We start from the raw sequence: 54,951 nt of genomic DNA on the forward strand, positions 1-54,951 counted from the left end.
GCGCTTGCCCGGGTAACCCTCGGCGTACTTGTTCGTCAGCACACTGCCCTGTGCCTCGAGCACGCGTGGGCTCGCGTGGTTCTCCGAGGCAATGAGCTCGATGTGCTCTTCCTGACGGCCGGACTCCGCCGTCATCGCCTCGGCCAGTTCCGGGTCGAACCCCGCGATGGTCATCGTCTTGTCGAACATTCTGCCTCCTCCTTTACCCGGTATGCGCCGTTCGGTTTCGGTCGCTCAGGCGCCGATGAGTTGCCGGTAGCCGGGTTCGTCGAGCAGCGCATCGAGATCCTCGGCGTCGTCGACACGCATGCGGTAGAGCCAGCCATCGCTGTCGGGAGCCTCGTTGACCTTGGCCGGATCGTCGGCAACGGTCTCGTTCACTTCGACGACGGTGCCGGCGACAGGGCTGCGCACCTCGCCGGCGGCCTTCACCGACTCGATGACCACGGCTTCCTCGCCCTGGGCGAGGGACTGGTCAACCGCGGGGAGATCCACGTGCACGATGTCGCCCAGCTCGTTCTGGGCGTGGTCGGTGATGCCGACCACGGCGATACCGTCCTGCTCGAGGCGGATCCATTCGTGATCATCGGTAAAGCGCGTTGTCGTCATGGTTTCTCCCCTTGTGCATGCCCTGTATCGGCGCGTGAACGTGTGAATTGCCGGATACTCTAGGAGCGGTCAATAGATTTGTTAAATAAATAGTTGCAATTGAGTAATGAGAAAAATAAATGTGTTGTGCGGTCCGGTCTCTGCGCCTCCGGGGCCGTCTGGCGCCCGAATTGGTCCGTCTCCGGTGGTGGCCGTCGCCGGTTCGGCACCCGGGTCGCGCCGCCGCCTTCCCTGGCGGGCGGCGCTGACGGGTGGTTACTTGCCGTACACCTGTTCAGGCAGCCACAGCACGATTTCCGGGAAGACCATCAACAGGGCCAGGCTTATTCCCATCAGCAGCACGAATGGCACGATCGAGCGGTAGATGTCCCCCAGCGTGATGTCCGGGGGCGCCATCGCCCGCATCAGGAAGAGGTTGTAGCCGAACGGTGGCGTCATGTACGCCACCTGCACGGTGACCGTGTACAGCACGCCGAACCACACCGGGTCGAAGCCCAGGGCGATCACCAGCGGGATGTACAGCGGTGCCACGATCACCAGCATGGCCGTGTCGTCCAGGAACATGCCCAGCAGGATGAACGACAGCTGCATCATGATGAGCACGACCCAGGGATTGAGGTCCCACTGATCCAGGAACAGTGTCTCGATGGCCCTGCCGGCGCCGAGACCGTCGAATACGGCACCGAAGCTCAGCGCCGCGAGGATCACCCACATGAACATGCAGCTCACGCTGAGCGATTGCCGCACGGTCTCCTCGATGACCCGGAACGTGAGCCGGCCCTTGATCCAGGTCGCCAGTGTGGCGGCGGTCGCGCCCACTGCGGCCATCTCGACGAGGCTGGTGATGCCCATCAGGAACAGGCCCGTCATCGAAAACAGAATGCCCAGCGGCAGCAGCCCCGCGCGCAGCAGGCGGAATTTCTCGCGGCGGCTGATCTGGCGCTCCTCGGGTTTCAGCGGGGGACCCAGCTCGGGCTGCAGGTGGCAGCGCACGACGATGTAGAGCACGAACAGGGCGGATATCATCAGTCCCGGAATGACGCCGGCGACCCATAGCTGGCCCACGGGTACACGGGCGATCATGCCGTAGAGCACCAGCACGACGCTCGGGGGAATCATGATTCCGAGTGTGCTGCCGCCCTGGATCACGCCGGTGACCATGCGCTTGTCGTAGCCGCGTTTGAGCAGCTCCGGCAGCGCGATGCTCGAGCCGATGGCGATGCCTGCCACACTCAGTCCGTTCATGGCGGAGACGGCGATCATCAACCCGATGGTGCCGATGGCCAGTCCCCCGTTCAGCGATCCGGTCCAGACATGGAACATCTCGTAGAGATCGTTGGCGATGCCGGACTCGGAGAGCATGTAGCCCATGTAGATGAACATGGGCAGGGTGAGAAGCGGGTACCAGTTGAGCAGTGTCATGCTCGCGTTGAACGGCATCTCCACGCCGCCCTCGCCCCACAGCAGCAGCGAGAAGGCCGCGGCGACGAACCCGATGCCGGCGAAGATGCGCTGTCCGGTGAGGAGCAGCACCATCATCGAGGCGAACATTAGGATGGCGATGAGCTCGTTGCTCATACGATGCTCTTCCCCCTGGCTTTGGCCAGATCCTTGAAAAACGTGGAAATGCTCTGCAGCAGCATGAGCAGGATGCCGAGACCCATGACGATCTTGACCGGCGCGAGCGGTGGCCCCCAGGCGCTGCGGGCGACCTGGTTGTACTGCACGGCGTATTCGATGCTCGAGACGGCGCCGATGAGCAGGACCACGAGATAGAAGATCAGGCAGAGATCGGTGATGGCGTCGATCACGCCCTGCTTGCGCGACGACCACGTGTCGTAGAACAGGTCCATGCGCACATGGCCGCGCATGAGCATGGCGTAGGCGCCGCCCAGCAGGTAATAGGCCGACATCGTGAACTGCGAGAACTCGACCGACCAGACCAAGGGCAGGTTAAAGACCGTTCGCGTGATCGACGAATACAGCAGCACGCCGGTCATCACGAAAATCAGATACATCGTCACCTTGCCGACCACGCGGGTGGCGGCGTCGACGCATCGAACGTATAGCGTTATTGCACGAGGCACGTGCCTCCTCCCTTATTCCTGACGCAAGCTCTCTACCGCCAGGGCCCGGAACACTGGTGCCCCTCCGTGGCGACTCCGCCCTGGTGCGCTTCGCCGGCGCCGGTGCGTCGGCAAGGGGGCGGGTGCCCCCCGCACCGCCGCACCGGTTTCCGCTTGCCGGGTCTAGCTGTAGCGGTAGGGCGGGCCGGCGGCCTTCATGGTCTCGAGGTATTCCTTGAGGATCTTGACGACCTTGGCGTTGCGCTCGCTCTTCTCGGCGATCTCGTCCCAGAACGTGAGCGCCTCCTGCTCCACCTCGCTCCACTCCTCGTCGGGGATCGAGGTGAGCTCGAGCTTGTCGCCGTTGACGCGGTGGTGCGCCTCGCCCCACCAGTACCAGTGCAGGCGGTAGTAGTTGGAGCTGTCCATGGACAGGCGGAACAGCGTCTTCAGGTGCTCCGGTACCTTGGCCCAGGCATCCTCGTTGGCGAAGTAGGAGCCCACCCAGGCGCCGGAGACCGGGTTGGTGAGGTAGTAGTCGGTGACGTCCGCCCAGCCGTTGTTGTAGTCCTCGGTGATCCCGGACCAGGCGACACCGTCGAGCACGCCGGTCTGCAGGGCGACCTGCACGTCGGCGAACGGCATGCTCACCGGCACGACGCCGAAGCGCTGCATGAAACGCCCGACGGTGGGGAACATGAACAGCCGCTTGCCCTCGAAGTCCTTCATGCTGCGGATGGGCTCCTTGGTGGCGAAGTTGCAGGGGTCCCAGGACCCTGCGCCCAGCCACGTCACGCCCTCGATCTCGCTGTAGGCCTCTTCCCAGATCTCGTTGAGGCCGTACCAGTGCCACAGCGCGGCGACGTCCAGGCTGTAGCGCGAGGCGAACGGGAAGTACGCCGCCAGCGAGGCGACGTCGACAGGGGCTGCCATGGAGTCGTCGTCGCTCTGGGCGGCGTCGATGGTGCCGCGCTGAAGCGCCCGGAACAGCTCGCCGTGGGGGACGAGCTGGTCGGCGTTGTACAGCTCGATGACCATCTCGCCGTTGGCGGCCTTGTTGAAGGCGTCGACCTGGGGTTTGATCACGTGCTCGGCGAGTGCGGGGCCGGCATAGGTCTGAAGCCGCCACCGGATCGTGGTTTTCTTCTGGGCGATGACGTACGGGGCGTAGCCCGCCGTCGTGGCGATCGCGCCCGCGCCAGCCGTCTTTATGAAATCACGCCTCTTCATGGTTCCTCCTCCGGTACCGAGGTGTCGGATTGGTGTTGTCTTCGTCCCTGAAGGGGAGCGTCCCTGCACAGCCTCTCCTTACAGGCGCCCCTCCACGGCGTTGATGAAGATCTCGCGCAAGTCTTCCGCCGTAACGGGCCGCGGATTGGTGGCGGCAGGCGGATCCACCGCCGCCAGGCGCCCGATTTCGTCTGCGCGATCGGTATCCACGCCGAGCTCGGCGAGGGTGTCGGGGATCGCGAGGCGCTTGCGGAAATCGAGCACCCATTCGAACACCGCCTCGAACGATGTCTCGCTCAGCCCCAGTGTCCGTGCCACCGGGGCCATGCGCTCGGCGATGGCCGTGCGATTGAACTGCATCGCATAGGGCAGGATCACCGCGTTGGTGAGCCCGTGATGGGTGCCGTAGACCGCACCCACCGGGTGGGCGATCGCGTGCACGCCGCCCAGTCCCTTCTGGAAGGCGAGTGCTCCCATGCTGGCGGCGGCGAGCATGTGGGTGCGGGCTTCCAGGTCGTTGCCGTCGTGGTAGGCGCGGGGCAGGGCACTGGCGACCAGGCGCATGCCCTCCAGGGCGATGCCGTCCGCCATCGGGTGGTAGCCGGGCGCGCACCAGGCTTCGAAGTTGTGGACGAACGCGTCCATGCCGGTCGCCGCCGTGACACCCGCGGGCAGCCCGGCGGTTACCTCCGGATCGAGGATCACCGTCTGGGGCAGCATGCGCGGGTGGAAGACGATGACCTTGCGGTGCGTTTCGGTGTTGGTAATGACGCCGGCACGTCCCACCTCGGAGCCGGTGCCCGCGGTGGTGGGAATGGCGATGACCGGTGCGATGGCCTCGGCGTTGGCGCGCTTCCAGTTGTCGCCGACGTCCTCGAAGTCCCAGATGGGCCGTGTCTGTCCCACCATCAGCGCGATGGCCTTGGCCACGTCCAGCGCGCTGCCGCCGCCGAAGGCCACCACGCCGTCGTGGCCACCCTCGCGGTAGGTGGCGACGCCAGTGTCCACGTTGGCTTCCACCGGGTTGCCCTGGACGTCGGAGAACAATGCCGCCCCCAGGCCGGCCTCCAGCAGCATGGCTATCGCGTTGCGAATCGGCGGCAGGTCGCGCAGACCGCTGTCGGTAACCACCAGCGGGCGGGTGATGCCCAGCTCCCGGCAGGCGTTCGGCAGCTCCTCCAGTCGCCCCGGGCCGACGAGCATGTTATTCGGAAACCCCCAGTTCGCCGTGACGGAGGCGGGGTCGAACGTGTTGGCCATTATTCAGATCTCCCGTATCGATGTACCTGCGCCCGAAGGCGCACCCGATTCGTCGCCGCACTCAGTCGACTTTCAGGTGAAAACTCTTCGGCCGCGTGAGGTGTTCGTAGCCCACCACCGACAACGTACAGCCGCGCCCGGTGTCCTTCACGCCGCTCCAGGCCAGCGCCGGGTCCAGGTAGTCGCAGCGGTTCATGAACACCGTGCCGGTATCCAGGTGCTGGCCGATGGCGTCCGCCGCTTCCGCGTCCCGGGTCCAGATCGAGGCGGTGAGACCGAACGGGCTGTCGTTCATGAGCTCGATGGCCTCGGCGTCGGATTTCACCGGCATCACCCCCACGAGGGGGCCGAAGGTTTCCTCGGTCATCGCCCGCATGCTGTGGTTGACGTCCACGAGTACCTGGGGAGCGAGGTAGGGGGTATCGGCGCGGTTCGCCGGGAAGTCGGCCGGGTCGAGTAGCGCTTTCGCGCCGGCGGCGACGGCGTCGGTTACCTGTCCACGCACGAACTCGGCGGCGGCCGTGTTGACCACGGGTCCGAGGGTCGTGCCGCTATCCAGGGGGTCGCCAAGGGTGAGCTGGCGCACCTCCGCGGTGAGGCGTTCGACGAACTCATCGTAGATGGACTGGTGGACGTACACGCGCTCGAGGGAGCAGCAGGACTGCCCCGAGTTGAAGAACGCGCCGTCGGCCACGCCGGCGACCGTGCTGGCGAGATCGGCATCAGAGCGGACGTATGCGGGATCCTTGCCTCCGAGCTCCAGGCCCGTGCCGGCGAAGCCGCCGCCTTCGGCGATGGCCCGTTGCACGGCCTGGCCGCCGCGTACCGAGCCGGTGAAGCAGACCATGCGTACGGCACGGTGCTGCATCACGCCCGCGGCGACGTCATGGTCGAGGTGCAGCGCCTGGAAGACGCCTTCCGGCAGGCCGGCCTCGGTGAGCACGCGCATCAGCCGTTCGCCGCACACGGCGGTTTGCTTCGCGTGCTTGAGGATCACGGTGTTACCGGCGGCGAGGGCCGGCCAGATCGAGTTCACCGCGGTCATGTACGGGAAGTTCCAGGGCGCGATCGCGAACACGACACCCACCGGCTCGCGGCGGATATAGCGACGGAACCCGGGCTTCTCGCCCGGGTCGACGTCCGCGAGCGCTTCGGGGGCGGCGTCGATCATGTAGCGGGCACGTTCCTCGAAACCGCCGACTTCGCCGCCGCCCTGGTCGATGGGGCGTCCCATCAGCCAGGCCAGTTCCTCGGCGATGCTCTCGCGCTCGCCTAGGAAACGCTCCAGCGCGTCGGTGAGAATGCGCTGGCGCTCGGCGAGCGGTGTCTGCCGCCACGCTTTCTGTGCGGTCTCGGCACGGTCCACCGCCGCCGCCGCTTCGGCGTCGGTGGCGTAGCGACGTTCCGCGTAGACCGAGCCATCGACGGGGCTGATGATCCGAAGAGTCTCTGTCACTGCGTCCTCCGTTGGTCGAATGGTCGCCGGGGGCGTTGCATGGAGATGGCGCTCAAAGCCGCTCGAATCCGCGATAGCGTTCCCAGTCCGTCACTGCCGTACCGAAGGCGGCGAGCTCCACGTCCGCCATGTTCAGGTAGTGCGCCACGACCTCTTCGCCGAATGCTTCGCGGGCTATCTCGCTCGCCGCGAAGAGCTCACGGGCCGCTCCGAGGCTGGCCGGTACGTGGGGCTTGTCCGCCTCGTAGGCGTTGCCGTTGCAGGCAGGCTCCAGTGGCAGCTCGTTGTCGATCCCGTGAATGCCTGCGGCGATCATGCCGGCGAGGGCGAGGTAGGGGTTTACGTCGCCGCCGGGTACACGATTCTCCATGCGTAGGGAGGAACCAGTGCCTACCAGCCGCAGCGCGCAGGTGCGGTTGTCCCGGCCCCAGGCGACGGCTGTCGGCGCGAAGCTGCCGGGGACGTAGCGTTTGTAGGAGTTGATGTTGGGGGCGTTGAACAGCGTGAGCTCACGCAGACCCGAGAGCATGCCGGCGACGAAGTGCTCGCCCAGCGGCGAGAGGCGGTCGCCGTCGGCCATCACCGGTTCGCCCTCGCGGGAGCGCACGCTCAGATGGATATGGCAGGAGTTGCCTTCGCGCTCGTTGAACTTGGGCATGAAAGTCAACGAATGGCCTTCCTGCGCGGCGATTTCCTTGGCGCCGTTCTTGTAGATCACGTGGCCGTCGGCGGACGCCAGGGCCTCGTCGTAGAGGAAGTTGATCTCGTGCTGGCCATAGTTGCATTCGCCCTTGGAATCCAGCACGGAAAGGCCGGCACCCTGCATCTCGTTGCGGATGCGTGCCATCAACGGCTCCAGGCCAGCGGTATCGAGCAATGCGTAGTCGACGTTGTAGAGATTGGCGGGGGTGAGGTTCCGGTAGCCCTTGTGCCAGGCGTCCTCGTAGGTATCGCGGAAGACGATGAACTCCAGCTCCGTGCCCGCGAAGGCGACGAGCCCGCGTTCGGCCAGTCGTTCGATCTGCCGGCGCAGGATCTGCCGTGGCGATACGGTCACCGGCGAGGCGTCCCGCCACTCCAGGTCGCTCATGACCAGCGCCGTGCCGTCGTGCCAGGGAATGCAGCGTAGCGTGGAAAGATCCGGCGCGAAGACGAAGTCGCCATAGCCCGTGGACCAGGAGGCGTGCTGGTAGCCGCCGACGGTGTTCATCTCCACGTCGACGGCGAGCTGGTAGTTGCATCCCTCCGCCTTGTCCGTCACGACTTCGCCGAGAAAGTGCTCGGCGGTCAGGCGCTTGCCCTGGAGCCGCCCCTGCATGTCGACCATGGCCAGAAGCACGGTGTGAAACTCGCCCGCCTCCACGCCGGCGCGGAGCTCGTCCAGCGTCAGCTGCCCGCGAGTGCTGCGGTGGGGCATGTCCTAGTCCTCCCTAGTCGTGTGGTTCTTGTAATGGTTCGCCCGCCTCGGTGGTGCTCGGGCCGGTGCCGGTTCGCGGTGGCGATACGGCGAACGTCTGTACCGTCTTGTACCATGCTTGAAGCATTGGAAACAGACTGTACAATTCATTACAAGCACGATTCAAAGATGGCATAGCAGTGACGGTTGTCAAATCCGACGAACATTCGGGCAGGGACGAAGGAGACCGGCGCCTGACCGTGGCCGACCTGATCCACCGGCGGCTGGATCGCCTGACGCCGGCGGAACGCAAGGCGGCCCGCGCGCTCCTGGCGAGCTACCCGATGATCGGCCTGGAGTCGCTGGCGAGCTTCGCGGATCACGCCCAGGTGAGTCACCCGAGCGTGCTGCGCTTCATCGCCAAGCTCGGCTTCAGCGGTTACTCGGCATTTCAGACGTCATTGCGTACGGAGCTGGAGGCACGGCTGAAGTCGCCGCTCGCCAAGCACCGCCGCGAGGAGACGGATGCCGGCGGCAGCCACGATTTTCTGCAGCGTTTTGCCGAGGCGGCCTGCGACAACATCCGACAGTCGGTGGCGTCGTTGCCGCGCAGCGAGTTCGATGGCGCACTGGATCTGCTCGCCAATGAGTCCAGCACCGTTTACCTGCTCGGCGGGCGATTCACCGATGCCGTGGCGCACTACCTGTACATGCACCTGCGTGTGCTGCGAAGCGGTGTCCACCACGTCTCCGGCCCGCCAGTGTCCTGGTCGGAGTATCTGCTCGACATGGATCGCCGCGCGGTGCTGGTGGTCTTCGACGTGCGCCGCTACCAGGGCGACGTCGTGCGCTTCGCCGAGGAGGCCGCCAAGCGTGGCACGCGCGTACTGCTGATCACCGACCAGTGGCTCTCGCCCATTGCCGGCAACGCCGAGCACGTGCTCGCGGCACATATCGACGTGCCTTCGAACTGGGATTCGGTCGCTGCCATCACCGCCCTGGTCGAGGCCTTGATCGCCGCTCTCAACAACCGCGAATGGCCTCGCCTGAAGGCGCGCATTCGTGACCTGGAGACACTGCGGTCGTACTACGAAGACACGTGGCCGAAGTCCGAGTCGGAGGGGGATTGATGCATCTTGGAATTCTGCAATGCGATCACGTGCGTGACGAGCTGCGCCCGGAGTTCGGCGATTACCCGGACATGTTCCAGCAGCTGCTCTCGCGCGAGGACCCGACGTTGACGTTTCACGTCTACGACCTGACCGCCGAGGTGTTCCCGCGTACCGCCGACGAGTGCGATGCGTGGCTTTTCACCGGCAGCAAGTGGAGCGTCTACGATGATGACCCCTGGATCCGGCATGCCGAGGCGTTCGCGGCGGATCTGCATGCCCAGCGCCGCCCGACGGTCGGTATCTGCTTCGGCCATCAGCTGATCGCGCAAGCGCTCGGGGGACGGGTGCGCAAGGCCACGGACGTGGGCTGGGGGGTGGGTGTGCACACCGCCAACATCCTGGACTCGCGTGCCTGGATGTACCCGTCGGTGGAGAGGCTCGCGCTGGTGGTCAGCCACCAGGACCAGGTGGTCGAGCTGCCGCGCGAGGCAGTCAGGCTCGCCGGTCACGGCTTCTGCCCCAATGACATCTACCAGATCGGCGATCACATCATCGGCTTCCAGGGGCATCCGGAGTTCCCGAAGGCGTATTCCCGGGCGACCATGGAGCGCCGGCGCGCGATCATCGGTGAAGACACCTACCGCGCCGGCGTGGAGTCCCTGTCGCAGCCCATCGACGAGACCGTTGCCGCCGCCTGGATCCTCCGCTTCCTCGCGGGGGCCGCCTGACCGGCTTGCGTCGCCGGTGTGCCGCCCCGTCGCGCGAACGGTGTCTTTTGGCTACCCTGCTGTCAGTATCCTGTACCCCAGTGGAGGCCGCCGGAACACTTGCGGCCGATTCGTTCAAGGAGGGCGTCATGGGCGAGACGAAGACGAGGCGTGGGCACTGTCTGTGCGGTGCCGTTGCCATCGAGGCGGCGGCCGTGGACAACGACATGGGCGCATGCCACTGCAGCATGTGCCGGAAGTGGGTCGGGGGGCCGTTGCTCGCCGTCGAGTGTGGGCGTGACGTGCGCATCGACGGTGACGCGAATGTTTCCGTGTTCCCGTCGTCCGACTGGGCGGAGCGCGGCTTCTGCAGCCGTTGTGGCACCCACCTGTTCTACCGGCTCAAGGAAAGCGGCGAGTACATGATCCCGCCGGGGCTGTTCGACGATGGCGACGACTGGGTGTTCAAGCACCAGATATTCATCGACGAGAAGCCCCCGTACTACGCATTCGCTAACGAGACCCGCGATCTCACCGCCGCCGAGGTCTTCGCGCAGTATGCACCGCCCACCTGACGTGGGCGGCGCTCAGGCCCGTTCCGCCCCGGCTTCGAGCAGCCGCGGCCCGGGCCCCTCGCAGGCGAGGGTGTCCTCGGGGTTGCGCAACGGGCACCGCTCCAGGGACAGGCAGCCACAGCCGATACACCCGCTCAACTGATCGCGCAGCTGTGACAGGCACTCGATACGCGCGTCGAGCTCCGCTTGCCACCGGGCCGAGAGCTTCCGCCAGTCCTCGGCCGTGGGGGTGCGTTCTTGCGGCAGGGAGGCCAGGGCGTCGCGGATGGAGGCGAGGGGTACCCCGGCGCGTTGCGCCACCTTGATAATTGCCACCCGGCGCAGCACATCTCTGGAGTAACGGCGTTGGTTGCCGGCGTTGCGCCAGCTCGATATGAGTCCCTTGTCTTCGTAGAAGCGCAAGGCGGAGACGGCCACACCGCTGCGGCTGGCCACTTCGCCGATGGACAGCGCCCGCCCACGCTGCTTGGGTGTGATCTGATCCATGTGCCCGGCTCTCTTGACCTCAAGCTTTCTTGAGGTTGTACGTTGCCACTCCACGATTGACAAGCCCCTGGAGCGCTCACAGATGAATAGCCGTATTGAACAGGCGCTGCCGGCAGAGCAGGTCCGGCCCCGCGCCGGCGCGACGCCGGCGGCGCAGACCGCGGCACCGCCGGTGGTGTCCGTTCAGAACCTCTCCAAGGTCTATGCCAGCGGCTTTCGGGCCCTCGACGCTATCAACCTGGACATCCACCGCGGCGAGATCTTCGCGCTGCTGGGACCCAACGGCGCGGGCAAGACGACGCTGATCAGCATCATCTGCGGGCTGGTGAATGCCAGCGCCGGCGCGGTGTTCGCCAACGGTCACGACGTGGTTCGCGACTACCGCGCCGCGCGCGAGCTCATCGGCCTGGTCCCCCAGGAGCTCACCACCGACGCATTCGAGACGGTCTGGGCGACGGTGAGCTTCAGCCGCGGGCTGTTCGGCAAGCCGCGGGACGACGCGCACGTCGAGCGCGTGCTGCGGGACCTCACCCTCTGGGAGAAGCGCAACAATCGCATGATGACGCTGTCCGGGGGGATGAAGCGGCGCGTGATGATCGCCAAGGCGCTTGCCCACGAGCCCAGGATTCTCTTCCTCGACGAGCCCACCGCCGGCGTGGACGTGGAGCTGCGCCGCGAGATGTGGAATGTGGTGCGCTCGCTGCGTGCCAACGGCGTGACCATCATCCTCACCACGCACTACATCGAGGAGGCCGAGGAGATGGCCGATCGCATCGGCGTCATCCACCAGGGGCAGCTCATCGTGGTGGAGGAGAAGGGCGAGCTCATGCGCAAGCTGGGCGAGAAGCGCCTCATCCTCCAGCTTCACGAGCCGCTGGAGCGGATCCCGCCGGCGCTCGCCGGCTACAACCTGGAGCTCCGCGCCGACGGCGCCGAGCTGATCTACAGCTACGACACCCAGGCTGAGCACACCGGCATCACCGCGTTGCTCGACGACCTCAATGCCGCCGGTATCGGTTTCCGGGACCTCAGAACCAAGCAGAGCTCGCTCGAGGAAATCTTCGTCGGTCTGGTAGGGGAGCGGCAATGAATCTACATGCGGTAAAGGCGATCTATCGGTTCGAGATGGCGCGGGCGGGGCGCACCCTGTTGCAGAGTATCGTCTCGCCGGTGATCTCGACCTCGCTGTATTTCGTCGTCTTCGGCTCGGCCATCGGTTCTCGCATCACCGAAATCGACGGCGTGAGCTACGGGGCGTTCATCGTGCCGGGCCTGATCATGCTGTCGCTGCTCACCCAGAGCCTGACCAACGCGGCGTTCGGCATTTATTTCCCGCGCTTCACCGGCACCATCTACGAGGTGCTCTCCGCGCCCGTTTCCTACTTCGAGATCGTGCTCGGCTACGTGGGCGCGGCGGCGACGAAATCCGTCATCCTGGGCTTCATCATCCTCGCCACCGCGAGCCTGTTCGTGCCCCTGGAAATCGCGCACCCGGTGTGGATGGTGCTGTTCCTGGTGCTCACGGCGGTGACCTTCAGCCTGTTCGGTTTCATCATCGGCATCTGGGCGGACGGCTTCGAGAAGCTGCAACTGGTGCCGCTGCTGATCGTCACGCCGCTCGCCTTTCTCGGGGGCACGTTCTACTCGGTGGATATGCTGCCGCCCGTATGGCAGACGGTGACGCTGTTCAACCCGGTGGTCTACCTCATCAGCGGCTTCCGCTGGAGCTTCTATGACATCGCCGACGTGAGCGTCGGCCTGAGCCTGGGCATGACCGCGGTGTTCATGTGCCTGTGCCTGGCGATGGTCTGGTGGATATTTCGCACCGGCTACCGTCTCCGGGCCTGATGCCCTGATCCGGGTGCATCGCAATCGGCGGCCGCGCCATCGTGCGCGGCCGCCTTCGGTACCACCATTTCCGCGATTCGCCCTTTGCTTACCCATGCCGATAGGCGGGGCGTGTCGGGGGAGGCGCCATGCCGGCTGACGGCCACGGCAGTGGCGGTCGGTCCACTTTGGCGGATTCGTTCGCCGAGGCCGGTGAGATTAGAGGATTCCTCTGAATTGCATCGCTTCGGCGGTGCAAGCGAAAAGAAAATTTTTCGCGAACCCGGTTAGCATCCCTACCCAAATAACGATTCACAAGAGACGGTGGAGGAGAGATGCCATGACCGGTGCGACTCCGGCCCTGGACGTCGAGGGCATCGAGAAACGCTTCGGCGAGGTCGAAGTGCTCAAAGGGGTTTCGCTGACCGCCCATGAGGGGGATGTCATCTCCATCCTCGGGTCTTCCGGATCCGGCAAAAGCACTTTCCTGCGCTGCATCAATCTCCTCGAGACACCCGACGCGGGGTCCATCACCGTCCACGGCGAGACCATTCGCATGGCGCATCGCCGCCGCCGCGGCGTCGAGCCCGCGGACCGGCGCCAGGTGCAGCGTGTCCGCGCCCGGCTCGCCATGGTTTTCCAGGGCTTCAACCTGTGGTCGCACATGACGGTGCTCGAGAACGTCATCGAGGCCCCGGTGCACGTGCTGCGCCGGCCACGGCGCGAGGCGGTGGCCCAGGCCGAGGCGTTGCTGCACAAGGTCGGGCTCTACGAGCGCCACGATTACTACCCTGCCCATCTCTCCGGGGGCCAGCAGCAGCGCGCTGCGATCGCGCGGGCACTGGCCATGGATCCGGAGGTGATTCTCTTCGACGAGCCCACCTCCGCGCTCGACCCCGAGCTCGTCGGCGAGGTGCTCAAGGTGATGCGGGATCTCGCCGCGGAAGGGCGGACCATGGTCGTGGTGACCCACGAGATGGGCTTCGCCCGCGATGTTTCCGATCACGTCGTGTTTCTGCACCACGGTGCCGTCGAGGAGGCGGGGCCGCCCGCGCAAGTGTTCGCCCGGCCGGACTCCGCGCGATGCCGCGAGTTCCTGGCCGGATTTCTCGAACAGTAAACCGTGAATCCCGCTGGGAGGAGAGAGACCATGCGAGTGAACCGAATTGCCCGCTTTGTCGCGGCCGCGGCGTTTGCCGGATTCGTGGCCCAGGCCGGCGCCAAGGACTGGGAGCAGGTACGCGTCGGTGTGGAGGGGGCGTTCCCGCCGTTCAGCTATGTCGACAGCGACGGCGAGCTGCAGGGCTTCGATATCGATATCGCCCACGCACTGTGCAAGGAGATGGAGGTGGAGTGCAGCTTGGTGCAGCAGAGCTGGAGCGGCATTATCCCCGGTCTGCTGGTGCGCAAGTACGACGCCATCATCGCGTCCATGTCCATCACCGAGGAGCGCAAGAAAAAGGTCGCCTTCACCGACAAGTACTACCAGACCCCGGCCAAATGGGTACGGCACGAGGGCGCGGATGTCACCGCCACCGCCGAGAGTCTCGCCGGAAAAACCGTGGGGGTACAGCGGGCGAGTATCGGTGACCGCTACGTGACCGACAATTACGGCGATGCGGTCAACGTGCGCCGCTACACCAGCCAGGAAGATGCCTTCCTGGACATGAGTACCGGCAGGCTCGATCTCCTGTTCGCCGACATGGTGCCGTTGCAGGATTTCCTCGATTCGAAGGCAGGGCAGTGCTGCGAGTTCTTCGGTCCGGATGTCACCGACGAGCGTTGGCTGGGCGAGGGCATAGGCATCGCCGTGCGCAAGGGCGACGACGAGCTGCGGCGCATGTTCAACGACGCGATCGCGGGCATCCGCGCCGACGGCACCTACGAGCGCATTCAGAACGAGTATTTCGAGTTCGACGTCTACGGCGACTAGACGATGCGTTCTGACCGGTGCTGATGGGGGGTTACCATGCTGGATCTTCAGGGATACGGCCCGAGTCTCATCGAGGGAGCGTGGCTGACCGTGCAGGTGGCCCTGCTCTCCCTGGCGCTCGCCTGTGCACTGGGAATGGTGACCGCGCTCGCCAAGCTCTACGGCCGCCGGCCGCTGCGCTGGGCGGCCACCCTCTACACCACCGTGATCCGCTCCATCCCCGATCTCGTTCTCATGTTCCTGATCTACTTCGGTGGTCAGCGCCTGGTCAACGATCTCGCCGCCAGTGCCGGCTATCAGGGCTACATCGACGTCAGCGCCCTGACCGCCGGCATTGTCGGCATCGGTTTCATCTATGGCGCGTACATGGCCGAGACGTTTCGCGGTGCGGTGATGGCGGTGCCCGCCGGACAGCTGGAGGCGGGTCACGCCTACGGGATGAGTGCCTGGCAGGTGTTCACGCGCATCCTGCTGCCACAGATGGTGCGCCATGCGCTGCCCGGCTTCGGCAACAACTGGCTGGTGCTGCTCAAGACCACCGCGCTGGTCTCGGTGATCGGTCTCGACGATCTGGTGCACAAGGCCGGGCTCGCCGCGAGTGCGACGCGGCTGCCATTCACCTTCTACACCGCCGTGGCGCTGGCGTTTCTCGCCTTCACGACGGTCTCGATGGTGTTATTGCGCTGGCTCGAGCGGCGTTACAGCGCCGGATTCGAAGGGCACGACGGACTGATGTCGTGACCCGAGCGTGCAGCCAAGCGCCGCCGACGGGGCGCGCCCCGGAGCAACTGTGAGGCTCTGAGTCATGGATTTCTCGATCATCGCCGACAACGCCGGCGTGTTCGCCGAAGGGATGCTGGTGACCGTGGAGCTGGTCGGCTGCGCGCTGATCGCCGGTCTCGCGCTCGCCGTGCCCCTCGCTCTTGCAGCCAACGCCCGCAGCCGCCCGCTGCGCGGCGCGGTGTTCCTGTTCAGCTACTGCTTTCGCGGCACGCCGTTGCTGGTGCAGCTGTTCATGATCTACTACGGTCTCGGGCAGTTCGAGTGGATCCGCGGGACCCCGCTCTGGGGGCCGGTACTCAGCCAGCCGTACTGGTGCGCGCTCATCGCCTTTACGCTCAATACCGCCGCTTACACCACCGAGATACTGCGCGGTGCGATCGCCAACACGCCGCGGGGGGAGGTCGAAGCGGCGCGGGCGTGTGGCATGTCACGGGCGCTGATGCTGCGGCGGGTGGTGCTGCCCAACGCCTTTCGCCGCGCATTGCCGGCCTATGGCAACGAGGTGATCTTCATGCTGCACGGCAGCGCGGTGGCAAGCGTCATCACGCTGGTCGATATCACCGGTGCCGCGCAGCTCATCAACGCCCGCTACTATAGCCCCTACGAGGCGTTCATCACGGCAGCGGTGCTCTACATGGCACTGACTTTTGCCGTGGTCTTCGTCTTTCGTTGCCTGGAGCGGCGCTGGCTCGCGCACCTGCGGCCGCGGGTCCCGCGTCGTGGTCGCAGCGCCGCCGGTGCCGGCGACGGAAAAGCCCGGGACGACGCCAGTCAGTGGCAAGCTTCGGGGTGAGGACCCGCGCCCGCGCGACTGCGCCGGCGCCCCACGCTCCGGCTCAGTACGCCCAGGCAAGCGCCAGCAGGTGGTAGTCGACTCCGGGGTTGACGTCCCCCAGGGAGGCGTTGGAGGCATGATGGATCTGGTAGCTGAGCGCCCACTGCCGACTGTGATCCAGGTAGGCGCCCACGCCGACGTGAGAGTCGAATTCCAGGCGCAGCCCCCAATCCTCGCCATCGACCGTCTCGCGGTCGGAGATATACATGGGGCCCGTACCGGCCTCGGCGAACCAGGGGCCACCGCTGGCGATGCGCAGTACCAGTCGCAGGCTCACGCTGCCCATGGCATCGCCGCGCTCACCGCTTGAAGGCTCCCACCGGGCGACCGCGAGCTCCCACTGTGGTGTCACCGTGAGGGAGTCGGTTCGCCAGCCCGGGCCGAGACCGTGGCGGAGCGACAAGCGTATCTGCTCAATGGAGTGGTCCGTGGCCACGCCACCGGCCAGCGCCAGACGCCATGGCGCGAGCGGCTCCGCCCCTGCCGTGTCATGCGTGCCGGCGACGATAGCGAACACCAGCACAATGGTAGGCCACGGCCTGCTCATCGGCATCACGACGCCCCCTGTTATGCAAGATTGTCTCATCGGGAAACGCCGGACGATTCCCGCGCGCCTCCGCGCGTCATGGCGGGGCATCGAGGCCGATCAATGCACCCGCAGCCGGCGTTGCGCAGCGTCACTGTACCGACGGTAAAGCGCTACGCAGCGTCGCTTGTCAGCGAGCGCGCCGCTGGTCGAAGGCCCGCGGGAATCGTTCGTCGCTTCTTTAATAAGTATAGCAATTATTTCAACTCGGACGCACGTGTGCCCCCGGCTGGATGCGTATTGCGGATCTGTCGCTGCCGGGCGGGGACAGGGCAGCAGGTCATGTCACAGTGCCGGCGAATACAGGCAAAAATGCTGCTGGCGAGAATCTATGCTCTACGAGGCGTCCAACGGGTTCTATGCGGAGGCATCATGGATCACGCAGTGCAGTTCATCGACGGCGTATGGCAGGTGGGGACCGGCGAGGCATTCGTCTCCAGCGATCCCTGTACCGGTGAGCCGGTGTGGGAGGGTGCCGGTGCCGACGAGGCCCAGGTCGCCTATGCCGTGACTGCCGCGCGCACGGCCTTCGAGCACTGGTCGGGTCGTTCCTACGATGAGCGACTGGCCCTGGTACAACGTTTCGAGCAGGCGCTCGATGCGAACCGGGAGGCCCTTGCGGGCACCATCGCCCTCGAGACGGGCAAGCCCCTTTGGGAAGCGCGTACCGAGGTTGCCGCGATGGTGGGCAAGGTCGCTATCTCCGACCGCGCCTACCGCGAGCGCACGGGCATCCACGAGAGCAGTGCCGCGGGCGGCCGCGCGGTGCTGCGGCACAAGCCGCACGGCGTGGCCGCCGTCTTCGGCCCTTACAACTTCCCCGGGCATCTGCCCAATGGCCACATCGTGCCTGCTCTGCTCGCCGGCAATACGGTGGTGTTCAAGCCCAGTGAGCTCACCCCGCGCGTGGCCGAGCACACGGTATCGATCTGGCGCGAGGCCGGGCTGCCGGACGGTGTGATCAACCTGGTCCAGGGCGGACGTGATACCGGGCAGGCGCTAGCCGCCCAGCGCGGGATCGACGCGCTGTACTTCACCGGCAGCGCCGCCACCGGGCGGCTCCTGCAGCGTCAGTTCGCCGAACAGCCCGAGAAGATCCTGGCGCTGGAGATGGGCGGCAACAATCCGCTGGTGGTGCTGCCGGACGTCGATCCCCGTGCAGCGGCCTATACGATCATCCAGTCGGCCTTCCTCACAGCGGGCCAGCGCTGCACCTGCGCCCGCCGGCTGTATCTGCCCCGCGGCGAGGTCGGGGATGCGATCCTCGATCGGCTGGTGGCGGCGACACGCGAGTTGCGGGTGGGAACACCGCGCGACCCGGAGCCGCCGTTCATGGGGCCGGTAATCAACGACGCCGCGGCGCAGCATCTGCTCGCTGCGCAGGCCCGGCTGGCCGGCATGGGGGCGCAGCTACTGGTGGAAAGCGAGCACCTGCGCGCCGGCACCGGATTGATCTCGCCCGCTATCGTCGATGTCGACGCGGTGCCGGAGCTACCCGATGAGGAGCATTTCGGCCCGCTGCTCCAGGTAGCACGGCACGAAGGCCTGGATGACGCCATCGATCGCGCCAATGACACGCGCTACGGGCTGTCGGCGGGGCTGCTGGGCGGCAGTCGCGACGACTTCGAGCAGTTCGTGCGGCGCATTCGTGCCGGTATCGTCAACTGGAACCGCCAGATCACCGGCGCGAGCTCCGCAGCGCCGTTCGGGGGTGTGGGAGCGAGCGGCAATCACCGGCCGAGTGCCTACTACGCAGCCGACTACTGTGCCTATCCGGTGGCGTCGCTGGAAGCGGAGACCCTGGAGATGCCCGCCGAGCTCGCGCCGGGGGTGACCCTGTGAGCGTACGCGAGGTGAACTTCGACGGCCTGGTGGGGCCCACCCACAGTTACGCGGGGCTGTCGTTCGGCAACGTTGCCTCCGAGAGTAATCTGGGGCGTGTGGCCTCTCCGCGGGAGGCAGCGCTGCAGGGACTCGCCAAGATGAAGGCATTGCGCGAGCTGGGCCTTCCCCAGGGTGTGCTGCCACCCCAGGAGCGTCCGGCCGTGGAGGTTTTGCGCCGGCTCGGGTTCCAGGGCAGTGACGCCCAGGTGCTCGCCGCCGCTGGCGACGAAGCGCCGCGGCTGCTGACCGCCTGCAGCTCCGCGTCCAGCATGTGGACCGCCAACGCGGCGACGGTTTCGCCCGGTGCGGATACCAGCGATCACCGCGTGCACTTCACGCCCGCCAATCTGGTGAACAAGTTTCACCGCGCCATCGAGCCACCCACTACGGCACGCGTGCTGCGCGCGATCTTTCCGGAAGGGCGTCACTTCGCCCACCACGACCCGTTGCCGGCAGTGGAGCACTTCGGCGACGAGGGGGCGGCCAACCACACACGCCTGTGCGCCGGCCACGGCGATGCCGGCGTCGAGCTGTTCGTCTATGGCAAACGGGCTTTCGGTCGTGGTGCTGCGCCCGCTCGCTACCCGGCGCGCCAGACTCGTGAGGCATCGGAAGCAGTAGCCCGTCTGCATGGCCTGAACCCCGCGCGTACGGTCTTCGCCCAGCAGAACCCGGCGGTGATCGATCAGGGCGTGTTCCACAACGACGTCATCGCCGTGGGTAACGAGAACGTGCTCCTCTACCATGAAGACGCGTTCGCCGACACGGCCGGGCTTGCCGCTGCGCTGCGGGACGCATTCGGGGAGACGGAACTGGTACTCGTCGAGGTGCCGGCGGCACGCGTGAGCGTCGAAGAGGCGGTGACCACCTATCTATTCAACAGCCAGCTCGTCACCCTCCCGGACGGGGGCATGGCGCTGGTGGTGCCCGAGGAGTGCCGCGCGAGCCGGCGTGTCTGGGACTTCCTGGGCGAGCTCGTCGATGGTGACACACCGATCCACCGCGTGCTCGTGCAGGATGTCAAACAGAGCATGCGCAATGGCGGTGGTCCGGCCTGCCTGCGCCTTCGCGTGGCGCTCTCCGAGGCGGAGCGTGCGGCCATGAATCGCGGCACGTTGCTCGATGACGCGCTCTACGAGCGTCTCTCGCAGTGGGTCCGGCGTCATTACCGTGACCGGCTCGACGAGGCGGACCTGGCCGACCCCGCGCTGCTGGAGGAGGGGCGCGCGGCGCTCGACGAGCTCACCGGTATCCTGGGACTGGGGTCGGTCTACCCGTTTCAGCTCGCGGGGGTCTGAGCCGGCCGGCGCGCCTGCGCCGGCGACCGCAATCCGGCCTCGTCGGGTGACGTCCGCGCCGCCATCGGCTATCCAGTGGTTATGGAGGCCCCAGGCGATTCGACGCAGCGTGCGGCCACGCGCTCGCTGCCGGTGGTCATGCTGCTGGGCGCGGTCACTGGCCTCGCCGTGGCTTTGCTCGCCGTGGGCTTCGTCACGGCCGTGTTCCGCCTCAACGATCTGCTGCTGATTTCACCACGCAGCCGCATGATGGCTGTCGAGGGTACGTGGGTGGTGGTCGCCACGGTGGTGGTGCCCACAGCCGGCGGCCTGGTGGTGGGACTCCTGCATCACCTCATTGTCGAGCACCGGCCCCACGGGCCGCCTGAGGTGATTGCGGCGGTGCAGACTCGGCGGGGACGGCTGCCGGCGCGTCCGGGTGTGCTCTCGGCGCTGTCCGCGCTGGTGGCGCTCGGTTCCGGGGCGTCGGTGGGCCAGTACGGGCCGCTGGTGCACCTTGGCGGCACGTTCGGCTCCCTCGCCGCCCGTCTCACCGGTGGCGGGCGTTCGGTGGACAGCATCGCCATCGCCTGCGGGGTCGCCGCAGCGATCGCCACCGCGTTCAAGGCGCCCATCGCCGGCATACTCTTCGCCCACGAGGTGGTGTTGCGCCACTACGCGCTGCGTGCGTTCGCGCCCGTGGCCGCTGCCGCCGTGGTGGGCTTCGTCGTCGAAGGCGTGGCGTTCGAGCGCCCGGCACTTTTCTACGTGGAGTCCGCACAGGTGGCGCACGCTTGGGAGTACGGGGTCTTCCTGCTCGTGGGCGTGGGTGGCGCGGTGGTTGCGACGGTATACATGACCGCCATCCGGTGGGCGTCCCGCCTCGGTGCCCGTGTGCCCGTGCCCCGGATTCTGCGGCCGGCCCTGGCGGGAGCGGCGCTGGGACTCGCCGCGCTGTGGCTGCCCGAGATTCTCGGCATCGGGGCGGTGACCCTGCGTTTTGCCACAATCGAGGGGGCGTTCGGGGCACCGGAGCTGGTGGCGATACTTCTCGCCAAGATCCTGGCGACCGCCGTCTGCCTGGGTCTGGGATTCAGCGGCGGTGTATTCAGCCCCGCGCTCGTGGTGGGCACGCTCTTCGGCGCGCTCTGCGGTATCGCCGTGGACGGCGTGACCGGTGGCGACCATGCGACCATGGTCGTCTACGCCGTGTGCGGCATGGTCGCCGTCACTGCGCCGGTGATCGGGGCGCCGCTGGCCATGTTGCTCATCGTCTTCGAGCTTACCGGCAGCTATCCGCTCACCATCGCCGCGCTGGCGAGCGTGGCGGTGGCCAATCCGCTGGCGGCACGGCTGTTCGGCGCCTCGCTGTTCGATACCCAGCTGCGCGAGCGCGGGCTCGATCTGTCCGCGGGGCGTGACCGCGCAGTGCTGCAGGGAGAGTCGGTGCATCGCCACGTCAGTGAGGACTGCGTGCGCGTTTCGCCGCAGGCCGTACCGGCAACAGTGCGTGATGAGCTCGGGCGCAGCGGCCGCAGCGAGGCGTTCCTGGTCGACGAGGCGGGGCGCTACCACGGCACCGTGACGCTCGCACGGCTGGAGGCGATACGCGGTGACGATGGCGTCGAAACCGTCTCAGCGCTCGTGGACCGGGCCTATCCCGCGCTCGCCGGGGACGCGTCGCTGTGGGCTGCGGTGCATGCGTTGCAAACCCAGGCGGGCGAAGCGCTGCCCGTGGTGACGCGGGGTGACCGGCGGTTTCTCGGGGTAGTCCACGAAACGGCGATTACCCGGGCCTACCTGGGCACACTGGAGGCGATACGCGATGAGGAGCACGCCGCGCGCTGACTCGGCTGCGAGGCAGGGTCTCCGGCTGTTGCGCCGGGGCGTTGCCGCCTGCCTGGCCGTGTTGACGGCCATGCCGGTGGCGACCGCCGCCACGCCGGCGGTCACGCAAAGCGAGCCGCTCGTGGTCGCGAGCTGGGGGGGCGCCTACGAGACGATCCAACGACGGGTATTTTTCGAACCGTTCACCCGGCATACCGGCATCCCGGTGACGGCGGTGGAGTATGCCGGTGGACTCGCCGAGCTGCGCGACCAGCATGCCAGCGCCGATGTGCGCTGGGACGTGCTCGATATGACCATGAGCGACACCATCGCCGCGTGTGCGGAGGGGCTGCTTCAACCGCTCTCGCCCGAGTTGCCGGCGGCGTCGCCGGAGGGCCTCTCACCGCAGCGGGATTTCATCGACGGCGCGTTCACCGAGTGCGGAATCACCCACACCGTCTACGCCACCGTCATCGCCTATGACCGCCGGGCCTTTCCCGGCGTGCGTCCCGACAGCGTGGAAGCGTTGTTCGATGTCGAGCGTTTTCCCGGCCGGCGCGCGCTGCAGCGTGCTCCTTTCGGCAACCTGGAGTGGGCCCTGTTGTCCTACGGGGTGCCGCGCGTGGAGCTCTACGATCTCCTCAGCACGGCCCGGGGCCTTCGGCTCGCCTTCGAACGGCTGGCCCGCATCGCCGGCGAGGCGGTCTGGTGGCGGGCCGGTGACGTGCCGCCAGCGCTGCTCGCCGCCGGTGAGGTGGCCATGGCGACGGGCTATAACGGTCGCTTCTTCCACGCAATCGCCACCGAGGGGGCGCCCATCGAGATCATCTGGGACGGTCAGATCCAGGAATACGAGACCTGGGCGGTGGCGCGCGGAAGCTCGCAACCCGAGGCCGCCCGGGCCTTCATTCGCTTCGCCACCGCGACGCGCCGGCTCGCCGAGTTCTCCCGGCATATCCCCTACGGACCCGCCCGGCGGTCGGCTTACCGCCGCGTGACCACGCACCCGTCCACCGGTATCGACATGCAGCCGCACCTGCCGACGCATCCGTTCAACGCACGCAATGCCGTGATCAAGGACGTGCACTGGTACGCGCGCACGTATGACCGGATCCGTGAGCGTTTCGCTGCCTGGTATCGCAGTCACCACGGCGAAGCGCCGGCGGCGTCCCCGCCACGCTCCGGTCCGTCACCGCAGCTCTGACGATGCCGGCGTTGAAGCCGGGCGTCGGGGATGTCAACGTTCGCCTCCTCACACCGGGATCCCCGCACGTCCGGGTTACGCATCCCGCGTGCCGGGGACCGCATTCGCCCAATCGAGGAGACCGGACAAACGCCATGCAGCCCAGCGACAACCGATTCCCGGAGGCCGAACGCCGGGGCGTCTATCGCGCTATCCACGAGCGTCGCGACGTGCGTTCCCAGTTCCGGCCGGACCCCATACCCGACGAGGTGCTCGCCCGTCTGCTCCAGGCCGCCCACCACGCGCCGTCGGTGGGGTTGATGCAGCCCTGGGACTTCATTGCCATCGACAGCCTCGAAGTGCGGCAGGCGGTGAAGGCGATCTTCGAGCGCGAAAACGAGCGCGCCGCGGACAACTACCAGGGTGAAAAGGCGCAGCTATACCGGCGTCTCAAGCTCGAGGGCATCCTCGAGAGCCCCATGAACCTGTGCATCACCTGCGACCGAAATCGCGGCGGACCGCATGTGCTGGGGCGTAACACCATCCTGGAGACGGATCTGTTCAGTGCCTGCCTCGCCGTGCAGAACCTCTGGCTCGCCGCCCGCGCCGAGGGTATCGGCCTCGGCTGGGTGAGCGTGCTCGATCCCGAGGATCTGGCTGCGACCCTCGGCTTGCCGGAGGGCGTGGTGCCCGTGGCGTATCTGTGCCTGGGTTACGTCAGCGAATTCCTCTCCCGCCCCGAGCTCGTCAACAAGGGCTGGCGCTCGCGGCTGCCTATCGAGGAGCTGGTGCACCGCGACGTCTGGGGGCAGCCACTGGAGGACGGGTCACTGAGCGCGGCGCTCCGCCAGGCCTCGGAAAAGGGTCTGTGATCGGCGGTACGGGGAGTTCCTTACGTACTCTCACGCATGGTCGCCGGGCGAGCGCTCACGCATGCTCTCCCGCAAGCGCCGTTCGAACGGTGCTCCAGGGCCGGCACCGGTATGCCGGCATTGGGAAAAGACCGACATTACGTATTCAGGGAGAGTGACAACCATGTCCGCAAATTCCAGAAAGACGGCGATGGGCCTGGCCGGTGCGTTCGCGATGGCAGTGTCCGCCGCGGCTCTGTCGGGGACCGCGGTGGCCGCCGAGGGTGAGATGGTCAAGTGCTATGGCGTGGCCAAGGCCGGGCAGAACGACTGCAAGGCCGGCCCGGGGACGACTTGCGCGGGAACGTCCACGGTGGATTATCAGGGTAATGCCTGGAAACTGGTCCCCAAGGGCACCTGTGAAGACATGGCGCTGCCCGGTGATCGCACGGGTAGCCTCGAGCCTCTGGAGCGCGATCGGCCCGAGGCGGGCTGAGGATACCGGGTGACGGTTACAGGGGTGACGCCGTTATGGACGACCTGACGATGCCGTCGCTCGGTGATGGGCCGGCCCCGGTACGTGCCGGGGTCGGGCTCAAGCCCGAGCACTATCGCACGATCGTCGACGAACGTCCGGACGTGGGCTGGTTCGAGGTCCACGCCGAGAATTACATGGGCGCCGGCGGTCCGCCGCACGCGTGGCTGGACGCCGTTCGCGCCGACTATCCCGTTTCGGTGCACGGGGTGGGACTGTCCATCGGTGGTGACCGGCCGCTGGATCGCAGGCACCTGGCGCGGTTGCGTCAGGTGGTGGAGCGCTTCGAGCCGGCGCTGGTCTCCGAGCACCTCGCCTGGTCGACCCACGATGCGGGCTATGTGAACGACCTGCTGCCGGTGCCGTACACCCGCGAGGCGCTGGAGCGAGTGGTCGCTCATGTCTCCGAGGTCCAGGAGTGTCTGCGCCGCCCCGTGCTCATCGAGAACCCCGCCACCTACGTGCGATTTCACGACGACGAGATGAGCGAGGTGGCGTTTCTCGGCGCGCTCGCCCGGCGCAGCGGCTGCGGTCTGCTGCTCGACGTGAACAACGTGGTGGTCTCCGCGACGAACCACGGCTTCGATGCGGCTGCTTACCTGGACGACTTCCCCATGGATGCGGTCGGCGAGATCCATCTCGCCGGTCATGCCCGCACCGTCGACGACCGTGGCGAGACATTGTGCATCGACGCCCACGACCGGGCGGTGGACGACACGGTGTGGGCCCTCTATCGCCGTGTGCTCGTGCGGGCAGCACCGCGGCCGACGCTCATCGAATGGGATGCGGACATCCCGCCGTGGCCGGTGTTGCTCGCCGAGGCACACACCGCCGACGGACTGATCCTGGACGCGCTGCCGGTGGAGGGGGGTCGCTGTGGCATCCCTCGCTGACAGCCAGGGGCGGTTCGTCGCCGCGCTGCGTGACCCGGAGGCGGCGGTGCCGCCGGATCTCGCCGGACGCGCCGGCGAGATGCCGGAGAAGCGCTTCGGCGTCTATCGCAACAACGTTCACGTGAGCCTGGTGGAGGCCGTGCGGGCGACCTACCCGGTAACCGAGCGCCTGGTCGGCGAGGCGTTCTTCCACGGGATGGCCCGGACTTTCGTCGGCGAGTCCCTGCCGACCACGCCGGTGCTGCTGGCGTACGGTGGCGGGTTTCCTGCCTTTATCCGCGGATTCGAGCCGGCACGGACCGTGCCTTACCTCGCCGACGTGGCGGCGCTGGAATGGGCGCGACACGAGGCTTACCACGCCGTCGACGAGACACCGCTCGCCGCCGATGCGCTGGCGGCAGTGGCACCCGAGGCGCTCGCGAGCCTTCATCTCACGGTGCATGCCTCGGCACGGGTGGTGGAATCACCCTGGCCGGTTCACGCGATCTGGGAAACGAATGCTCACGACGAGACCGTGCGGCCCGTCGACCTCCACAGCGGTGGCGAGGCGGTGCTGGTGATGCGCCCCTACTGGGAAGTGACGGCACGTGTCCTGGGGCCCGGTGAGGCAACGTTCATCCGGGCCCTGGCCGCCGGCGAGCCGCTTCCGGCGGCGGTGGCGTGCGCCGAAGCCGAGTCTGCTGAATTCGATCTCACCCGCGGCCTGGGGAATCTCCTCGCGGCCGGTGGGGTGAGCGGTTATCGGACGGGAGAAAGCTGATGCCACGCCATGTCGTCGCCGCCCGCGCACCTGTTCGCCTGATCGGCGCTTTCGTCGATCTCTGCGGACGTATCCCCGTGAGCCTGCCATTGCTGCTGCTGCGGGTCACCGTGGCCATTCCGTTCTGGAAGTCGGGGCTGACCAAGTTCGATGGGTTCCTGCAGGTCTCCCCTGGGGCTGTCTGGCTATTCGCCAATGACTTCCAGCTGCACATCCTCGGTGAGACCTACGCGTATCCTTTTCCCGCCGCCGTGACCCTGCTCTCCGGCCTGGGCGAGCTGATACTGCCGACGCTGCTTGTGTTCGGGCTGGGGGCGCGCTTCGCGTCGCTCGGCCTGCTCGCGATGACAGGTATCATCCAGCTTACCGTGCCGGACGGCTGGCAAACCTATCATCTTCCGTGGGCGGCGATGCTGTTTCCGATCCTGGCGATGGGACCGGGACGCATCGCGGTGGACGCAGTCATCGCACGGTATTTCCGAGTCCGCGACCATCGCGCTTCCGGGTGTGTCGCAACCGAATGAACCGGTACCGGTGACCGTCGCCGCATCGGGATGCGATGGCTACTGTGGTGCAAGCGCCTTCGCTCCGCCGAGCCGAGGCCAGGGCGCGACGAAGCGCTATGAGCCCGTACAGCCTGCCGCCGCACGTCACGTTGCGGGTGACGGGCGGGCTGGCATTGTCGCCAAAGGGATGGTTCGGTCTCCGTTGCGTCTTCGGTCGGCAACAAATGCCGCTCATCGGCCCGCGTGGGAAGCATCGGGGGGCGGACAGGGCGGGGGGCCGATCGTGGCGAGCCAGTACTTGCGGCGGGTTGCGCGACCACGCCGCGACTGGCGTTGGTGCGGCGTTGATGTCGGCAATCGCGCACACCTTGCCATTGCCGAGGGGGTTCAGGCGGGCCGCGTTCGTCCGGTCCTTCGCTTTCCGCTATATCTGTGATCAGGCGAGCGGCACCGGCGTGCTTGCTCGCTGCCCCTTATCCGGGGCGACGCCCCTGGGGCGTCACACTACCAGCGGCAACGGTATCCCGGGAGGTTCCCCATGAATACCGGCAAGCACACGAGTTGGATCCTGGCGCTCATGCTCGCGACGGCCCCCATGATTGCGGCAGGCCAGTCACAGACGGACGATTCAGGGCGGAAGTCGGCGCCGCAGGAGAACGCTGAGCAGCAGACGTCCTCCCAGAACGGTGAGATGTCGTCCACCTCGGAGACTCAGAAGACCGGCGAGGAGGCTCAGAAGGCTGCTCAGGAAGGACAGAAAGCGGCCGGGGAAGAGCAGAAGGCCGCGAAGGAAGACGGGAAGAGTGACAAAGCCGCCGGCAGCCAGCAGATGTTCGTCCCCAGCCAGGCGGAAGGCGAGCTGCTGGCCTCCGAGCTGGAGGGTGTGGCGGTCATGAACGCGAGTGAGGAGGAGCTCGGTAGCGTTCAGAACGTGCTCATGGACGATGAGGCTCGCATTCGCGCACTGATCGTGGGCGTCGGCGGTTTCCTGGGGATGGGCGAGAAACCGGTGGCGGTGAGTTACGACAGTTTCCAGCAGAGCCGTAACCAGGAAGGGAAGGTCACGCTGACCCTGGAGACCACACGCGAGGAGCTGGAGCAGGCGCCGGCGTTCACCACGCTCGCCGAGCAGCAGGCGGAGCAGGAGCGTGCGCAGGAGCAACAGCAGGCGGCTGAGCAGCAGCAAACCAGCGAAGAGACCACCAGCGAAGAGACCCAGTAAGTAGACGCAGCGAAGGCTGGCGAAGCGGGGTTTCGCCGACGCGAAACCCCGCTGTTGCGCGTCGCTATCCCCCCCCCCCCCCACCACGCCTGTTCCCCCGATTTATCGACCGAACAGAGGTCTATCGCCGCTGTGGGAAAGTGAAGTCGCCGGGTTCTGTGCGTCTGGGCGGACTCCCGGGACTTACGCACCCATGGCCCGACGGATGGCGGTGATCACCTCGCCGACCTGTGTTTCGCTGAGCTCCGGATAGATCGGCAGCGACAGGCAGCGTTGCGCCACGCGCTCGGCGATCGGCAGGGGGCGGCCGTCATGGTCATCGACGAAGGCGGGCTGCCGGTGGAGTGGCCGTGGGTAGTAAACAGCACTTGCCACGCCCGCGGCGTGCAGGGTGTGTCGCACGGCGTCGCGGTGTGGCACCAGTATCGTGTACTGGTGATAGACGTGCGATCCGTCCGGCGCCGGCGGTGGTGTCTCGACGCCCGGGAGTCCCGCCAGGCCGTCGGCGTATGCCTGGGCCACCCGCTGTCGGGCGGCATTGAAAGCATCGACGTGGCGCAGCTTCACGCGCAGTATCGCAGCCTGGAGCTCGTCCAGGCGGCTGTTGTAACCCACTGCCTCGTGGTGATCGCGCTCCGTGCTGCCGTGATTGCACAATGCACGCAGGCGCGCGGCCAGCTCGGCGTCGGCCGTGGCGATCAGCCCGCCGTCACCGCAGGCGCCGAGGTTTTTCGTGGGGAAGAAGCTGAAGCAACCCACCGTTGCGAGCGTGCCGACGCGACGCCCCTGCCGGGTGGCGCCGAAAGCCTGGGCGCAGTCCTCGACGATGGTCAGCCCGTGACGCCCGGCAAGGGCGCGCAGCGGTGCCATGTCGGCTGCCCGCCCGAACAGGTGCACCGGGAGAATGACGCGGGTCCGCGGGGTGATGGCATCCGCCACCCGTTCGGGGGCGAGGTTCAGCGTGTGGGGATCGATGTCGACGAACACCGGCCGTGCGCCGACATGGCGCACTGCTTCGGCGGTGGCGGCAAAAGTGAACGCAGTGGTGATCACCTCGTCGCCAGGGCCGATTTCCAGTGCTCGCAGGGCGAGGTGGAGCGCGTCCGTGCCGGAGGCGCAGCCGATGGTATGGGCGGTGCCCAGGTAGTCCGCCACCTCCGCCTCGAATGCCGCCACCTGTTCGCCGAGAATGTAACGGCCGCTGGCGAGGACTTCGGTTACCGCCGCCTCCAGCTCGCCGGCGATGTCCGCATGCTGGGCCGGTAGTGACAGCATCGGGATCATGGGTTCCGCTCCCGTGACCCCGGTTGGGACGATGCAGCCGTTCGGGGCGGGGCCTGTCTCTGAAGCTGGGCGACGATCTCCGTGGCAATGGTCAGGGCGCGCAGGCCGTCGGTGCCGTTGACCGTCGGTGGGCGGCCGTCGCGGACGCTTGCGACGAAGGCCTCGATCTCCGCGCGCAGAGCGTCGCCGGTGGGAAATTCGAGCATCTCGGTCTCGATGTCCGGAACCCCCGGGTACATGTCGGTGTGTGCCTTGCGGCGTATGTCCAGACGATGATCGGCGAGATCCACCGAGAAGTAGGCGGTCGGCTGAAACAGCCGGAGACGGCGCTCATGCTTGAGGCTCGCGCGGCTGGCGGTGACGTTGGCGACGCAGCCGCCGCGGAACTGGATACGGGCATTGGCGATATCGATATCGTGGGAGAGCACCGCGACGCCGCTGGCGTCGATGCGTTCCACGGGGGCGCGCACGAACTCGGCGATGAGGTCGATGTCATGGATCATGAGATCCAGCACCACGTTGGCATCCGCGCCGCGCAGGCGAAACGGGCTGACGCGGTGTGCCTCGATGAAAAGTGGCGTGTCCACGCGTTCGGCGAGCGCCCGCACCACCGGGTTGAAGCGCTCCAGGTGCCCCACCTGAAGGACCCGCCCGCAGGTGGTGGCGAGCGCGATGAGCTCGCGGGCCTCGGCTACGGTGGCGGTGATGGGCTTTTCGACGAGCACGTTGACGCCCGCCTCCAGCAGTGCCCGGGCGACGGCGAAGTGCTCGCGGGTGGGTACGACCACACTGGCGATACTCACGCCGGCGGGGAGCTCTTCCACGCGGGTGCAGGCAGGCACGCCGAGCTCGGCGGCCACCGTGGCCGCGCGTTCGGGGTCAAGGTCCACCACGGCCGCAAGCTCGACGCCGGGTAATGTGGCGTACTTCTGGGCGTGGAAGCGCCCCAGGTAGCCGACTCCCACCACGGCCGCCCGCAGCCCGGTCACCGTGCCACCCCGCGGTGCGAGTCCGTCACGAAGGCGATGAGATCGGCCACGGCGGGCCATTCGGTCAGTCCTTCCCCGCGCAGCCCAGCGGCCGCCTCGGTGAACCGTTCCCCGGAGCGGAAGAGCCGACGGTAGGCGCGTTTGAGCGCGCGCAGGACCTCCGGCGGGAAGTCGTGGCGTTCGAGTCCACGGCGGTTGAGGCCGTAAAGGCGGGCGTGGTTGCCGGCGGCGAGCAGGAACGGCGGGATGTCCTGCACCACGATGCTGCCACCGCCGATCATGGCGTGCCGGCCGATACGCACGAACTGGTGTACCGCCGTGAGCCCGGCGATGTTGGCGTGGTCGCCGACGGTGACATGACCGGCCAGAGTGGCGCAGTTGGCGAGAATCACCCCGTCGCCCACCCGGCAATCGTGGGCGATGTGGCTCGCGACCATGTACAGGCCGCCGTCGCCGACGCGGGTGCACCCGGTATCTTTCGGCGAACCCCGGTGGATGGTGACGAACTCGCGGATGACGTTGCCGGCGCCGATCTCCAGCCGTGTCGGCTCGCCGCGGTAGCCGAGATCCTGGGGGGCGTCGCCGATACAGGCGTGGGCGTGGATGTGGTTGTCCGGCCCAATCCGGGTGGGGCCGAGAATGACCGCGTGGGCGCCGACGCGGTTGCCCGTCGCGATCTCGACATCAGCCCCGATGACCGCGAAGGCGCCTACCTCGACGTCGTCGTCGAGGTGCGCACGCGTATCCACGCTGGCGCTCGGGTGGATCATCGGCCTTTACCGTTGCCTGAGCGTTGCGCCCCCGCCGGGGCAATACCATCGAGTCTGGTACATGGACGCCGCCGGGGCGAGCGTCGGGGTGTGGTCACCGGCGGCCGGATCTGATATTTCGGCGAATCAATGGATTGGGGGCTGTCGTGCGGGAGGGACGCCGGTGTCGGTACGCGGTGGCCGGGGCGGTACTGCCGCCCCGGCCGTCTCTCAGCCCAGGATCTCGGGCAGGAACAGCGAGATTTCAGGGATGTAGGTGATCATCAGCAGGAATATCAGCAACAGGCCCAGCCACGGCAATGCCGCGCTCATCGCCCAGCCGAGACTTCGGTTGGTGATACCGGCGGTGACGAACAGGTTGAGCCCCACCGGCGGTGTGATCATGCCGATTTCCATGTTCACCACCATGATGACGCCCAGATGGATCGGATCGATGCCGAGTTGCATGGCGATGGGAAAGAGGATGGGCGCCATGATCAGCAGGATCGCTGAGGGTTCCATGAAGTTGCCGGCGACCAGCAGCAGAATGTTCACCACGATCAGAAAGCCCCAGGCCGGCAGGCCCCATTCGACGATCGTCTGCGCGATGCTGTGGGGAATCCGCTCAGTGGTGAGCACATGGGCGAAGAGCATCGCGTTGGCGATGATGAACAGCAGCATGATGCTGGTCTTCGCCGCATCGAGCACGGTCTCGCGCATGTCCGGGTGCCACGCACTACGCGGGATGGCGATCACCATCTGAACGGCGTTGCGGAGTACCGCCACGCCGGTCGCCTCGTCCTTCTGGCGCCATGGCGTGTGCTTCAGTGGCCCGATATCGCGATAGACCAGCGCAGCGATCAGAAACGCATAAACCGCCGAGACCGCGGCCGCCTCGGTGGGGCTCGCCACGCCGCCGTAAATCGCGCCGAGCACGATGACGATCAGCATCAGCCCGCCGGAGGCACGCGCCGCCGATGCGAACAGCGGCCCGACCCCGGGGAAGGGCAGGCGGGGCATGTCCTTGATGCGCGCGGTGATGTAGATCGCGAGCATGAGGATGGCGCCCATCATCACGCCGGGAATGAGGCCGGCCATGAACATCTTCGCGGCCGAGGTCTGGGTGGCCGCGGAGTAGACCAGCATCACGATGGACGGCGGTATGAGGATGCCCAGTGTGCCGGCATTGGCGATGGCACCGGCGGCGAATTTCTCCGGGTAGCCGGCGCGCGCCATGCCGGCGATCACCAGGCTGCCGATGGCCGCCACCGTGGCCGGCGAGCTGCCCGATACCGCGGCGAAGAGCATGCACGCGAGTACCGAGGCCATGGCGAGGCCGCCCTTGATGTGGCCCACGCAGTTGTTGGCGAAATTGATGAGCCGCTCGGCCACGCCCCCGGTGGAGAGGAATGCCGAGGAGAGAATGAAGAACGGGATCGCGAGCAGCGTGTAGTGATCCGAGGCGGAGGAGAAGAACTTCAGCGCGATCGACGACAGCGAGTCGTTGGAGAACAGCAGGATCGTGACGATGCTCGACAGCCCCAGCGACAGCGCCACCGGGATGCCGATGAGCATCGCCGCGAACAGCAGGATGAACAGGAATGCCGTGGTCACGAGCGGGCCTCCTCGCGATCGCCATGGGCGCCGAGCTTCTCGACGGATTCGGCGGCCTCGTTGGCGAAGGGAAAGCCATCGGCGTGGCCGCGCGCTATCCGTACCAGCAAAGCTGCCAGGCGCAGAGTGATCATCGCGAAGCCGATGAACATGATGCTGTGGGCGAGCCAGGTGGGTACCGGCAGGTCTTCCATTGGCAGCCCGAGCTGCCACATCTTGTCCAGGTAGATCCAGGAGCCGTAGAGGAACAGCCCCGCGTAGCCCAGGCATGCGGAGACGGCGACCGCACCGAGCGCGCGCTTCGCCGGCGAGGGCAGGGCGCGCGTGAGCAGGTCCACGCCGATGTGCGTGCCCTCCTTGATGCCGTGGGAGGCGCCGAAGAGCACGAACCAGCCGGCCAGCGTGAGCGAGCCCTCCTCGGCCCAGTGGATGGTGGCACCAAAGCCGAAGCGCATCACCGTTTCCACGAACACCAGCAGGGTCAGAGTCACCAGGAGGAGGGCGATGACGCCCTCCTCCAGGCGATTGAGCAGTCGGATGATGCTCATCGTGGTGTGCTCCGCCTCAGCCCTCGCAGGCCTCGGCCGCGTCGATGAGCTCGCCGCCGATTTCGGGGCGGAACTCGTTCCATACGGGCTTCATCGCCTCGACCCACTGCCCGCGCTGATTGGCGTCGATCTCGATGACCTCGCTCTCGCCGGAGTCGACGACCTTCTGCTTCTGCTCGTTGTTGAGCTCGTTGGCGAGGCTGTTGCCGTACTCCAGCGCCTCGGTCATGGACTCTGCGATGACCTCGCGGGTCTCGGGCTCGAGGCTCCCCCAGAAGTCAGAGGAGGTGACCACCATGTAACCGAGATAGCCGTGGTTGGACTCGGTGATGTAGGGCTGCACCTCGTAGAACTTTTGCGAGTAGATGTTCGACCAGGTGTTCTCCTGCCCGTCGATGGCCTTGGTCTGCAGCAGGGTGAAGACCTCGGAGAAGGGCTTCTTCACGGGCGCGGCATCCACTGCCTCGAACTGTGCGGCGAGCACATCGGAGGACATGATGCGGAACTTCTTGTCGGCCGCGTCGTCCGGGGTGCGCAGGGGGTCGCTCGCGGAGAGCTGCTTCATGCCGTTGTGCTGGTAGCCCAGCCCGACGATGCCCTTGTCCTTCATGTGGGTGAGCAGATCCTGGCCGTGCTCGCCGTTCTGGAAGCAGGTCACCGCCTTGATGTTCTCGAACAGGAACGGCAGGTCGAAGACCTGGAGCTTGTCGGTATAGCGGGAGAACTTCGACAGCGCCGGCGCGGCCATCTGCACGTCGCCGAGCTGCATGGCCTGGAGGACCTTGTTGTCGTTGTAGAGCTGGGAGTTCGGGTAGACCTCGACCTGCACCTTGTCGCCGATGCGTTCCTCGACGAGCTTTTCGAAGCGCTGGGCCATCTCGCCCTTGGGCGTGTTCTCCGCGACCACGTGGGAGAACTTCAGGGTCACGGGGGCTGCGAAGGCGGAAGCGGACGTGACCGCCAGGGCGGCGCTGATGGCGAGAGCGGAAAGTCGCATGGAATGCTCCTCCGGTCGTTTAGTCGTTGGAATCCATCTGTGACCGGGCCGCACATGCCCGGTGCCGTCATGGAAAGCAGAGAGCGTGCCAGCTCCATTGCAGTCGTCGCGCAGAAGCCGCTCCATGGCCTTCGATATTGCCGCGGACGTCTTGTATGACGCCGTTGTGGGACGAATGCGGCAGCCGGGCACCGAAATGCGCCCGCGGTCATGATCGGAAGGCGTGCACGTGACCAGATCGGAGCGCGGTCGGCGGAATTCCGCACACCCGATCCGGTTGCGGTGGCGGAAAATCACACAATCCGCCCTGGCGTACCGCTGCGTATCCGGATGACGGGCTGCAGTTGCTCGCCGACACGCTATGCTCAACGGTAGACGTCGGGATCGGCTACAGGGGACAGGATCATGAGGCGTTACCGCTATGAATCCCAGCGCACGCTGATCGCTCTGATCGCGTTGGCGCTCCTCGCTGTCAGCTTCACCGCCCCGGCGGCACGGGCGGGCATGATCACTACCCGGACACTCGCCGCCGAGCAGGCCGGCGAGGCGGCGCGGGAGCGTTTGCAGACGATGATCGAGCGTGAGGACGTGCAGGAACGGCTGGTGGCGCTGGGCGTCGATCCGGTGGCCGCCGAGGCGCGAGTCGCCGCCCTGACGGATGCGGAGGCCGAGCAGCTCGCCGCGCGCATGGATGAGCTGCCCGCCGGCGGTGCCGATATCGTCGGCGCGGCGGTGTTCATTTTCGTCGTCCTGCTCGTCACCGACATTCTCGGGTTCACGGATGTCTTCCCGTTCGTGACCAGTACGGCGCGTTGATGCGTCTGCGCGTGCCGGGGGGCTGGCGCGCGCCCGTACTGCTCGCTATCGCGTTGCTCGCCGGCTGCACCAGCCTGCCGCGGGAGCGGGTGGCGCTGCCGGAGCGAGCGACCGCGCCGGAGCTCTCCGCCGTGCCGTTCTTCCCGGATACGGCGTACTACTGCGGCCCGGCCGCACTGGCCACTACCCTTGGTTGGAGCGGCCGTTCCACCACGCCTGAGGCTCTGGCGGAGCGGATGTACGTTCCCGGCCTCGAAGGCACCCTGCAGGCGGAGCTCCTGGCCGCTGCCCGGCGTGCCGAACGCCTCGCCTACGTGATTCCCGGGCGGCTCACGGCCGTGGCCGACGAGCTGGCGCAGGGCGAACCGGTTATCGTGCTGCAGAACCTCGCGCTGGGCTGGTGGCCACGCTGGCACTATGCGGTGGTAGTAGCGGTCGATGCCGACGCGGGAGAGATCGTGCTGCGCTCCGGGGAGCGCCGTCGTCACCGCGTGGCGGCGGAGACTTTCGCGCGTACCTGGGCGCGCGGCGGGTACTGGGCGGCCGTGACGCCGGCGCCGGGCAGGTTGCCGGCGACGGCCACGCCGCGGCCGCTGTTCCGGGCGCTCGCCGACCTCGAAGCCACCGCCTCGCCCGACGCCGCGCTCGCGTACTGGCGCGCTGCTGTCGGGCGCTGGCCCGACAGCGGTCTTCTTGCCCTCGGGTACGCCAACGCGCTCCATTTCACCGGTCACAGCGAGGCCGCGCGCACGGCGCTTGCGGCTGCCGCCGCCCGTGCCGGCGATCACCGCGCCGAGGTGCTCAACAACCTGGCAATGCTGCAGGCTGAGCTCGGCGACCTCGATCAGGCGGAGGCGACGGCGCGCTCGGCGCTCCGGGCCGCCGGCGATGAGCGCCGGCGTTACGCGCGGACGCTGGCCGAGATACGTTGCCGGCGCGCTCCCGCAAGCTGCCCGCGGTAGCGGTATTCCCCCCGACAGTGGCCCGTCGCCGGGCGGCGTTGCGCTGCGCGAGCACTCGCTCGCTTTTTCGGAAGGCGCGACGAACGGCACTTAAACTCAGCCGCCGTCCCGCCGTTAGCCTTCATAGACGCGCTCTGAACGATTGGTCGGGACGCACTGGTGAACGGAGACGGGGGAAGCTGGGACAATGGCCAATGTATCGAACCCTTCGATAGCGGCGACCCAGGCGAGCGGCGATGGGACGCAGTCGCTGACGGGATCCATCCGCTTCCGGTTCAACGTGATTACGGCGGTGCTGCTCGTCGCACTGCTCGCCGGGTTCGCCTGGTACAACCAAAAAGCGACCGAGTCGGCCCTGGAAGGGCAGCTACGCGAGCAGGTGAGCGCGGTGACCCAGCGGCTGCAAAGCAGCCTTCCCGCTACCCTGTGGAACTTCGAGACCGACCAGGCCAAGAAGCTGGCCGCGGCGGAAACCGCCTCGGACATGATCGCCGCGGTCTATGTGCGCAACGGTGAGGGTGAGCTCGTCACCGGCCAGGTGACCGGCGACGATGGCGGGCCCCAAGCGGTGGATGAGCCCCGCGATCACACCGGCGCCCTGACCGAGCAGGTGCCGCTGACCCATGACAGCGGCGATGGTGGGAAACCCGTCGGCGAGTTGGAGGTGGTCGCAGACCGGTCGACCATTCGCGAGATGCAGCAGGCGAGCCTGGTGCGCGAGTTCGCCCAGACGCTATTGCTGGTGGTGGTACTGTCGGTTGCCCTCAACCTGCTGCTCGGCCGCCTGGTACTGCGCCCGCTGCGGCGTGTCACGCTTGCCCTGGAGAACATCGCCAGCGGCGACGGGGATCTCACCAAGCGTCTGCCCGTTTCCGGGCGCGGCGAGATGAGCCATCTGGCGGAGCGGTTCAACGCGTTCGTCGACAAGATCCACGACGCCATGTGCCACGTCACCGAATCCACCCAACAGCTCGCCTCTGCCTCCGAGGAGCTCACGCGGGTGGCCTCGGAGACGCAGTCCGGCATCCAGCGCCAGACCGACGACACCGAGCAGATCGCTTCGGCCATCAACGAGATGACCGCGACGGTGCAGGAGATATCACGCAGCGGCTCGGAGGCCGAAGCGGCCGCGTCGCAGACCGACCGGGAGGCCCAGAACGGCGGCGCGGTGGTGCGCGAGACGATTCATTCCATCGAGACCCTGGCCTCGGAGATCGAGGCCAGCGAGGCCGCCGTGGACCACCTCGCAGCGCGGACCCGCGAGATCGAAACCGTGCTCGACGTGATCCGCGAGGTTACCGAGCAGACCAACCTGCTGGCGCTCAACGCCGCCATCGAAGCGGCCCGTGCCGGCGAACAGGGGCGTGGCTTCGCGGTGGTGGCCGAGGAGGTGCGTGCGTTGGCGCGGCGTTCGGGGGAATCGGCCGAGCAGATTCGGGAGATGATCGAAAAGCTCGTGGCCGACACCCAGAGTGCCGTGGAGCGGATGCACAAGAGCCGGGAGCACTCCGATGCGACGAAGGCCCGCACCGCGCAGGCCGACGAGGCGCTGCAGGGCATCCAGCAATCGGCCTCGCGGATTCACGACCAGGTCACCCAGATCGCGACCGCCGCGGAGGAGCAAAGCCAGGTCGCCGACGAGATCAACCGCAATATCAACGGCATCGCCGAGGTCGCCACGCACAGCCGCGACAGCATGGCGCAGACGGAGACCTCCAGCGCCGAGCTCGCACGGCTGGGCGAGCGGCTGCGCACACTCGTCAATCAATTCAGGGTCAACGAATCGGACTAATGCGATCACGGGTCATGCCACGTGGCATGACCCGTGATCGCATTAGTAAGACTTTCCGAGCCACCCAAGCGTATCCACGAGAGGAGGGGCTATGCGCGTCATCAAACGGATACTCGTCTCACTCGCCGCTGCCGCTGCATTGTGGGGCAGCTCGCTGGCCGCCGCCGGGCTCGGTGACCTGCGCATCATGACCGAGCAGTACCCGCCGTATAACTTCGAGCAGAACGGGGAGCTGCGGGGAATCGCCGTCGAGCTGCTGCTCGCGGCCGCCGATGCGGCCGGGCAGCCCCTGCGCAAGAGTGACATCGATGTGCTTCCGTGGGCGCGCGGCTATCGCACCGTGCAGAAGAAGCCCGAGACCATGCTGTTCTCCATGACCCGTACCGAAGAGCGCGACCCGCTGTTCAAGTGGGTGGGCCCCATCGCCGATACCCGTATCGCGCTGGTGGCGAGGAAGGACGCCAACGTGGAGATCGGCTCCGAGGCGGAGATCGCCGATTACCGCATCGCCGTGGTGCGCGACGACATCGGCGAGCAGTTACTGCGGGAGGTTGGTGTCGGCGATTCGAGCCTGGATATCAGCGTCGACCCGGAAAGCGCCATGAAGAAGCTCAAGGCGGGCCGTGTCGACCTCTGGGCCTATGAGGAAAACGTCGCCAAGTGGCTCATCAACCAGTCCGGCGATGACTTCGCCAACTACGAGGCGGTGCACGTGCTGAGCGAGAGTCAGCTTTACTATGCGTTTCACAAGGATACGCCGAAGTCGGTGATCGAGGGATTCCGCGACGCGCTGGATTCGGTGCCGGCGGACAAGGTCGAGGCGATCAAGTCGCACTACTGAGGTCCCGCGTGCACACGGCCCGGACAGTGGTATCGGGCCGGAGCCCGGGGCGCAGCGGTGACGCTGCGCCCCGGGCATTTCAGGACACCAGCTCGGTGCGAACCCGGACCTCGGCGTGCAATGTGCGGTGCACCGGGCATTTGTCGGCGATCTCGAGGAGCTTGCCGCGTTGCTCGTCGCTGAGCTCGCCATGGAGGACCACGCGCCGGGCGATCTCATCGAGCCTGCCTTCGCGGGTCTCACATTCCTCGCAGTCACTCGCGTGGATCTTGGTGTGGTCGAGCAGCACCTGCACGCGTTCCAGTGCCAGACCCTTGCGCTCGGCGTACAGGCGCAGCGTCATCGCTGTACACGCGCCCAGGCCTGCGAGCAGGTAATCGTAAGGGGAGGGGCCCGTATCCGTTCCGCCGGCGGATTCCGGTTCGTCGGCGAGCAGCTCGTGGCCGCCGGCGCGCACGCGCTGCTGGAAACGGCCCGCCCCCGTTTCCTCCACCAGTACCTGCGCGTCGGCGCCGGCGTTCGCTCGTGGCCGTGTCTCGGGCAGGTAGCGTGCCGCCCAGGCGGCGAGCACCGTCGCTGCGTACTCCGCATCCGCCGGGCGCGAGAGCAGGTGATCGGTGTCGTCCAGCGATACGAAGCTTTTCGGGTGGCGGGCATGCTCGAAGATCTGCCGGGCATTGTCCACGCCGACGATGGCGTCCCGGGGCGAATGCATCACCAGCAGCGGGTGGGCGAGCTCGCGCAGGCGCGCGGACTGGTCCTGTCCGCGGGCGTCCTCCACGAATGAACGGCTGATCCGGAAGGACCGCCCCGCCAGGCTGACGGTCGCCTCGCCTTCGGTCTCGATGGTCTCGAGGTGATCGCCGAGGTGCGCGAGGACGTGCTCGGCTTCGAACGGGGCGCCGATCACGGCAACCGCCGCGGTTTCGGGAATCCGCGACGCCGCCGCGAGCACGGCGGCACCGCCGAGACTGTGGCCGATGAGCAGGGACACTGGCCGCCCGGTCTCGCGCATGAAGTCGGCGGCGGCCACCAGGTCGTCGATGTTCGAGCTGAATCCGGCGTTGGCGAACTCGCCTTCGCTGCCGCCGAGGCCCGTGAAATCGAAGCGCAGGGTGGCAATACCCTGTGCCGCGAGCGCAGCGGCGATGCGCCCCGCCGCGCGGATGTCCTTGCCGCAGGTGAAACAGTGCGCAAACAATGCCCAGGCCCGCGGCGTGCCTGCGGGCAGATCGAGGCGCGCGGCCAGGCGCTGGCCGTCGGTACCGGTGAAATCGAGGCGTTGACTGGCCATGATCGCGTCTCCCTGTGGCTTGCGTCGAAAGCGTAGTTGCCCGTCGGCGCCGCCGCCTCCCTTGGCAGGCGAGAGATCCCAAGGGTAGGGTAAGTGCACTGCTTCGGCGGTCGAAGCTGACGCAGGCTAACCAACGCAAGCGAACAAGAATACACAGGGGAGGAGCGGTCACATGCGCTTATTCAAGGGCCTCGCCATCGTGGTGCTGACGGCGTGCGTCTCCACCGCCTTCGCGCAGCAGCGCCTGTCCATCGCCACAGGCGGTACCGGCGGCACTTACTATCCTTACGGGGGCGGTCTCGCCGAGCTCATTGGCGAGCACATCGATGGCTACTCGGCCGTCGCGGAGGTCACCGGCGCTTCCGTCGAGAATATGGGGCTCATCCACAGGGGCGACTCCGACCTCGCCATTGCCCTGGCGGACACGGTCCATGCCGCCTATCGGGGTTCCGGCCCGTTCGAGGGTCGTCAGGTCGCCAAGGTGCGGGCGCTCGCCTCGATCTACCCGAATGCGGTGCAGATCGTCACCCTGGCGGATTCGGGTATCGAGTCCCTGGCGGATCTCGAGGGCAAGCGGGTGTCCGTGGGTGCACCCGGTAGCGGCACGGAAGTCAATGCCCGCACCGTCCTCGAAGCCAACGGTATTACCTACGATCAGTTCGAGCCCCACCGGCTGAACTTCAACGAGACCGCCGACGCGCTGCGTGACGGTGACATCGACGCCGGCATCTGGAGTGTGGGGCCGCCCACTAGCTCTATCATCAACCTGGCGACCACCCGCGATATCCGCCTGGTCGCGCTCACCGACGAGGAAATCGGCAACGCCATCGAGGCCGAGCCGGTTCTGGCCTCCTACACGCTGCGCAAGGGGATCTACGAGGGCGTGGAGGAACCGGTGAAGACTGTCAGCGTCCCCAACGTGCTCACCGTCAACGCCGATATGTCCGAGGATCTCGCCTACCAGATCACCAAGGTGCTCTTCGAGCAGACGCAGGCGCTGATCGACATCCACCCGGCGGCCAACGACACCACCGTGGAATTCAGCCTCAACTCCACGCCCGTTCCGTTCCATCCGGGGGCATTGCGCTACTACGAGGAGACCGGCCAGGAGGTGCCGGAGAAGCTGCGTCCGTGACGGTGCCGCGTTGAGCGTGTCTGCCGCGCGACGCCGCGGATTGCCGGGGCGAGCCGTCATGCTCGCTCTGGCAATCGCCTGGGCGGCGCCCGCCGGCGCACAACCCGCCTTCCTCGAAGCCGTTGCGCGGGGCGATCACGTGCTCGCGGCCTTCCCGCTCGCGCCCGGTGAACGCTGGTGCGTGCTCTGGCACCACTCGGTTCAGGGTTTCGAGGTGCGTGACTGCTACGTCTATCGCGACGACCGCATGGTGCTGGAGCGCAGTCACCAGCCCGACTATGCCGCCGGCCTCGGGCCGGTAGTCGGCCGGGGGCGGCCACGCTCCGATGGCCGCGGCGGGTACTGGATCGAGGATATCGACGAGCCGGTGCCGGGGGACGGTTACATCCTGCGCGTGGGTTCGTCGCGGGTCGATCACCGCATCGCCGCTGGCGGGCGTATCGTCAGTCTGAGTGCCCTGGCGGCCGGCGAGGCGGTGACCATCCGCGTGTACCGGAGCGACGAAACCCGACATGAGGACACGAGCCAACCATGAGCATGACAAGCGAAGAAGTGCCTCTGCCGGGCCAGAAGCCCGGTCTGCAACCCCGGCCCGTGGTGTGGCTGATCACCCTCATCGGGGTGGGGCTGTCGCTCTTCCAGCTCTATACCGCCGGCGTCGAACCGCTGGGGCTGTTCTATCAGCGCAGCATCCACCTCGCGCTGATCATGATGATGGCGTTCCTGATCTTCCCCGTCGGTGGCATCCGTCGTCGCCGTGGCGTCATCGGCTGGATCGTCGACATCGCCTTTTTCGGCGGCGCCGTGCTCTCCGGTTTCTACCTCTGTTACAACCTGGACGCGATCTTCTACCGCGCCGGTTTCTGGAACCAGACGGATATCATTGTCGGCGTCATCGCCACGATCACGTTGCTGGAGGCCTCGCGCCGCGCGGTCGGCCTCGGCATGACGGTCATAGGCTGCATCGCCATCGTCTATGTGCTCGCCGGCCCGCGCGGTGCTCTGCCCTGGTTCTCCGATCTGCTGCCGGGTGTTCTCGGCCATCGCGGCTACGGCATCGACCGTCTCATCGGCCAGCTCTATCTCGGCCAGGAAGGCATCTACGGGCTGCCGCTGGGCGTGGCGGCGACGTATGTATTCATTTTCGTGCTCTTCGGCGCCTTCCTCGAAGTGACCGGCGCCGGTCATTTCTTCATCGATCTCGCCTACGCGGCCACTGGCCGCCAGCGCGGCGGCCCCGCGAAAGCCTCGGTGATCGCCTCGGCGGCCATGGGCTCCATCTCGGGCAGTGCCATCGCCAACGTCGTCACCACCGGCGCGTTCACGATTCCGTTGATGAAGCGCCTCGGCTATCGGCCGGCACAGGCGGCGGGTGTGGAGGCGGCCGCCAGCACCGGCGGGCAGATCATGCCCCCGTTGATGGGTGCGGGCGCGTTCCTGATCGCGGAGTACACCAATGTGCCGTACCTGGAGATCGTGAAGATCAGCATCCTGCCGGCGATCCTGTACTTCACGACGGTGTACCTGTTCGTGCACGTGATCGCCGTCAAGGAGGGCATGCGAGGACTGCCGGCAAGCGAGCTGCCATCCCTCGCCGAGGTGATGAAGCGGGGCTGGCACTTCCTGGTTCCCCTCGCGGTGCTGGTCTACCTGCTGGTGCGTGCCATGTCGCCGACCACCGTGGGCTTCTACGCGATTCTCAGCATCGTGGCCGTCGCCGTGCTGCGCGCGCTCATCACCCTGCTCTTCGCAGAGGACCCGGAACGCCCGCGGCGTTTCGATGCAGGCATGCTCGCCGGTGCCTGTCGCCTGGGTCTCTATCGCCTTGTCCAGGCCCTCGAGGTGGGGGCGCGCAATGCCGTGGCCGTGAGCGTCGCCTGCGCGGTGGCGGGGATCATCGTCGGGGCCGTGGGGCTGACCGGCCTGGGGCTGAAATTCTCGTCGCTGATGGTGGCGTTCTCCGGGGGCAACATCGTGCTGGCCCTGTTGCTGGTGCTGGCGGCGAGCCTGGTGCTGGGCATGGGGCTGCCGGTGACGGCGAGCTACATCGTGCTCATCGTGCTGGTGGGGCCGGCGCTGACCAACGAGTTCGGCATCCCCCTGCTCATCGCGCACCTGGTGGTGTTCTGGTATTCGCAGGATTCCAATGTCACGCCGCCCATCGCCCTGGCCGGCTTCGCGGGCGCAGCGATCGCCGGCTGCCGGCCGATGGATGCCGGCATCCAGGCCTGGAAATTCGCCAAGGGGCTCTACCTCATCCCGCTGTTCATGGTGTTCAACCCGGAGATCATCGTCGGCGGACCGGTACACGTCATCGCCTGGAATGCGATGATCGCGCTGGTGGCGCTGGGCGCGTTCGCCGCCACGCTCGAGGGCTATCTCTTCACCCGCCTCGGCGTGGTGCCGCGATTGCTGCTCGCGTTCTCCATGGTGGCTGTTTTCTACCCCAGCTTCCTGGTGGAGCTGGCGGGATTCGTCACCATTTGCGCGGTACTTGCCATCAACCGCCTGCAGAGTCGAGCGGGTATGGATGACGGGGCTCAGGGGCAGGTGCAGCGGACACCGGAGTCGCCGGGGCCATAGGTTCGCGGCGGCGTGGCCACGCTCGTCGCGGTCAGCCGCCAGGGGCGGCCCGCGGCGAGTGGCCTGCGTTTCGTTCGCGCCCAGGGCGCAGATTCACGGCACAATCGCGGAAGCCATGGCAACCGTCGCAACGAGCCTGCTCGCTTTTGCCGGCGCCGCCATCGCGGAGATCGCCGGCTGTTTCACGTTCTGGATGTGGCTGCGCCTTGGCAGGAGTCCCTGGTGGCTGGTGCCGGGGATGCTGAGCCTGGCGGCGTTCGCCTACCTGCTCACCCTGGTGGGCGTGGATTTTGCCGGGCGCGCTTACGCTGCCTACGGCGGAATTTACATCGTATCCTCGCTGGCGTGGCTGTGGGCGGTGGAGAGTCGGGTGCCGGATCAATGGGACGTCGCCGGAGCGGCGGTCTGCCTGATTGGGGCCGGTATCATCCTGCTCGGCCCCCGGTGACGCCGACGCCGATGCGCGTGGTCTGGACGAGGGATTTCACGGGGTAGCCGGTTGCTGTTGCGCTGGTTCGCGTTTCGCGATCCCGATACGGCCAGTGCCGGACCCGGTGACGGGAGGTGTCCCTGCTTCTGGCCGGTAAAGGCGGACGCGCGTGGCGGCGCGTCCGCCTCGTACCGGCTCACGACCGGGACCACCGGAATGCGGCGATTTCCTCGTTCAACGGCGTGCCGGTGATGTGGTTGGCGTAGTTGCTCAGCGTCTTCAGGCTGATTCCGACCAGCACCTCCAGAACGTTTTCGCGGGTGAATCCGGCGGCCAGGAAGTCCTCGATCGTCGCCTCATCCACCCAACCACGGTCGCGCACGACGCGCTGTGTGAATGTCGCAAGTGCGCCGAGGCGTTCGTCGGGGACGCTGTCGCCGTCGCGGATGGCGTCGACGACGGTTTCCGGCGCGTTGGCCTTGCGTGCGCCTGCGGTATGGGCGGCGACGCAGAACTCGCAGCCGTTCTCCACCGACGCGCTGAGCAGGATGATCTGCTGCTCGGCCGGCGAGAACGATGTCCGCCCCAGGATGTCGGTCAACGCCTGGTAGGCTTCCAGCGCTGCCGGAGACTCGGCGAGCTGCCCGAACAGATTCGGGATGAAGCCCATCCTGGACTGAACGGCTTCCAGGCGCTCGCGTGCCGCCGCCGGGGCGGTGTCCGTGGTGTGCAGCGGAAACGTTGCCATGGCGTTACCTCCCGTTTGGTTGCTGCGGAGGGTCGGCGGGTGTGTCGCTGGTCGCCCCCCTGATCGTCTACCACCAATATGGGGAACGCTCATGGACGATAGTAGATCCAAGAAGTCATGTTTCATGTCAGTTCGTTCAGGCGACGCCGCGCATGGATCTCATCAGTCAGCTCCTCTACACGTTTCATTTGAATGCGAGGGTGTCAGTCCGCGCTCAGTTCTGCGGGCGTTGGAACCTGGATCACGAGACGACGGGCCAGGCGAGTTTCCACCTCGTGGCTTCCGGGCAGTGCTGGCTGCACCGCTACGATGGTGGTGAGCCGATGGCTCTCGGAGCCGGAGACCTGTTGATTCTCCCTCGGGATGCACCGCATGTGCTGAGCGATTCCGCCGTTCGCGGCGATGCGCCGCCGCCCGAGTTTCTACCGTTGGACGACGAGCGAGAGGATGGGGCGGGCGTCGTGTGCGGGCACTTCCGGTTCGAGCAGGGGGGATCGAATCCTTTGCTGGATGCGCTGCCCGACTACCTGCTGATCCACACCTCCACGGCGGTCGGCGGCTCCGCGCTGCGGGGCATCGCGGAATTGCTGGTCGATGAGGCCCGTAGCGGTGCTCCCGGCTTCGAGGCGGTGGTGGACCGACTCTCGGATGCGTTGTTCATCAAGGCGCTACGTTGGTATCTCGACAATAATCGCGATCAGCCGGGCCTGGCTGCGGCCGTGTCCGATCCCGCCATTCATCATGCCTTGCAGCTCATCCACGACAGTCCGCAGACGGCCTGGACCGTGGCGCTGCTGGCGAGGGCGGTTGCAATGTCACGCACCGCCTTCGTGGCGCGATTCGGGGCCTTGATGGGGGAGCCACCCATGACCTACGTGAATCGCTGGCGCATGCTGCTCGCCTATCGCTGGCTTCGGGAAGGGGAAACGGTCGCAGCGGTTGCCGAGCACTGCGGCTATGCAACGGAGGCCGGCTTCAGCAAGGCGTTCACGCGGCACTATGGTCTCGGCCCGGGGGCGGTGAGGCGTGCGCACCGCGCGGCGGTAACCGCCTGACCGGTGTCCGCCGCCCGTGGCATGGTCCGGCACGGCGTCAGGCGGTGAACTGGTCGCGACTGAGGCCGTACTTCTGCATTTTGTCGTAGAGCGTCTTGCGCGGCAGCCCGAGCGTTTCGGTGGTGCGGCTGATGTTACCGTGCTGGGCGCGCAGGGCCTGCTCGATAAGCTCGCGCTCGAAGCGCTCCACCTGTTCGCGCAGCCCCATGCTCGCCGCCTCGTCGTCGCTGGCGTTATCGAGCACACGATCCAGGTCGAACGCGTAATGCTCCCCCAGCAGGACATAGCGCTCGGCGACGTTGCGCAGCTCGCGAACGTTGCCCGGCCATTGGTGGCGCATGAGCGCGGCACGCTGATGTGGGGTGAGTGCCGGCGCTTCGCGCTGGTAACGGTGGCCGGCGACCAGCGCGAAATGCTGGAAGAGCAGGGGGATGTCCTCGCGCCGCTCGCGCAGTGGTGGAATCTCCAGCGCCACGACGTTGAGCCGGTAGTAGAGGTCTTCGCGGAAATTGCCCATCGCCGCCGCCTCCTGCAGGTCCACCTTGGTGGCCGCCACCACGCGCAGGTTCAGGGATATGGTCTGGTTGGAACCGAGCCGCGTGAGGGTGCGTTCCTGGAGGACGCGGAGCAGCTGTACCTGCTGGGCCAGCGGCATGCTCTCGATTTCGTCGAGAAACAGCGTGCCGCCACTGGCGTGCTCGAGCTTGCCAATGCGCCGGCTGCGGGCGCCGGTGAATGCACCGGCCTCATGGCCGAAGAGCTCGGACTCGATGAGCTCCTGGGGCACGGCGCCGCAGTTGACGGCGACGAAATTGCCTTCCCGCCGCGGGCTTTGCTCGTGGAGCGAGCGCGCGACGAGCTCCTTGCCCGTGCCGGTCTCGCCGTGGATGAGCACGTCGGCGTCGGTGTCCGCGATCTGGTGGATCAGTCCGCGCAGCCGGTGTATCACCCGCGTCTGACCGATCAGTCGCGGTCCCGGAGCGCTGTGGGCGGCGAGTGCCTGGCGCAGATGCCGGTTCTCGAGGGTGAGGCGGCGTTTGTCCAGGGCCCGGCGCACGACCTCGGTCAGGCTTTCCGGCGAATACGGTTTCTCGACGAAGTCGTAGGCACCGTCACGCATGGCGCCCACGGCCATCGCGATGTCGCCGTGACCGGTGATGAGAATCACGGGGAGATCGCGATCGATGGTCAGCGCCTCACGCAGGAACGTCAGGCCGTCCATTTGCGGCATCTTGATATCGCAGACCACCACGCCCGGGAATTCCAGGCTCACTGCCTCCAGGGCCGGCTCGGCGCGCTCGTGAGCGTGCACGGTATAGCCGGCCAGCTCCAGGGTCTGGGTAGCCGCCATGCGGATCGCCGACTCGTCGTCGACGAACAGCACCGGTCCTGTCTCGGTCTCATTCATCCCGGCCGTCCTCCGGTTGCGCCGCCGGTAGCGTCAACGTGAATTCCGCGCCGCCGTCACGGTGATTGCTAGCATGCATCGTGCCACCCATTTCCTCGATGATGCGTGCCGAGATCGACAGTCCCAGCCCGAGGCCCTGCCCTGTCTCCTTGGTGGTATAGAAAGCGTCGAAGATGTGGGCGAGGTCCGCGGCGTCGATGCCGGGGCCATTGTCCCGCACGGTTGCGACGAGCCGGGCGTCGTCACGGCGGATGGTGATGTGCAGCTCGGGTTCGGTGGTGTCGGCGAGGGCGTGGACGGCATTGCCCACCAGGTTCACGAATACCTGCTCGAGGCGGACCATGTCGCCGAGGCAGATCAGCGGGGCGCTGTCCCAGTGGCGGAAAACCGCCACCCCGCCGCGGGTGAGCTGGGGCTCCAGCAGTGCCAGCGCGGCGTCCACCACTGCCGGCAGGGACACCGGCGAAGGCGTGCCCGAGCTCTTGCGCGCAAACACCTTGAGCTGGTGGACGATGCGCGCCGTCCGGGCGGTGAGTGCACTGATCTGGCTGAGGTTTTCCTGCGCTTCATTCCGTCGCTCGCGCTCGAGCAGCAGGCGGGCGTTGTCGGCGTAAGCGCGGATGGCGGTGAGCGGTTGGTTGACCTCGTGGTTGATACCCGCGGAGAGCTGACCGATGGCCGCGAGCTTCGCGGCCTGCACGAGCTCGTCGCGGGTGTGGATGAGCTCGGCTTCGGTGCGGCGGTGTTCCTCGATCTCCTGCGTGAGCCGGCGGTTGGCGGCGACCAGGTCTTCGGTGCGCTCGGCGACACGCTGCTCGAGCTCGTCATGGGCCCGGCGCAGGGCCTGCTCGTTCGCCTTGCGCTCGGAGACGTCGTGCATGGTCACCAGGTACCGCCGGCCTTCGGCGAGCTCCATGGGGCTGACGGCGATCTCCACGGGAAATTGTGAGCCATCGCCGCGGCGGGCGGTGACCTCGATGACCGGGTGGGCGGATTCCCGGGTGGCGGTGTCGAGGCTGGCCGCCAGGCGTTCGGCGTCCCCGCGTTCGAACAGCGCCGCCAGGTGCACGCCCTGTACCGACGCTGGCGCCCGCCCGAACAGCGCGGCTGCCGTGGGGTTGAACGAGGCGATGTACCCGTTGTCGGTGAGGGTGACGAGCCCCGCCCGGGTGTTGTCGATCACCGCCCGGACCCGCGCCTCGTTGGCGGCGGCCGCTTCCATGGCGGCGTGCTCGAAACGCATCCGATCGCGCAGGCGCAGCCGGCGTTGAACCACGATGCCCCCGGCCAGCCCCGCCGCGGCGATGATCATCGCCGCGAGCATGACCGAGCGACTGACCTGCTGCGCCACGGGCGCGGTATCGCTGAGGACGTGCACGCGCCAGCCCGCGGCGAACATGGGCATGCCCTGGCGCAGGTAGCTCGTGCCGTCATCCAGGGTGAGCACGGTGGTGTCCTCTGTGACCGACTGGCGGTGCCTGACCACCAGGGGCTTGAGCTCACGATCCGGGTAGCGCCGCGTATCCCGCAAGCGTCCGCGTTGCGCTTCGGTCAGCGGTGCGAGCGTTCGAAAGCGCCACTGAGGCCTGGTGGAGAGAAAGACCACGTCATTCGGGTCGGTGACGATGAACTCGCGATCGCCACCGCCACGCTCGCGTTCCACGACCGTGATCGCTACCTTGACCACGATGACTCCGGCGATGGCTTCATCCACACGTACCGGCGAGGCGAAGTAGTAGCCGCGCTCGTTGGAGGTGATCCCCAGCGCGTAGAAGCGTCCCAGCTCCCCTTGTACGGCCTGCTGGAAGTACGGGCGGAAGCGATAGTTGTCGCCGATGAACGAGTCCATGTCCTCGAAGTTGCTGGCGGCGACCGTCGTGCCTTCGCGGTCGAGGAGATAGATCTCCGCGGCATTGGACGTCTGTGCGGCGAGCTGCAGGTAGCGATTGACCGCCTGCCAGCTCGCGAAGTCGGCCGGTTTGCCGAGCAGGCGTTGCAGTCGGGCATCGTCGGCGAGCAACGCGGGCAGGTATTCGTACTTCTCCAGCTCCCGGCGGACGTTGGCGATATACAGCCGCAGATCGGCGGCGCCGCGCTCGCGCAGGGCATCCAGGGCGGCGTCACGGGCCAGGTGTGCGGTGGCGGCGAGAACGCCCGCGGCGGCTAGCAGCGCGGCCACGGCCACGACGAGCCAGCGCCGGCGTCGATGGGGGCTGGCGGGGTGGGCGAGGGTGGCGGCGTCACGGTTCATGGTGCAGGCGATTGTAACCGTTACCGCCGCCACCACGGTGTCTTGTGCGTGTGATTACCGGGCCGTCTCATGCCGTCCCGAGCTTCATCACCACGACCCCGGCGACCACGAGCGCTATGCCCACCACCTTGAGCGGCGTGAAGACTTCGCCGAACACCAGTGCGCCGACGATGGCGACGCCCACGATGCCCAGGCCTGCCCAGATCGCGTAGACGAATCCGACGGGAAGCTGCTTGAGACTGGCGGCCATCAGCAGAAATGCGATGGCGTAGCCCACCACCACGATGACCGCCGGCAATGGCCGGGTGAAGCCATCGGAGGCCTTCAGCGCGGAGGTGGCCACCACCTCGCTGGCAATCGCCACCGCCAGGTAGAGATAGGGCATCATCATGATCGGTCACCTCCGCTGAGCTCGGTCAACCGTTCGAGTACGAGCCGGCGCTCGGCCTCGCTCACCACGGGTATACCGAACAGGTCGTTCATCCACAGGCCGTCGGCGGCGAGCCGAACGACCAGTGCGTCGTCGACGGGAATGCCGTCCGCGCCGAGAGCGGTTCGCCACTGCGACTGACGTTCGCGCATCGGCGCCAGCAGATGAGGCTCGCCGGCGGTTGCGGCGAGCACGGCAACCGCCAGGCGGTTGTCCGCTTCGGCATTGGCATTGTCCGGCGAGCAGGCCGCCAGGTAGCCACGCGTCCAGCTTCCGGGCGCCGTGTCGTTCTCCCGGTGTGCGTCGATGTCGCGCTCGGTCACGGTGATGAGCTTCTCCACCATCGCCGCGAGCAGCGCCTCCTTGGACGGGAAGTGGTAGATGAGCCCGCCCTTGCTCAGGCCGGCCGTCTCGGCGACAGCGTCCAGCGTCAGCCGCGCGATCCCTCGGTGCTGGACGATGTCCGCGGCTGCCCGGAGTATGCGTTCGCGTGTCGTTTCGCTCATGGGAAGGAACTGTACCGACTGGTCGGTTAAGTTTCAAGGCCCGCCCATCCGAATACCGTGATGGTTGCCCCCGGCCCGCCAGGCCGCCGGTCATCGGCGGCTACCGGCGCTGAGGGTCTATTGGTGTGGGCGTGTCGTGTGGAAGTGGCGGGTTAGGGAGGCAACGCTCAGGCCGTGCGGAAACGGCCCATGACTCCCTCGAGCTCGCTGGCAAGTCGTGCGAGCTCATCGCTGGCGGCGGCCACCTGGTTGGCGCCGGCCGCGGTGTGACCGGAGGTCTCACGGATCTCGGTGACGTTACGGTCGATTTCCTCGATGGTGGAGGTCTGCTCCTCGGCAGCCGCGGCGATCCGGTTGCTCATGTCGCTGATCGCCCGGATGCGGTCGGTCAGGGCTTCGAGCTGCTCGCTGCAGCCACGCGCCATGGTCACCGTCTCGCCGCTTTGCCGGCGGCCGGCCTCCGTGAGCTCGGCGGATTCGCGCGCACCGTTTTGCACGCGCTCGATGATGCTGCGGATTTCGGTGGTGGAGTCCTGGGTGCGCGTGGCGAGCGTGCGCACCTCCTCGGCGACCACCGCGAATCCGCGGCCGTGCTCGCCGGCCCGTGCCGCCTCGATGGCGGCATTGAGGGCGAGCAGGTTGGTCTGCTCGGCCACGTCGTTGATGACGTCGAGCACGGTGCCGATCTGGTCGGCATCCGCCGTGAGTCTGCCGATGCCTTCGCCGGTGCTCTCCATCTGCGCGGCCAGTTGCTCCACGGTGGTGACCGTACGCGCCATGGTCGCGGCCATATCGTTCGCCTCATCGTTGGCGGCGCCGGCGGTCTCGGCCGTCTCGCCGACGTTTCGGGCGACCTCCTGGGTCGTGGCCGTCATTTCGTTGGTGGCGGTGCTCACCTGATCGGTAGCCATGTGCTGAGTGTCCACGTTGGACTGTGCCTCGCGGCTCGTCGTGGAGAGCTCTTCCGCCGACGCCGAGACCTGGCGTGTCGTATCGGCTGCGCGACCGATCGTGTCGTTGAGCATGTCGAGGAATTCGTCGATGCGGTCCGAAAGCCGCCCGATTTCATCGCCCGCGGGGTTGGCGAGTCGCAGGGTGAGATCGCCGTCGCCGCTGCAGAGGTTCTCGACACGTTCCGACATCTGCCGCAACGGGCGCAGCACGATACCCGGCACCCTGATCAGGACGAATGCGCAGACGATGAGCCCGAGCGCCAATGCCGCCAGCAGGTTCCAGCGGTTGGACGCCGCGTCGCCGGCTACCTTTTCGGCGACTCCGGCGGACAGTGTGCCGACCCGCTCGGTCATCCGGTCGAGGTGATTGCGCGCCTTGTCGAATGCCGCCTTGCCGTCACCCAGCGCCAGTGCGAGCGCCGCGTCAGTGCGACCGGCATCGGCCAGGCGCCGGACCTCGGTGCCGATCTCCTCCCAGCGCGTGACATCCGTGGCGAACGTCTTCGCCATCTTCGTGGTTTCAGCACGGCCTAGCGCCGCAGCGGATCGCTTCACACGCTCGCGTGCCTGTGCCAGGTTCTCGGCGTAGGTGTCGCGCTGCTCGCGCCGCGCCGCGGCGGAATCCGCGAGCACGCCACGCATTTGCGCGATCATCGACTGGTGCAGATCCCGGTCGGCTTCCAGCACCAGCGAGCTGCCGGGCATGAGTGCATCGGAGAAAGTCCGGGCGTCGCCGGTCATCTCCGATAGCAGCATCATCGAGAAACCGACCACCGCTGCCAGAATGACCGTCAACACGGCGACCGGCGCCGCGAGTTTCCAGCGAAACGACAGATCCCGCCACCAATTCGACATCTTGTTGCCCCCCGACGCGCGTAGTTCGAACTTTTGCTTATTGTTTTTTTGGCCTTGCTTATCAATGTATCGTCCGATGCCTCTCGATCTTGAGACGGCGATGCATCTGCGGCGCCGGCGGCACACCGATTGCCCGGCTTCTGGAACACGTACACCCGGACTATAGTCGACACAGAGGCGCAGGCGCCGTGCCTGTCGCGCGGCGGAAGCCAGCCACGCCGTTGGGGAGTGTGCCCATGACCTATCACCGCCCCCGTACCTGGTTGCGAACCCATGAAGTGCACAATCAGCCGGCGCCCATGGATGATTACGACGCCTGGACCACGGATCGCCCCCTGCGCGAGGCGGTCATGCGCAGCGCGCCCGATTGGGTGCCGGGCTGGCTGCGGGCGTTGGGCTCGGAGACCGGGCGCGTCTACTGGTTCGAGCAGGCGGCGCTGGCGAACCGGTATCCGCCGGAGCTGGAGACCTTCGATGCCGGCGGACGGCGCATCGACGAGGTGCGCTATCATCCGACGTATCATGCGCTCATGGCGCTCGCCATCGGCCACGACCTCCATGGCGTGGCGTGGCGTCAGGCAGGCGCAGGCGGGCATGTCGCGCACGTCGCCGGCATGTATCTGTTCACCCAGCCGGAGCAGGGCGTGTGCTGCCCCGTCACCATGACGCATGCGGTGGTGCCGGCACTGCGGTGCGAGCCCGCGCTGGCGGAGGACTGGCTGCCGCGGGTGTTGAGCACTGCCTACGACGCCCGCGCGCTGCCCGCCGGAGACAAGTCCGGCGTGACGTTCGGCATGGCCATGACCGAGAAGCAGGGCGGTTCGGACGTGCGGGCGATCACCACGCGCGCCCGGCCCGCCGACGGCGCCGGCGAATACGTGCTCACCGGACACAAGTGGTTCTGCTCCGCGCCCATGTCCGATGCGTTCCTGACCCTCGCCCAGCTCGACGAGGGCCTCACGTGTTTCCTCGTGCCCCGCTGGCGGCCTGACGGCAGCCGCAACCCGCTGTATCTGCAGCGTCTCAAGGACAAGTGCGGTAACCGCAGCAACGCCTCCGCGGAGATCGAGTTCGACGAGACGTGGGCGCAGCGCGTGGGCGAGCCCGGGCGCGGTGTTCGCACGATCCTGGAAATGGTGCAGCAGACACGCCTCGATGCCGCCACCGCGCCGGTGGGGATGATGCGTCAGGCGCTGGTGCGGGCGTGGCACCACTGCCGCGGACGGCGTGCGTTCGGCGCCGCGCTCGTGGACCAGCCGCTCATGCAGCAGGTGCTCGCCGATCTCGCCGTCGAGCTCGAGGCGGCGACTGCCCTTGTCATGCGCGTGGCCGAAAGCATGGACGGTGCTCACGCCGACGAGCAGGAGCGTCTGCTGGCCCGTATCGCCACGGCGGTGGCCAAGTACTGGACCAACAAACGAGCCCCTGTGGCGATCTACGAGGCCATGGAGTGTCTCGGCGGTAACGGCTACGTCGAGACCTCCATACTGCCGCGACTCTATCGCGAGGCGCCGGTGAACAGTATCTGGGAGGGCTCGGGCAACGTGATCTGCCTGGACGTTCTGCGTGCGATCGAGCGCGAGCCGGAGACCGTGCCCGCGCTCCTGCGCGAAGCGGAGCGCGGTCGTGGCGCGGATGCCCGGCTGGATGCCGCGCTCGATGCGCTGCGTCGGGCGGTGACCGAGGAGGCGGACGCGCAGTTGCGGGCGCGTTCGCTGACGGAGCTCATGGCGCTGACGCTCCAGGGGAGCTTGCTCGTGCGTCACGGCGCTTCGGCGGTGGCCGAGGCCTTCTGCGCCACACGTCTCGGGGGCGAAGGCGGTGCCACGTTCGGCACCCTGCCGGTGGCCGCGGACCGGGCGGCGATTCTCGAACGAATCTGGCCGGCCTGAACCCGGTGTGAGAGGCTGCGGCCGGAACGGCGCCGGCCGCAGTGGACGCTATTTGGTGACGACCCGGTAGATGGCGAGCAGAATGATCGCACCGATCAACGCGATGACGATGCTACCCACGTTGAAGCCGGTAAATGTGCCGATGCCTAGGAAGGAGGCGACCGCCCCGCCGACGAAGGCGCCGGCGATGCCGAGCAGAATGGTCACGATGATGCCGCCCGGGTCCTGGCCGGGCATGATGAACTTGGCCAATGCGCCAACGATGAGTCCGAGAACGATCCACGATATGAATCCCATGGCGTGTCCCTCCTGATGGTATTGGTTTGCGGCCCTCTCCCCGAACATAGACGTTCTGGAGGCGTACGCAGGTTTTCAATGCAACGGGAAATGTCGGTCTGACGATGCCCCGACGCCACATCGTTGTATCGCTGTTGATTACCGCACTGAGCCTGGCGCTGGTCGCATGCGAGCGCGCGCCGTCGCTGTCGCGCCTCGACGCCGACGCCCGCGTGCTGGCGTTCGGTGACAGCCTCACCCGCGGCACGGGGGCACCGTCGCAGGCCGCGTACCCCGGCGTGCTCGCCGAGCGAACGGGGCTCGAGGTGGTCAACGCCGGCGTGCCGGGGGAACTCTCCGGGGAGGGCAGGCGCCGGCTACCCCGCGTCCTGGAAGAAGTGCGCCCCGATCTGATGATCCTCTGCCACGGCGGTAACGATATACTGCGCAACCGTACTGACGGCGTGGCCGACAACCTCCGGGCCATGATCGAAGTGGCCCGCGATCGTGGCGTGGAGGTCGTGCTGGTCGGCGTGCCGCGGTTCGGACTGGGCCTGAGCATGGCTCCATGGTACGAGGAGGTGGCCGAGGCCGAAGGTGTGCCGCTGGTCGCCGGGGCGCTCTCCGATATCCTTACGGAGGCCGCGCTCAGGTCCGACCGTGTCCATCCGAATGCCCGGGGCTATGCGCGCCTCGCCCGGGCGGTGCACGAAACGCTCGTCGCGGCGGGGCGTTGCCGGAGTA

Annotated in this window: 53 protein-coding genes and 1 pseudogene (1 of these 54 only partly in view); 30 read left to right on the forward strand and 24 right to left on the reverse strand. The window is 67.0% G+C overall.

Features of this window, described 5'->3' with window-relative positions; translation table 11 throughout:
• The 8 genes and pseudogenes from glyA to ACPEES_RS05260 all read right to left on the reverse strand — a co-directional run.
• Positions 1-189, reverse strand: a pseudogene (glyA, locus tag ACPEES_RS05225) (serine hydroxymethyltransferase); the annotation flags it as partial.
• Between the two features lie 45 nt (positions 190-234).
• Positions 235-609, reverse strand: coding sequence for a glycine cleavage system protein GcvH (gcvH, locus tag ACPEES_RS05230; RefSeq protein WP_435101762.1), 375 nt, complete (start codon positions 607-609; stop codon positions 235-237).
• Between the two features lie 255 nt (positions 610-864).
• The gene (locus ACPEES_RS05235) at positions 865-2,187 is read right to left on the reverse strand and encodes a TRAP transporter large permease (protein ID WP_435101764.1); all 1,323 of its coding nucleotides are present in this window, start codon (positions 2,185-2,187) and stop codon (positions 865-867) included.
• Positions 2,184-2,627 carry a TRAP transporter small permease subunit gene (locus ACPEES_RS05240; RefSeq protein ID WP_435102046.1) on the reverse strand — a complete coding sequence of 148 codons (444 nt, stop codon included), beginning with the start codon at positions 2,625-2,627 and terminating at the stop codon, positions 2,184-2,186. The genes ACPEES_RS05235 and ACPEES_RS05240 overlap by 4 nt, the downstream gene beginning before the upstream one ends.
• A 231-nt stretch (positions 2,628-2,858) precedes the next feature.
• Entirely contained in the window at positions 2,859-3,905 is a 1,047-nt protein-coding gene (locus ACPEES_RS05245; protein ID WP_435101766.1) for a TRAP transporter substrate-binding protein, read from the reverse strand.
• A 78-nt stretch (positions 3,906-3,983) separates the two neighbouring features.
• Positions 3,984-5,165, reverse strand: coding sequence for an iron-containing alcohol dehydrogenase (locus ACPEES_RS05250; protein WP_435101768.1), 1,182 nt, complete (start codon positions 5,163-5,165; stop codon positions 3,984-3,986).
• A 61-nt stretch (positions 5,166-5,226) separates the two neighbouring features.
• Positions 5,227-6,621, reverse strand: a complete 1,395-nt coding sequence (locus tag ACPEES_RS05255) for an aldehyde dehydrogenase family protein (RefSeq protein ID WP_435101770.1) — start codon at positions 6,619-6,621, stop codon at positions 5,227-5,229.
• 52 nt (positions 6,622-6,673) lie between these two features.
• On the reverse strand, positions 6,674-8,038 hold the full coding sequence (locus tag ACPEES_RS05260) for a glutamine synthetase family protein (protein WP_435101772.1): 1,365 nt from the start codon (positions 8,036-8,038) through the stop codon (positions 6,674-6,676).
• Between the two features lie 239 nt (positions 8,039-8,277).
• Between ACPEES_RS05260 and ACPEES_RS05265 the strand changes: the two genes are divergently transcribed.
• The 3 genes from ACPEES_RS05265 (at position 8,278) to ACPEES_RS05275 (ending at position 10,411) form a co-directional block, all read left to right on the forward strand.
• Positions 8,278-9,147, forward strand: a complete 870-nt coding sequence (locus tag ACPEES_RS05265) for a MurR/RpiR family transcriptional regulator (protein WP_435101774.1) — start codon at positions 8,278-8,280, stop codon at positions 9,145-9,147.
• On the forward strand, positions 9,147-9,857 hold the full coding sequence (locus tag ACPEES_RS05270; RefSeq protein ID WP_435101776.1) for a glutamine amidotransferase-related protein: 711 nt from the start codon (positions 9,147-9,149) through the stop codon (positions 9,855-9,857). The genes ACPEES_RS05265 and ACPEES_RS05270 overlap by 1 nt, the downstream gene beginning before the upstream one ends.
• Positions 9,858-9,985: 128 nt before the next feature.
• Positions 9,986-10,411, forward strand: coding sequence for a GFA family protein (locus ACPEES_RS05275; protein WP_435101778.1), 426 nt, complete (start codon positions 9,986-9,988; stop codon positions 10,409-10,411).
• 12 nt (positions 10,412-10,423) lie between these two features.
• Here ACPEES_RS05275 and soxR read toward each other — a convergent pair whose 3' ends face one another.
• Entirely contained in the window at positions 10,424-10,897 is a 474-nt protein-coding gene (soxR, locus tag ACPEES_RS05280) for a redox-sensitive transcriptional activator SoxR (RefSeq protein ID WP_435101780.1), read from the reverse strand.
• 82 nt (positions 10,898-10,979) lie between these two features.
• On the opposite strand from soxR, the gene ACPEES_RS05285 reads away from it, so the two are divergent.
• The 6 genes from ACPEES_RS05285 to ACPEES_RS05310 all read left to right on the forward strand — a co-directional run bounded on the left by ACPEES_RS05285 (position 10,980) and on the right by ACPEES_RS05310 (position 16,233).
• A complete protein-coding gene (locus tag ACPEES_RS05285; protein ID WP_435101782.1) occupies positions 10,980-11,987 on the forward strand; it encodes an ABC transporter ATP-binding protein in 1,008 nt (335 codons plus the stop codon).
• Positions 11,984-12,745, forward strand: coding sequence for an ABC transporter permease (locus tag ACPEES_RS05290; RefSeq protein WP_435101784.1), 762 nt, complete (start codon positions 11,984-11,986; stop codon positions 12,743-12,745). Before ACPEES_RS05285 ends, ACPEES_RS05290 begins: the two co-directional genes overlap by 4 nt.
• A 319-nt stretch (positions 12,746-13,064) precedes the next feature.
• Positions 13,065-13,844 carry an ABC transporter ATP-binding protein gene (locus tag ACPEES_RS05295; protein WP_435101786.1) on the forward strand — a complete coding sequence of 260 codons (780 nt, stop codon included), beginning with the start codon at positions 13,065-13,067 and terminating at the stop codon, positions 13,842-13,844.
• A 30-nt stretch (positions 13,845-13,874) separates the two neighbouring features.
• Positions 13,875-14,657, forward strand: a complete 783-nt coding sequence (locus ACPEES_RS05300; protein ID WP_435101788.1) for an ABC transporter substrate-binding protein — start codon at positions 13,875-13,877, stop codon at positions 14,655-14,657.
• 36 nt (positions 14,658-14,693) lie between these two features.
• Positions 14,694-15,398, forward strand: a complete 705-nt coding sequence (locus ACPEES_RS05305; RefSeq protein WP_435101790.1) for an ABC transporter permease — start codon at positions 14,694-14,696, stop codon at positions 15,396-15,398.
• A gap of 64 nt (positions 15,399-15,462) precedes the next feature.
• Complete coding sequence (locus tag ACPEES_RS05310; protein WP_435101793.1) at positions 15,463-16,233, forward strand: ABC transporter permease; 771 nt, start codon at positions 15,463-15,465, stop codon at positions 16,231-16,233.
• Between the two features lie 43 nt (positions 16,234-16,276).
• Here the strand turns inward: ACPEES_RS05310 and ACPEES_RS05315 are convergent, their stop codons facing one another.
• On the reverse strand, positions 16,277-16,828 hold the full coding sequence (locus ACPEES_RS05315; RefSeq protein WP_435101795.1) for an acyloxyacyl hydrolase: 552 nt from the start codon (positions 16,826-16,828) through the stop codon (positions 16,277-16,279).
• 405 nt (positions 16,829-17,233) lie between these two features.
• On the opposite strand from ACPEES_RS05315, the gene astD reads away from it, so the two are divergent.
• From astD to ACPEES_RS05365, 10 genes are all read left to right on the forward strand, one after another.
• Positions 17,234-18,703 (forward strand): succinylglutamate-semialdehyde dehydrogenase, encoded by a 1,470-nt coding sequence (gene astD, locus ACPEES_RS05320; RefSeq protein WP_435101797.1) that lies wholly within the window; start codon positions 17,234-17,236, stop codon positions 18,701-18,703.
• Complete coding sequence (astB, locus tag ACPEES_RS05325; RefSeq protein WP_435101799.1) at positions 18,700-20,043, forward strand: N-succinylarginine dihydrolase; 1,344 nt, start codon at positions 18,700-18,702, stop codon at positions 20,041-20,043. The genes astD and astB overlap by 4 nt, the downstream gene beginning before the upstream one ends.
• 81 nt (positions 20,044-20,124) lie before the next feature.
• The gene (locus ACPEES_RS05330; protein ID WP_435101801.1) at positions 20,125-21,870 is read left to right on the forward strand and encodes a chloride channel protein; all 1,746 of its coding nucleotides are present in this window, start codon (positions 20,125-20,127) and stop codon (positions 21,868-21,870) included.
• Positions 21,848-23,053 (forward strand): extracellular solute-binding protein, encoded by a 1,206-nt coding sequence (locus tag ACPEES_RS05335; protein ID WP_435101803.1) that lies wholly within the window; start codon positions 21,848-21,850, stop codon positions 23,051-23,053. Before ACPEES_RS05330 ends, ACPEES_RS05335 begins: the two co-directional genes overlap by 23 nt.
• A 134-nt stretch (positions 23,054-23,187) precedes the next feature.
• Positions 23,188-23,904 (forward strand): 5,6-dimethylbenzimidazole synthase, encoded by a 717-nt coding sequence (bluB, locus tag ACPEES_RS05340; protein ID WP_435101805.1) that lies wholly within the window; start codon positions 23,188-23,190, stop codon positions 23,902-23,904.
• A 163-nt stretch (positions 23,905-24,067) separates the two neighbouring features.
• Positions 24,068-24,379: a BufA1 family periplasmic bufferin-type metallophore gene (locus ACPEES_RS05345; RefSeq protein ID WP_435101807.1), complete on the forward strand. Its 312-nt coding sequence runs from the start codon at positions 24,068-24,070 to the stop codon at positions 24,377-24,379.
• A 35-nt stretch (positions 24,380-24,414) separates the two neighbouring features.
• Entirely contained in the window at positions 24,415-25,311 is an 897-nt protein-coding gene (gene bufB / locus ACPEES_RS05350) for an MNIO family bufferin maturase (RefSeq protein WP_435101809.1), read from the forward strand.
• Positions 25,295-26,071, forward strand: a complete 777-nt coding sequence (locus ACPEES_RS05355) for an HvfC/BufC N-terminal domain-containing protein (protein ID WP_435101811.1) — start codon at positions 25,295-25,297, stop codon at positions 26,069-26,071. Before bufB ends, ACPEES_RS05355 begins: the two co-directional genes overlap by 17 nt.
• Positions 26,071-26,595 carry a DoxX family protein gene (locus ACPEES_RS05360; protein ID WP_435101813.1) on the forward strand — a complete coding sequence of 175 codons (525 nt, stop codon included), beginning with the start codon at positions 26,071-26,073 and terminating at the stop codon, positions 26,593-26,595. The genes ACPEES_RS05355 and ACPEES_RS05360 overlap by 1 nt, the downstream gene beginning before the upstream one ends.
• A gap of 520 nt (positions 26,596-27,115) precedes the next feature.
• On the forward strand, positions 27,116-27,799 hold the full coding sequence (locus ACPEES_RS05365; RefSeq protein ID WP_435101815.1) for a PRC-barrel domain-containing protein: 684 nt from the start codon (positions 27,116-27,118) through the stop codon (positions 27,797-27,799).
• A gap of 183 nt (positions 27,800-27,982) precedes the next feature.
• On the opposite strand, the gene ACPEES_RS05370 is transcribed toward ACPEES_RS05365, so the two are convergent.
• The 6 genes from ACPEES_RS05370 to ACPEES_RS05395 form a co-directional block, all read right to left on the reverse strand.
• On the reverse strand, positions 27,983-29,083 hold the full coding sequence (locus ACPEES_RS05370; RefSeq protein WP_435101817.1) for a DegT/DnrJ/EryC1/StrS family aminotransferase: 1,101 nt from the start codon (positions 29,081-29,083) through the stop codon (positions 27,983-27,985).
• Positions 29,080-30,072, reverse strand: coding sequence for a Gfo/Idh/MocA family protein (locus ACPEES_RS05375; protein ID WP_435101819.1), 993 nt, complete (start codon positions 30,070-30,072; stop codon positions 29,080-29,082). The genes ACPEES_RS05370 and ACPEES_RS05375 overlap by 4 nt, the downstream gene beginning before the upstream one ends.
• Positions 30,069-30,842: an acyl-ACP--UDP-N-acetylglucosamine O-acyltransferase gene (lpxA, locus tag ACPEES_RS05380; RefSeq protein WP_435101820.1), complete on the reverse strand. Its 774-nt coding sequence runs from the start codon at positions 30,840-30,842 to the stop codon at positions 30,069-30,071. Before lpxA ends, ACPEES_RS05375 begins: the two co-directional genes overlap by 4 nt.
• A 210-nt stretch (positions 30,843-31,052) precedes the next feature.
• Positions 31,053-32,435 (reverse strand): TRAP transporter large permease, encoded by a 1,383-nt coding sequence (locus ACPEES_RS05385; protein WP_435101822.1) that lies wholly within the window; start codon positions 32,433-32,435, stop codon positions 31,053-31,055.
• On the reverse strand, positions 32,432-32,983 hold the full coding sequence (locus ACPEES_RS05390; RefSeq protein ID WP_435101824.1) for a TRAP transporter small permease: 552 nt from the start codon (positions 32,981-32,983) through the stop codon (positions 32,432-32,434). The genes ACPEES_RS05385 and ACPEES_RS05390 overlap by 4 nt, the downstream gene beginning before the upstream one ends.
• A 16-nt stretch (positions 32,984-32,999) precedes the next feature.
• On the reverse strand, positions 33,000-33,980 hold the full coding sequence (locus ACPEES_RS05395) for a TRAP transporter substrate-binding protein (RefSeq protein WP_435101826.1): 981 nt from the start codon (positions 33,978-33,980) through the stop codon (positions 33,000-33,002).
• A gap of 405 nt (positions 33,981-34,385) precedes the next feature.
• On the opposite strand from ACPEES_RS05395, the gene ACPEES_RS05400 reads away from it, so the two are divergent.
• From ACPEES_RS05400 to ACPEES_RS05415, 4 genes are all read left to right on the forward strand, one after another.
• The gene (locus ACPEES_RS05400; protein ID WP_435101828.1) at positions 34,386-34,796 is read left to right on the forward strand and encodes a PA2779 family protein; all 411 of its coding nucleotides are present in this window, start codon (positions 34,386-34,388) and stop codon (positions 34,794-34,796) included.
• Positions 34,796-35,758: a PA2778 family cysteine peptidase gene (locus ACPEES_RS05405; RefSeq protein WP_435101830.1), complete on the forward strand. Its 963-nt coding sequence runs from the start codon at positions 34,796-34,798 to the stop codon at positions 35,756-35,758. Before ACPEES_RS05400 ends, ACPEES_RS05405 begins: the two co-directional genes overlap by 1 nt.
• Before the next feature lie 187 nt (positions 35,759-35,945).
• Positions 35,946-37,550 (forward strand): methyl-accepting chemotaxis protein, encoded by a 1,605-nt coding sequence (locus ACPEES_RS05410; protein WP_435101832.1) that lies wholly within the window; start codon positions 35,946-35,948, stop codon positions 37,548-37,550.
• A gap of 91 nt (positions 37,551-37,641) precedes the next feature.
• Positions 37,642-38,391, forward strand: coding sequence for a substrate-binding periplasmic protein (locus ACPEES_RS05415; RefSeq protein WP_435101834.1), 750 nt, complete (start codon positions 37,642-37,644; stop codon positions 38,389-38,391).
• 79 nt (positions 38,392-38,470) lie between these two features.
• On the opposite strand, the gene ACPEES_RS05420 is transcribed toward ACPEES_RS05415, so the two are convergent.
• The gene (locus ACPEES_RS05420) at positions 38,471-39,685 is read right to left on the reverse strand and encodes a bifunctional alpha/beta hydrolase/OsmC family protein (protein ID WP_435101836.1); all 1,215 of its coding nucleotides are present in this window, start codon (positions 39,683-39,685) and stop codon (positions 38,471-38,473) included.
• A gap of 172 nt (positions 39,686-39,857) precedes the next feature.
• On the opposite strand from ACPEES_RS05420, the gene ACPEES_RS05425 reads away from it, so the two are divergent.
• The 4 genes from ACPEES_RS05425 to ACPEES_RS05440 all read left to right on the forward strand — a co-directional run bounded on the left by ACPEES_RS05425 (position 39,858) and on the right by ACPEES_RS05440 (position 43,851).
• A complete protein-coding gene (locus tag ACPEES_RS05425) occupies positions 39,858-40,820 on the forward strand; it encodes a TAXI family TRAP transporter solute-binding subunit (RefSeq protein ID WP_435101838.1) in 963 nt (320 codons plus the stop codon).
• A 58-nt stretch (positions 40,821-40,878) separates the two neighbouring features.
• Entirely contained in the window at positions 40,879-41,355 is a 477-nt protein-coding gene (locus ACPEES_RS05430; protein WP_435101840.1) for a DUF1850 domain-containing protein, read from the forward strand.
• Complete coding sequence (locus tag ACPEES_RS05435; RefSeq protein WP_435101842.1) at positions 41,352-43,403, forward strand: TRAP transporter permease; 2,052 nt, start codon at positions 41,352-41,354, stop codon at positions 43,401-43,403. Before ACPEES_RS05430 ends, ACPEES_RS05435 begins: the two co-directional genes overlap by 4 nt.
• A 115-nt stretch (positions 43,404-43,518) precedes the next feature.
• The gene (locus tag ACPEES_RS05440; protein ID WP_435101844.1) at positions 43,519-43,851 is read left to right on the forward strand and encodes a YnfA family protein; all 333 of its coding nucleotides are present in this window, start codon (positions 43,519-43,521) and stop codon (positions 43,849-43,851) included.
• Between the two features lie 178 nt (positions 43,852-44,029).
• Here ACPEES_RS05440 and ACPEES_RS05445 read toward each other — a convergent pair whose 3' ends face one another.
• The gene (locus tag ACPEES_RS05445) at positions 44,030-44,581 is read right to left on the reverse strand and encodes a carboxymuconolactone decarboxylase family protein (RefSeq protein WP_435101846.1); all 552 of its coding nucleotides are present in this window, start codon (positions 44,579-44,581) and stop codon (positions 44,030-44,032) included.
• A gap of 152 nt (positions 44,582-44,733) precedes the next feature.
• Between ACPEES_RS05445 and ACPEES_RS05450 the strand changes: the two genes are divergently transcribed.
• Positions 44,734-45,636, forward strand: coding sequence for an AraC family transcriptional regulator (locus tag ACPEES_RS05450; RefSeq protein WP_435101848.1), 903 nt, complete (start codon positions 44,734-44,736; stop codon positions 45,634-45,636).
• Positions 45,637-45,673: 37 nt separating this feature from the next.
• On the opposite strand, the gene ACPEES_RS05455 is transcribed toward ACPEES_RS05450, so the two are convergent.
• From ACPEES_RS05455 to ACPEES_RS05475, 5 genes are all read right to left on the reverse strand, one after another.
• Entirely contained in the window at positions 45,674-47,044 is a 1,371-nt protein-coding gene (locus ACPEES_RS05455; protein WP_435101850.1) for a sigma-54-dependent transcriptional regulator, read from the reverse strand.
• Positions 47,037-49,295, reverse strand: a complete 2,259-nt coding sequence (locus ACPEES_RS05460; protein WP_435101852.1) for a sensor histidine kinase — start codon at positions 49,293-49,295, stop codon at positions 47,037-47,039. Before ACPEES_RS05460 ends, ACPEES_RS05455 begins: the two co-directional genes overlap by 8 nt.
• A 67-nt stretch (positions 49,296-49,362) precedes the next feature.
• Positions 49,363-49,686: a DMT family transporter gene (locus ACPEES_RS05465; protein WP_435101854.1), complete on the reverse strand. Its 324-nt coding sequence runs from the start codon at positions 49,684-49,686 to the stop codon at positions 49,363-49,365.
• Entirely contained in the window at positions 49,683-50,231 is a 549-nt protein-coding gene (locus tag ACPEES_RS05470; RefSeq protein WP_435101856.1) for a TetR family transcriptional regulator, read from the reverse strand. The genes ACPEES_RS05465 and ACPEES_RS05470 overlap by 4 nt, the downstream gene beginning before the upstream one ends.
• Positions 50,232-50,398: 167 nt before the next feature.
• Complete coding sequence (locus ACPEES_RS05475) at positions 50,399-52,039, reverse strand: methyl-accepting chemotaxis protein (protein ID WP_435101859.1); 1,641 nt, start codon at positions 52,037-52,039, stop codon at positions 50,399-50,401.
• A 236-nt stretch (positions 52,040-52,275) separates the two neighbouring features.
• Here ACPEES_RS05475 and ACPEES_RS05480 point away from each other — a divergent pair, with 236 nt between their 5' ends.
• Positions 52,276-53,931, forward strand: a complete 1,656-nt coding sequence (locus tag ACPEES_RS05480) for an acyl-CoA dehydrogenase family protein (RefSeq protein WP_435101862.1) — start codon at positions 52,276-52,278, stop codon at positions 53,929-53,931.
• Between the two features lie 48 nt (positions 53,932-53,979).
• On the opposite strand, the gene ACPEES_RS05485 is transcribed toward ACPEES_RS05480, so the two are convergent.
• On the reverse strand, positions 53,980-54,228 hold the full coding sequence (locus ACPEES_RS05485; RefSeq protein WP_435101864.1) for a GlsB/YeaQ/YmgE family stress response membrane protein: 249 nt from the start codon (positions 54,226-54,228) through the stop codon (positions 53,980-53,982).
• 104 nt (positions 54,229-54,332) lie between these two features.
• Here ACPEES_RS05485 and ACPEES_RS05490 point away from each other — a divergent pair, with 104 nt between their 5' ends.
• Positions 54,333-54,951, forward strand: the 5' portion of a protein-coding gene (locus ACPEES_RS05490) for an arylesterase (protein ID WP_435101866.1). 188 nt of this gene lie beyond the right edge of the window; only the first 619 of its 807 coding nucleotides appear in the window; it begins with the start codon at positions 54,333-54,335; its stop codon lies beyond the right edge, outside the window.

The sequence above is a fragment of the Arhodomonas sp. AD133 genome (genome assembly GCF_051195215.1).
Classification (GTDB): Bacteria; Pseudomonadota; Gammaproteobacteria; order Nitrococcales; family Nitrococcaceae; genus Arhodomonas.

What these genes read in the sequence shown, in the direction of transcription:
- ACPEES_RS05395 (WP_435101826.1), bottom strand. Translation starts at nt 33,980, where the DNA reads ATGCGACTTTCCGCTCTCGCCATCAGCGCCGCCCTGGCGGTCACGTCC.
- ACPEES_RS05470 (WP_435101856.1), bottom strand. Translation starts at nt 50,231, where the DNA reads ATGAGCGAAACGACACGCGAACGCATACTCCGGGCAGCCGCGGACATC.
- ACPEES_RS05290 (WP_435101784.1), top strand. Translation starts at nt 11,984, where the DNA reads ATGAATCTACATGCGGTAAAGGCGATCTATCGGTTCGAGATGGCGCGG.
- astD (WP_435101797.1), top strand. Translation starts at nt 17,234, where the DNA reads ATGGATCACGCAGTGCAGTTCATCGACGGCGTATGGCAGGTGGGGACC.
- ACPEES_RS05310 (WP_435101793.1), top strand. Translation starts at nt 15,463, where the DNA reads ATGGATTTCTCGATCATCGCCGACAACGCCGGCGTGTTCGCCGAAGGG.
- ACPEES_RS05315 (WP_435101795.1), bottom strand. Translation starts at nt 16,828, where the DNA reads ATGCCGATGAGCAGGCCGTGGCCTACCATTGTGCTGGTGTTCGCTATC.
- ACPEES_RS05390 (WP_435101824.1), bottom strand. Translation starts at nt 32,983, where the DNA reads ATGAGCATCATCCGACTGCTCAATCGCCTGGAGGAGGGCGTCATCGCC.
- ACPEES_RS05430 (WP_435101840.1), top strand. Translation starts at nt 40,879, where the DNA reads ATGCTCGCTCTGGCAATCGCCTGGGCGGCGCCCGCCGGCGCACAACCC.
- ACPEES_RS05400 (WP_435101828.1), top strand. Translation starts at nt 34,386, where the DNA reads ATGAGGCGTTACCGCTATGAATCCCAGCGCACGCTGATCGCTCTGATC.
- ACPEES_RS05270 (WP_435101776.1), top strand. Translation starts at nt 9,147, where the DNA reads ATGCATCTTGGAATTCTGCAATGCGATCACGTGCGTGACGAGCTGCGC.
- ACPEES_RS05245 (WP_435101766.1), bottom strand. Translation starts at nt 3,905, where the DNA reads ATGAAGAGGCGTGATTTCATAAAGACGGCTGGCGCGGGCGCGATCGCC.
- ACPEES_RS05460 (WP_435101852.1), bottom strand. Translation starts at nt 49,295, where the DNA reads ATGAACCGTGACGCCGCCACCCTCGCCCACCCCGCCAGCCCCCATCGA.
- soxR (WP_435101780.1), bottom strand. Translation starts at nt 10,897, where the DNA reads ATGGATCAGATCACACCCAAGCAGCGTGGGCGGGCGCTGTCCATCGGC.
- bluB (WP_435101805.1), top strand. Translation starts at nt 23,188, where the DNA reads ATGCAGCCCAGCGACAACCGATTCCCGGAGGCCGAACGCCGGGGCGTC.
- ACPEES_RS05405 (WP_435101830.1), top strand. Translation starts at nt 34,796, where the DNA reads ATGCGTCTGCGCGTGCCGGGGGGCTGGCGCGCGCCCGTACTGCTCGCT.
- ACPEES_RS05335 (WP_435101803.1), top strand. Translation starts at nt 21,848, where the DNA reads ATGAGGAGCACGCCGCGCGCTGACTCGGCTGCGAGGCAGGGTCTCCGG.
- ACPEES_RS05240 (WP_435102046.1), bottom strand. Translation starts at nt 2,627, where the DNA reads ATGTATCTGATTTTCGTGATGACCGGCGTGCTGCTGTATTCGTCGATC.
- ACPEES_RS05300 (WP_435101788.1), top strand. Translation starts at nt 13,875, where the DNA reads ATGCGAGTGAACCGAATTGCCCGCTTTGTCGCGGCCGCGGCGTTTGCC.
- ACPEES_RS05345 (WP_435101807.1), top strand. Translation starts at nt 24,068, where the DNA reads ATGTCCGCAAATTCCAGAAAGACGGCGATGGGCCTGGCCGGTGCGTTC.
- ACPEES_RS05485 (WP_435101864.1), bottom strand. Translation starts at nt 54,228, where the DNA reads ATGGGATTCATATCGTGGATCGTTCTCGGACTCATCGTTGGCGCATTG.
- ACPEES_RS05295 (WP_435101786.1), top strand. Translation starts at nt 13,065, where the DNA reads ATGACCGGTGCGACTCCGGCCCTGGACGTCGAGGGCATCGAGAAACGC.
- ACPEES_RS05440 (WP_435101844.1), top strand. Translation starts at nt 43,519, where the DNA reads ATGGCAACCGTCGCAACGAGCCTGCTCGCTTTTGCCGGCGCCGCCATC.
- ACPEES_RS05450 (WP_435101848.1), top strand. Translation starts at nt 44,734, where the DNA reads ATGGATCTCATCAGTCAGCTCCTCTACACGTTTCATTTGAATGCGAGG.
- ACPEES_RS05260 (WP_435101772.1), bottom strand. Translation starts at nt 8,038, where the DNA reads ATGCCCCACCGCAGCACTCGCGGGCAGCTGACGCTGGACGAGCTCCGC.
- ACPEES_RS05285 (WP_435101782.1), top strand. Translation starts at nt 10,980, where the DNA reads ATGAATAGCCGTATTGAACAGGCGCTGCCGGCAGAGCAGGTCCGGCCC.
- ACPEES_RS05235 (WP_435101764.1), bottom strand. Translation starts at nt 2,187, where the DNA reads ATGAGCAACGAGCTCATCGCCATCCTAATGTTCGCCTCGATGATGGTG.
- ACPEES_RS05435 (WP_435101842.1), top strand. Translation starts at nt 41,352, where the DNA reads ATGAGCATGACAAGCGAAGAAGTGCCTCTGCCGGGCCAGAAGCCCGGT.
- ACPEES_RS05425 (WP_435101838.1), top strand. Translation starts at nt 39,858, where the DNA reads ATGCGCTTATTCAAGGGCCTCGCCATCGTGGTGCTGACGGCGTGCGTC.
- ACPEES_RS05480 (WP_435101862.1), top strand. Translation starts at nt 52,276, where the DNA reads ATGACCTATCACCGCCCCCGTACCTGGTTGCGAACCCATGAAGTGCAC.
- ACPEES_RS05420 (WP_435101836.1), bottom strand. Translation starts at nt 39,685, where the DNA reads ATGGCCAGTCAACGCCTCGATTTCACCGGTACCGACGGCCAGCGCCTG.
- gcvH (WP_435101762.1), bottom strand. Translation starts at nt 609, where the DNA reads ATGACGACAACGCGCTTTACCGATGATCACGAATGGATCCGCCTCGAG.
- ACPEES_RS05475 (WP_435101859.1), bottom strand. Translation starts at nt 52,039, where the DNA reads ATGTCGAATTGGTGGCGGGATCTGTCGTTTCGCTGGAAACTCGCGGCG.
- ACPEES_RS05465 (WP_435101854.1), bottom strand. Translation starts at nt 49,686, where the DNA reads ATGATGATGCCCTATCTCTACCTGGCGGTGGCGATTGCCAGCGAGGTG.
- ACPEES_RS05305 (WP_435101790.1), top strand. Translation starts at nt 14,694, where the DNA reads ATGCTGGATCTTCAGGGATACGGCCCGAGTCTCATCGAGGGAGCGTGG.
- ACPEES_RS05415 (WP_435101834.1), top strand. Translation starts at nt 37,642, where the DNA reads ATGCGCGTCATCAAACGGATACTCGTCTCACTCGCCGCTGCCGCTGCA.
- lpxA (WP_435101820.1), bottom strand. Translation starts at nt 30,842, where the DNA reads ATGATCCACCCGAGCGCCAGCGTGGATACGCGTGCGCACCTCGACGAC.
- ACPEES_RS05275 (WP_435101778.1), top strand. Translation starts at nt 9,986, where the DNA reads ATGGGCGAGACGAAGACGAGGCGTGGGCACTGTCTGTGCGGTGCCGTT.
- ACPEES_RS05445 (WP_435101846.1), bottom strand. Translation starts at nt 44,581, where the DNA reads ATGGCAACGTTTCCGCTGCACACCACGGACACCGCCCCGGCGGCGGCA.
- ACPEES_RS05365 (WP_435101815.1), top strand. Translation starts at nt 27,116, where the DNA reads ATGAATACCGGCAAGCACACGAGTTGGATCCTGGCGCTCATGCTCGCG.
- ACPEES_RS05410 (WP_435101832.1), top strand. Translation starts at nt 35,946, where the DNA reads ATGGCCAATGTATCGAACCCTTCGATAGCGGCGACCCAGGCGAGCGGC.
- ACPEES_RS05370 (WP_435101817.1), bottom strand. Translation starts at nt 29,083, where the DNA reads ATGATCCCGATGCTGTCACTACCGGCCCAGCATGCGGACATCGCCGGC.
- ACPEES_RS05250 (WP_435101768.1), bottom strand. Translation starts at nt 5,165, where the DNA reads ATGGCCAACACGTTCGACCCCGCCTCCGTCACGGCGAACTGGGGGTTT.
- bufB (WP_435101809.1), top strand. Translation starts at nt 24,415, where the DNA reads ATGGACGACCTGACGATGCCGTCGCTCGGTGATGGGCCGGCCCCGGTA.
- ACPEES_RS05455 (WP_435101850.1), bottom strand. Translation starts at nt 47,044, where the DNA reads ATGAATGAGACCGAGACAGGACCGGTGCTGTTCGTCGACGACGAGTCG.
- ACPEES_RS05360 (WP_435101813.1), top strand. Translation starts at nt 26,071, where the DNA reads ATGCCACGCCATGTCGTCGCCGCCCGCGCACCTGTTCGCCTGATCGGC.
- ACPEES_RS05330 (WP_435101801.1), top strand. Translation starts at nt 20,125, where the DNA reads ATGGAGGCCCCAGGCGATTCGACGCAGCGTGCGGCCACGCGCTCGCTG.